Origin of the sequence: Candidatus Paracaedibacter symbiosus, assembly GCF_000757605.1 — a bacterium.
Lineage (GTDB): Bacteria > Pseudomonadota > Alphaproteobacteria > Paracaedibacterales > Paracaedibacteraceae > Paracaedibacter_A > Paracaedibacter_A symbiosus.
In genome coordinates this window covers 1071159-1128829 of the sequence record NZ_JQAK01000001.1, presented here as the reverse complement: position 1 = coordinate 1128829, position 57671 = coordinate 1071159, and the positions used below count along the sequence as shown (strand labels likewise).

Here is a 57671-nt window from a genome sequence, read left to right as displayed (position 1 = left end):
AACAGCTTTGCGTTTGGTTTGTCCTTCAAAAAAGAATGGAACAACTGGGGCTTTAATTTGAATGGTGCCTACATTACTGGTGATGCCTATTACGGTGCAATTAGTGATGATGAAAAAGGTGGTCCAGCAGCGACTCGCACCAAAGCGCGTCGTACAAGTGCTTATCAATTGGGTACTGTCATTGGTTACCGTCGTCAAAATGGTCACTTAATCCAAGTTGGTGGTGGTTACTTAAATAATGATAAGTCCCGTCTGGAAAAAACTGATGGCAGTATTGTTGATAATAACCAACCTTTAAAATCCTATGTTAACCGTGGTTCAAACACTACAGCTCCAATTAGTTTTGGAAATCTCTACCAAGGAAACTCAGGTCAAGCTTGGAACGCAGCGCTTGGTTATGTCATGGGCATTTACAAGTTCTCTGCTAGCTACCAAGGAACAGAACGTAAAACCGATGCAACTAACAAAGCACGCAGCAATTTATTCTCTGTAACAGCTGACGTTGTACCTGTTGGTGGGTTGAAGTTCTATGTTGAAGCTGACTACTTGCGTGCACGTAGCAATGCTGCTGCTGTTGCGACTGCTGGATCTTTGGCTTCATTCAAGAATGACACACCACAACGTGCCATTAACAACCAAGTTCAAAGCAACAATGCAACTGTTGTGATTATTGGTACAAAGGTAAGTTTCTAAGAAATTTTCAAAGAAAATTACTTTTACGAAAAGAGAGGAGGCTTCGGCCTCCTTTTTTTATATACTGATCACTTTTCAAACCTCCAAGATGTCAGTTGAGAGGAGAAAAGAGATTGAGTAATCGCCTTGTGAACACGAAGGACGTCTTTACGAGAGGGCTGTCAAAGCCCATAGTCCCATAGTAATATCTCCTCGAGAAATTGGGCAAGGAGATCAATACACTCGCCGCTGCCCCGTTTCAATGAAGGGTGTGAGACACAACATTTCTAATTTTTTGTATTTTTCATATTAAACACATGTTAACAAATATTAAATTTACTTCGCAAATGGGTAAGATTTAGGTAGTCTATAGAAAAAGAAACTGAATGGCCGGAAAACAATGAATTTTTTGCGTCTTTATTTTGTCAAAAATATTATTTTTTTGGGATTGCTCGGGGGCTTAGTTGGTTGGCTATTAGGACCACTTTTGGGGGTCTTTGAAACCAACATTATCATGAATAGTGCAATCCTTAGCACTCTTTCGATCGGCATAATCTACACTTTTTATCAATTTTATCTATTGCGACGTGAGCAGCAATGGTTCTTATCTTTTGAGCAAGGCAAAGAAAGGTTTCCCGGGGTGCCAAAGCCGGCAATTTTGGCGCCTCTATCTAGTTTTATCAAAAGTAAAGATCCAAATTTCAACGTCTTTAATCGTCAAGCGCTGCTCAACAGTATTGAGACGCGTCTCGATGAATTGCGCGGGTTAAATCGTTATTTAATTGGCCTGCTTATTTTCTTAGGTCTGCTTGGGACATTTTGGGGATTATCCCAAACGATTGGTGCTATTGCAGGCGTGGTTTCAAGCATCGACGTGGGCGCAAATGATATTAAAGAGGCATTTCAAACTCTGAAGCACGGTTTGCAATCACCTCTGAAAGGGATGGGGACGGCTTTTAGTTCGTCGATGTTTGGTTTAGGTTCTTCGTTGATTTTGGGATTTCTTGATCTGCAAGTTGGCAAAGCATGTCAGCGCTTTTACCAGTGGCTTGAGGAAAGACTGCTGCTTGGTAATGGTCAGGCATCTACAACAGTAGCCCCTTCGCATCATGGCATGGCCTATACACAAGGGATGATGGAACAAACAGCTGAAAATATGACAGCCTTAGTTCAGACGCTGCAGCACCATCACGAAAATCGCTTGAGTGTTGTTAAAGCGGTACAACAGTTAACAGAAAGACTGGGTGGACTTACAGGAATTTTAGGTGAGCAAAAAAAGCAGTTAGATCAGCTGCGTCTGAATAATGAGCAGATGCAAGAAGTGCTAAAGTACCTGGCGACCCAGATTGGGTCAAATTATTTGGCGCAGACATCAGAAAAATTGGTAGATCATTTAGGGAGAGTCGAATCAAATCTGGAGCGATTACTCGAAGAATCTATACAAGGGCGTCACCAATTAACCCAGGAAATTCGGTCAGAAATTCGCATGGTTGCTAAAACAATTTCGGCTTTGGCAAATGGACAAGATGAAACCACCTAGTCGCGAATAGTATCAACGAAACAACATGTTGATGAATAAGAGAAAATCTATAAAATTAAAGATTGACCTCCGTTAAGTATCGAGTGTATTTTGAACCATTAAAATTAAACTTTTGTTTAATAGATAAAAATGCTAGCGAAAAAGCAAAAAAAACTTTATACAATTAGTCATCATTTAAAATGATTGCTTTATAAGATTTAAATCTCTGTTTTTTAGAGGTTTTCGCCTTATTTGTATTGGAAAGATTGAGGAAAGTAAAAATGTCACAAGCAAATGGTGCTGTGAAGAAACCAGATTTTACAGGCCTGCGGGCGATTTTCTGGCCGATTCATAACTTTGAAATTAAAAAGTTCCTGCCTATGGGACTCATGATGTTTTGTATCTTGTTTAACTATACAGTTCTTCGCGATACAAAAGATTCTATCGTTGTTAATGCTCCTGGTTCAGGTGCTGAAGCTCTTGCGTTTATTAAGTTGTATGGAACAACACCTGCAGCGATTTTGTTCATGATTTTGTACGCAAAGTTGTCAAATGTGTTGAGCCGCCAAGGGCTATTCTATGCAGCTTTGGTGCCATTCTTGTTCTTCTTTGCTGCGTTTGCGATGTTTATTTATCCAAATCGCGAAGCTCTGCATATGACAGAAGCATCTATCCATGCCTTGCAAGGTGAATATAAGTATCTCCACTGGATTATCCCGGTGATTGGGAACTGGAGCTACAGCTTATTCTACATTCTTTCTGAATTATGGGGCAGCGTTGTCATTTCATTACTGTTCTGGCAGTTTGCAAACGAAATCACTCGCGTTGGTGAAGCAAAGCGTTTCTACGGTATGTTTGGTTTAATCGGTAACTTCGGATTGATGTTATCTGGTTACACAGTTTATTACTTCTCCAGCATTCGTGACAGCGTTCCAGAAGGTGTTGACCCATGGGGTATGACATTGAACTATCTGATGACATTTGTTGTGATCTCTGGTATTTGCGTTGTGGCAATTTACAGTTGGATGAACAAAGCCGTTCTCACAGATAAGCGCTTCTATGATAGTGAAGAAGGGAGCGGTGGCAAGAAGAAAAAAGATAAACCAAAATTATCTTTGGCTGAAAGCTTTAAATATTTGTTACAATCGCCTTATCTTGGTTTAATCGCGACGATTGTTTTGGCCTATGGTGTCTCCATCAACTTGGTTGAAGGTGTCTGGAAGGGGCAAATTAAGATTCGCTTCCCCAATCCAAATGACTATAACGCGTTCATGGGACAATTTTCCTTCATCACTGGTGTTGTTACCGTTATTTTGATGATTGTCGGGAACAATATTTTGCGTCGCTTAAGCTGGGTTGCAGCAGCCCTGATCACTCCAGTTATGATTTTGATCACAAGCTTGATCTTCTTCGGTGTGATTATGTACGGCAACAGTGTGAATGATCCTCTTTATCCAATAATGGGTACTACGATGGTGATGATTGCAGTGTTGGCTGGTTTGGCGCAAAATGTTTTGACAAAGTCAACAAAGTACTCTCTGTTCGATCCAACAAAAGAAATGGCTTACATTCCACTTGACCAAGAATTGAAAGTTAAGGGTAAAGCTGCTGTTGATGTTATTGGTGGAAGAGCTGGTAAATCCGGTGGTGCCTTTATCCAATCAACATTGACTGGCTTTGTCTTCGTTGGCTCAAGCTTGTCAAGCCTTGCCCACATCTTTGCGGTTGTTGTGATTGGTATCGTTGTTATCTGGATGCTTTCCGTTATTGGTTTAGGTAAGCGTTTCCGCGCTTTAACTGAACAACGCGAATTAGAAGCAAAAAGGATAGCTTAATCCAAGCCGTTTTTTGATTTAATGAGAAAGCCACCTTTCGAGGTGGCTTTTTTATTTAAAACTAGGTATTTCCACTGTTTTATGAAATAAAACTCAAATCTCTTGTGTTTTTCATTAGTAAAATGTATTTTTTACATAATTATTATAAAATTGGTTGGGTGTATGTCGAAGTCGTTGGTAAAAACTGTTACTGTCAGTATGATTGGTAATTTATTTGAATGGTTTGATTTTGCGCTTTTTGGTTATTTTGCACCAATTATTGGCAAGCTTTTTTTCCCCTCCGACGATCCCGTTACCGAATTAATCTCAGCTTTTGGTGTTTTTGCTGCTGGGTTTTTAGTCCGCCCCATTGGCGGAATGATTTTTGGTCATATTGGTGACAGACTTGGCCGTAAACGAGCTTTGGTCCTTACTATTCTGTTGATGGCAATCCCAACAGCGATGATTGGCTGTTTACCTACCTATACCCAAATAGGGATTGCTGCTCCAATTTTACTTATCTTAATGCGCATGTTGCAGGGGTTGTCAATGGGGGGGAACTATGGTGGCTCTATAACTTTTACCACCGAACATACGGACCCTAAGCAACGTGGTCTCATTGGTAGTTTTGCTGTGACAAGCTGTTTGATCGGCATTTTATTTGGTTCGGCAACAGCGACTATTTTGTCTTTCATATTGCCAGAAGCAGATCTTTATAGCTGGGGTTGGCGTATACCCTTTATAATTGGTATCTTTATATGTTTTGTTGGCTATTACATGCGGCGCAATATCCCAGAATCACCAGAATATGTGGTGACGCAAGAAATGGGTAAAATCCAACAACATCCAGTGCTAGAAGTATTTCGCGAACATGGAAACACTTTGGTGAAAGTGGTTTTGGCTGTCATGTTGCATGATTTAAGTTTTTACATTTTATTTGTCTATATGGCGAGCTATTTGAGCGAAATTGTTGGTCTATCCAAGAATGCAGCTTTGACGATTAACACTATTAATCTTGTGGTTGTCAGTATTGTAACAGTGTTAGCTGCTTGGTTGTCTGATCATATTGGTCGCAAACCGGTGCTCGCAATGGCGGCATTATTATTTGTCGTAGGGACAATCCCGTTGTTGACAATTGTGAGCGGCACAAAAGATACAACCACTATTTTAGTAGCTCAGATGGTTTTAGCTATTGCTGTCGGTGGTTATTTTGGTCCGCTACCTGCGCTGATGGTTGAATCTTATCCAACGTCCGTTCGTTTTTCAGCTATTGCCATTACCACTAATATCAGCGGCCCTTTGTTTGGGGGAACGGCTCCAATGCTGGTAGCTTATCTTGTCAATTTAACCGGATCAAGTTTGGTTCCCGCCTACTACCTGACAGCGGGTGCTGTGATCGCGCTGGTTACATTAAGATTTATTAAAATCTATAATCTCGAAGCAGAAGTCCCCCCTTCCATACGACCAACCAATATTGCTGGATGAATGAATATTATCACATTTAATGCGAAGGATGCTCATTTGCTGAGCTGCTTTTTGGAGTGCTCTAACGTTTTGCCTTAAAACCCTTTTAGAAGGTCCAGACGGTCAATCATAGATTAAAGGGACCGGGGTTTTTTAGTTTGTTACTCTTGAGGAGCCAATGATTTGAGGCAATTTTTCAGAAATTTCAGCAAAGCAGTGGCACAAAAAAGAGGGCTATTATTCACTTTTTCATATCCCCAATCCAAAAAACTCTAGTGAGGTAATGGACGATAATTTATGGCAAAAATGAAAATTTTAGTAGTCGATAACGAACCTTTTAATCTTGAGATCTTGACGCACTATTTAGAAGAGCAAAACTATGAAGTCATTCAAGCGGAGGATGGTGATAGTGCATTACAAAAAATTGCTGCTATCCGTGATATTGATTTGATTATTCTTAATAGGATGATCCCTCCTCCGAATGAAATTGAGGTAGTTCATACCTTAAAAAAAGATGAACGCTATCGTCATATTCCAGTCATTATGCAAAGAGCAGCGGCTCAAAGCCCACAGATTATGGAAGAGATTCGGGCGAGGATCTATTACTATTTAAGCAAGCCCTATGACGAAAGTCTGTTGCTAAATACTGTGAAACAAGCGCTTAAAGAACGCATTCTTGTCAGAGAAATGCGCGCTGAAGTTAAAAAACATCAGGGTATCCCAATGCTGATGATGCGCGCTGAATTTCGTTTCTCCACGATTAACGAAGCAAAAACACTTGCTTATTTTATTGCTAATGGTCTTAGGGATCCCGATTCGGCAGTCTATGGTCTTACAGAATTAATGTTAAATGCTATTGAGCATGGTAATTTAGGCATTTCCTATAAAGAAAAAAAACAATTAATGCTTTCTGGTGAACTAAATAGAGAGATTAATCGTCGATTAAACTTCCCCGAAAACGCAAGCAAGTATGCTTATTTAATGTATGAAGCAACAGATAGAGAAATTAAGGTCCATATTAAAGATCAGGGAAATGGATTTGATTGGCACAAATACCTTGAGTTCTCTCCGGAGCGGGCGACGGACCCGAATGGGAGAGGAATTGCTACCGCTAAATTTTCGTTTACATCGATGACATATTTAGGAACAGGCAATGAGGTGGTTTGTAAAATTAATAAATTTACGAATAGTTAAAATATATTGAGGCTGGGAATGATACCTTCCCTGTAGCTGAGAGGCCCAGTACGTCAGCGAATAAGCAGGGGGTTAAGGCCCCTCTCCTCATCCGACTTTCATCCTCTTGAAACTTCCTGGGCCAATATTAAACGGAGTATGTGAGAAACAGAGCACACTTTTAATTTTCCCACTCAACCCCCTAATTTCTTCCATATCAAAACTATGTAATATTATTAACCTGATTGGCTCTATTTCTTCGCCGGGCCTCTCCCTGGTCATATAATGCAGCTTTTCACCTTCAAGCATGCTTATTGTTTACTTGGAGGTAGCCCATTTAAATTTTTTATGTAGGTTTTTCGTCATTAGAAGAAATTTCTTGCCATATTTTCTAACGCAATGTCACATGCAGAGGACCACAGCGGACTGTACCTGTTGGATTGTCATAATATTTTTATTTATTCACCGTAAATAAAGTGGGGTTGAGGTGAATTCCAATTACCACATCTTTGAGATTAACATCGGTGCGATTACCTTGGGCATCCATAACTATCCAGCCATTAAATTTGAGCATTGGAGAGGTTGAAAATTTTAAAGTGACGGCGGCATCCCCCGCCCCAAATTTGGTCATCACCAGTTCCACTTCACTGTCTTTTTCCGTCAAGGATTTCACTATATATTCACCTTCGAGATCAAGCTTTTTTTGCAACAGAAAAGCAGCGGGTGTTTGTTCAATGCTATAAACTGTATTTTCTTTTGTGGTTGGATTGTGGAGGATTAATTTTTCCCCGTCCGCTATAACTAAATCTTGATCTTTTTGATCATATTCAATACGAAGCTTCCCATATTCGGTTGTCGCAGCCCGGTTAATATAAACAGTGCCGGATAGATGTTGATGGTTTGGATTAACCTGCCAGACTTCAGCCTTAAAAGTCTTAATCCCATTCAAATAGTCCTGAATTCGTTTAACAGTTATTTTCTTCGCTGGCGTGAGTTCAGCAATTGCGGGTGCTATTGAGAGAGGGAAGCTACCTACTAAAGCCATCATAACAATTAATTTTTTCATCATTTTAAATCTCATCTATTATATTCTGCTTAACTTCCTAATTCCCACGACCCTCTTACGAGCCTACTTACAGGTGCAGCTCTTCGTTCCCCGCACTTCCCGCTTGTGTTTGAAAGGCAAGCAGAAAAGAGAGTACCCATCATAATATCTCACGCTTCCCAACATGGTTTGCCGGTCCTACGATGCCTTCTTTTTCCATTTGTTCAATGATCCTGGCGGCACGGTTATAACCAATCTGCAAGTGCCGTTGGACAAAGCTCGTAGAGACTTTGCCTTCGCGGCGGATAATCTCAATTGCCTGTTGATAGAGGGCATCGCCACCGTTGCGTGAGTCTTCCTCGTTACTACCAAGGACGAATTCCTCATCATCTTCTGTGATGCTTTCGATGTAAGAGGGCTCGCCTTGCATTTTTAAGAACTGGACAATCTTTTCAACCTCATCATCGCGGACAAAAGGACCGTGAACACGACTTAAGCGCCCACCACCCATCATATAAAGCATGTCACCTTGGCCAAGCAGTTGTTCAGCACCTTGTTCACCTAAAATGGTGCGACTGTCAATTTTACTCGTTACCTGGAAGCTGATACGAGTTGGGAAGTTTGCCTTAATCGTTCCTGTGATAACGTCAACAGAAGGGCGTTGGGTTGCCATAATCAAGTGAATCCCAGCTGCTCGCGCCATTTGGGCTAAGCGTTGAACGGCAGCTTCAATTTCTTTTCCGGCGACCAACATTAAGTCGGCCATTTCATCCACAACGACAATAATATAGGGGAGTGGATCCACAGCTAAAGATTGATTTTCAAAAATCGGTTTACCTGTATCAGGATCAAAGCCCGTTTGGACCCGACGCATCAACAATTCGCCCGAAAGTTTTGCTTCTGCCAGGCGGTCATTGTATCCATCGATGTTGCGTACGCCTAACTTTGACATCGCTCGATAGCGATTTTCCATCTCACGAACTGCCCATTTTAAAGCAACTACCGCTTTTTTCGGATCCGTCACTACGGGCGATAAGAGATGAGGAATGCCATCATAAACAGACAATTCTAACATCTTCGGGTCAATCATGATGAATTTACATTTATCAGGCGAGAGTCTGAAAAGAACCGATAGAATCATCGTGTTAATTGAAACCGATTTTCCTGATCCCGTCGTTCCGGCAACCAATAAATGGGGCATGCGCGCTAAATCGGCAATAATCGGATTGCCCCCAATGTCTTTGCCAAGAATAAGAGCAAGAGGCGAGGAGAATTTAATATAACTATCACTCTGTAAGAGTTCACGTAAATAAACAGTTTCACGTGATTTATTCGGTAACTCAATCCCAATCACATTACGCCCAGGAATGACGGCAATACGAGCGGCATGGGCGCTCATCGACCGAGCAATGTCATCTGCTAAACCAATAACGCGGGAGGTTTTAATGCCAGGCGCTGGCTTTAATTCATAAAGGGTCACCACAGGCCCTGGGCACACAGCAACAATTTCCCCACGCACTCCAAATTCTTGCAAGACTTGCTCTAGCTGTTGGGCGGCTTGTTGCAAGATCTCAGGGGCTAAAATGGCTGAATTTTTTTTCACGGCGGGCTGCAAAAATTCAGGTGAGGGTAGCTGGTAATCTTCATGAAGAGCTGGGCTATAGACAAATTCACTGCTGGCAGAGGTCATGGCGGCTTGCGAAGGCTGTTTGATCTTTACGCGCGCTGTCGCTGCCATAGAGGGTGTCGGTTCTGATGTTGGATAAGGGAAGAACTCTTCTGCGTTTAGGGTAGAGAGATCCTCCCTAATAGAGTCGTCTTCCTCTGATAAAGATGGTTCTGAAGAAGGAGAAGCAAAAAATGCCTGATAACTCTCATGAATCTCAGAGCGACGCTGTGCATCCGCATTCAAAATAATGGTAGATTTGCGAGCAAAAGCGGCCGTTGATTCTTCTTTTAATAGGGGAGGGGCGATCTTTTGGTTTTTTCCCCTGGTGGCTTTTTTTAATAAATGAATGGTGGGATAGACTAAGTAACGAAATAATCCAGCAAAAACAATAGTAATAGAATGCAAAAAACGCTGCCATTGGGCAGGACGTATGCCAAGACTATAGAAATAGAGAGGAATGAATAAGCCGAAGCTTAAGATACTAATGGCGGCGGGCATCCATCCCAAAGTACGTGTTAACTTTAGGAGAGTTAATATGCCAAAAGCTCCTCCTAAAGAAGGGGTCGTTAAATAGGATGTATGATTGGTAAACAGTCCCAAAAAAGTTGCAAACGTCAAAAACGCCAAACATAAAGAGACAAGCTTTAAGCTAAATCGTTTAATTGGGATCTCGGCTATTAAAAAACCTCCCCACACGAGAATCGCTAAAATTAATAAAATGGGCGCCAGACCAAATCCTTGAATGAAAAAATCAGCCACAATAGCCCCTGGTAGGCTAAGGATGTTGGATGCTGCAACTGTTGTTGCCGCATTAAGAGAAGGATCTTGCGGTGAATAACTAAACAAAGTTGTGGCAAAAACAAGGGCGAGCAAGCTAATGAGCACACCGGTTACCTGGCGAAAACGGCGGTGGAATTGCAAAATCATTGCTTCAGGCAGCAGAGAACTTTTTAAATGAGGTGCTTTTCTTCGAGCCATAATTATTTTTATAATTTCAAGTCTTTTGAAGCTATTATGGCAGGTTTTACCAAAATGAGAAAGTCTTGATTCTTCTACCAACCAATTTGAAGACCTGGAATTAAAGCGAGTAGAGATAAGAACTTTCCAAATGATACATGAAATGGGCTTGGTTTTTTGTCTTCTTAGGTCGAATTTACTCTATAAATAATAGCTAATAAAATTCTAAGTTAAGGCCCGACAACTTGAGACCGGGCTGGTTAGTTGGAATGTTTAATTACAGTCCCTTCTATCTTTAAAATAAAAGAGGTGGAAGAGAAGCGCAACCTCAAGCAGCTGGTCGCCTGCTTCAGTCTGGACAAGAAGATGCGACAGGATGTCTTCTTTATAAAAGATTAAAATCTGCTATAGGCCTATCCACTATTACCCATCGCCTCATGATCATCAGGCAGTTTTAAGACAAAAGATCAACAAATCCTCTATTGTTTTCTTATAACTCCTAAAATAACGCATCTAAACTTTTTGAAGAAAGAAAATTTGTTAACGATCCGCTCATACCCTATTCCCCCTAGATATAATAGAAAGTTAATTCTTAAATATTCAGGTCTTCCTTCAATAATATTGACTTCTTCGACAATAAGATTTGTCTTCTCACAATAATAACCAATGGCTTTTTTAGAGTTAACTTTATAAGCTGTCTTAAAGGTATCAACAGCCGCTCTACCCCGTAATTTATTATACAATCTGTGAAACCAAATCGGTGTAATCGTGGCTAAAATAGCAACATAATGCCATTTGTTAGGGGTTTTGAACAAAAATACGCCCCCTTTTTTTAAAACTCGCGAGACTTCAGAAAATACTTTGAAGGGATCGTAAATATGTTCAAGAACATTATTGCAGATGACGATGTCAAAGGTCTCATCCTCATAGGGAAGATTTTCTATATCTCCATGGTGAGCAATATCTAAATATTTATTTTCAAGAATACGAGGGTCTAAATCGATACCATAAACTTTATCAGCTAATCCTTTAAAATTGACCTGGGGAATAATCCCTGCGCCTGCCCCTAAATCTAACATGGTTGTTTTCGGGGTAATGCGGCTTTTTACTTTCTCCCTAAACAGAACATCGTCCCAGTTATCAGTAAATTTAGGATAAAATTTTTTATCAAGCCATGCAGAAATTTTAAGCATTGGTACCTAAGAATAATTATTAATGATTTTGTTAATTTCTCTCCTAGTCTTAACTAAAAAAAACAGTAAAGTAAACACTAACAAGTCTTCTATATTGTATCGTTTAAATATTCTTCAGATTCCTGCAAATTCTTAGCCGTCAGCAAGGGGGGGGAGGTATGTGGTCAACCCTGTTGTGTCGCTGAAGTAATCCGCGGAGTCAAATCGACGGAATTGCTCAACTACCATTAGAGAATAGAATCACCACAACATTATCCATAAAAAAATTTGGAAATATCTCACTCTTAACACATGATAATGTGAGTATTTGCTCACATTATCACATTCTCTTAAAATTGCAGCATTATATTTAAAAATCTAGTTAAAGGACAATACTTCAAATTCCAAAGAATTAATCCAAAACTCTGACGGCTCAGCATAGTTATTATAGATAAGTGCTTGAATAGACGTTACATTATTTGGAACAGAGAACTTGATAGAGCCTTGCGGAGGGGTACGGTTATTAAGTATAGCGTGCTCCGCCCCATTTATCCATGCTTTATGTTGATCCAACACACCAAGTGCTACACAACCCACTTCGATATCCATATTATACGAAAGCTTAACCGTTGAAAGCGGTTCAACAGGCAATATTTGACTCGCCACTTGATAAGGGTATACTCCGGAGGAAGTGCGGACAAAGGTTCTATTCTCTTCCCTGTTTACCGTTTGAGCTTCGTATATATAGTCGAAAATTAATTTTTCTGTAGATAATACTTTCATTACAAAAGAATCAATACAAAACTCTGAGGAAGCATAAGAGTTATTATAGATCAGTGGTTGCATAGACGTGACATCATGTGGGATAACAAATTCGATGGAGCTTTGCTGTTTCCCTGTTGAAGTGTATACAGCTTGCGACCCCTTAATGAAACTTTTATATTGGTTCAGCAGACCCAATCCCACACCACCGACTTTGATATCAATATCATATGAAAGCCTAACCGTTGAAAGCGGTTTAACTGGCAATACTTGACCCAACACTTGATAACTATATAAAGAGGGGGAAGTGCGGATAATGGTTCTATCCCCTTCTCTTGTCACCGTTTGAACATCTTGTGTATAGGCGGGAATTAATTTTATTTTTTTACCCATTGGCTCTTCAATCTCTGCTATAAGCATAGCATCGATAGTCTCGGAAAGAAGATTGTACTTCGCCTGCATTAAGCTTTGAATCGCCTCACTAACTCCTTCGATGCTCTTGTTATTGACGTGGTTTAAAGCATTTTTAAGTGCCTGCCTATCGATGTCATCTAAAAGAACATGAAGGACTGTGACGCCTCGAGTATCGGGAAAGCTTAAATCTTTTTCATCCCCAATTATTGCCCGATTAACCCCTTTATAAAATCCGTAAAAGGCTGTAGATTGGTTATAGCGCAGTTGAGGTACTGCCATATTGGCGGCAGAGGAAATACAGTTCGTCCCCGGCCCTGAATTATGAATAGAAATCCCAAATTGATTAGAGGGTGTTTGGTGCTCGGGCACAATGGCAAGATCAGAGGTAATCCCTAAAATTCCAGCCTTCAGCGTAATATTTTCACTGTAAGCTACGGGATAACTAGCCGCTTTATTTTGCGAAAAATAATACATGGGTCGAAGCAAAAGAGGTGATTGATCACTTATATCAGCGCCGGAATCATTAAAGAATTGAGAAAACCCCTGTACTACCACCATAAAGGGGTCACGGGCCCTCACGCCTGTTTTTTCCATCATGTCTTCTATCTGTGGATTTTGAAGCAAAATTCCTTCAGAAAGCTTCCCTTTAATGGCTAAAATTATTTCAGGAGGGTTAAAATCATTATAGTGATGTACTAAGGGGACTTGGGGAAGCCCCAAATATTGCGCTGTCTCACCAATATTTTGGGAGACAAGAGAAGCTGAATTGGAGCGGTGGCGAAGCGCAGTTTGGGGCGTTAATCTCTCCGCAGAAAATACTGCCGTGCTTAAGGATAAATATGCTAGAGATAGAAAAATAAGTTTTTGCATAATAGGGTCTCGGTTAAATAAAGTAATTTTGTTTATACTGATCGTTTTTCAAAGTTAAAAACTATCTTCTTCTTAATGTTATTGTCAGCCCTTATACTAAAAGAGAGATGACCCCCTGTATGATGGGGGGCTTTCTTCCCCAATAAGTGAAAAGAGTGAGATTGTGCAGTCTATACTTAGTACTTATAATGGTGATTAATTTTTTATTTTCCACATTTTTAAAAATAAAATCTATCTGTAAATTCCAGCCGATAAATGCTGAGAGCTAAACATTTAATAATCAACTGCGGTAAAGTAAAAAAAGAGAGAAACAGGCAATAAGGTGAATCTTTCTTTGGGAGAGAAAATAAGTGGTTTGTGGCACTGAGGCAAAAGCTTATGGCAATTAAAAATGTTTCTGTGAATCGTCAAGCTTAAAAATTATCAATGCCAAATTGTCTTTCAATAAGGCAGATTTCCTCTATGATCCCTTGTTTGTAATACCAAATATGTATTTGGCACTAATTAAACAGGCGCATCAACTCAAACCCTCAATCAAGCGAACCAGAGGCTCTGTGAACAGTTCGTGTTCAAGAAAGTTGGTGATATTTTGGGCAGCCAAAAAGGCCATAATCATCCTCATCCAGAACTGTTCACAGAGCCTAGAATTTGAATCGATAAAGACAGTAAACAAGGGGGACGGACCGCTTCTCCGACTATCGCCTCTTATTTGTGACCTTTCTCAGCTTTTTTAACAGAATTGGTGTTGTTTAATCAAGTTTTCTGCGACTTTAAAGGAGTAACGACTTGACGATAGCGTGATAAATAATGTACAACCTATTATCAATTATAAAAAATTTATTAATCTTCCGTAAGATATTAAAGATCTCATGATGAAAAAAAAATTTTATGCGTTTTTGGCACGCGGCCAGAGGCGATTAAGCTTTCTCCCCTTATCAATGTTCTAAAAAATGATGGCTCCTTCAACTTAGCCATCTGTGTAACAGGCCAGCACAAGGAAATGCTCCATCAAGTGTTAACACTTTTTGAAATTAAGCCTGATTTTGATTTAGAGGTCATGAAACCAAATCAGAATTTATCTGATTTAACAGGCAGTATTATTTCTGGTGTTTCTAGAGTGATCCAAGAATTTCAACCAGATTGCGTTTTAGTTCATGGTGATACAACCACCACCCTGGCGACATCGCTTGCCGCCTTTTATAATAAAGTGGATGTAGGGCATGTGGAGGCAGGACTGAGAACGTATGATATCTATTCACCTTGGCCAGAAGAAATTAATCGGCAATGTGTTGGGAAAATTAGCCGATTTCATTTTGCTCCAACGCTTAAAGCGAAACAAAATTTGATTTCCGAAGGCATTAGCGAAGATAAAATCTTTATCACGGGCAATACGGTGATTGATGCCTTGCAACAAATCCACCAGGCTGTAAGTCAAGATTCTCGCCAGGATCATTTCAATAATAAATTCCATTTCATTGATGAAAATAGAAAACTATTGCTCGTGACAGGTCATCGACGAGAAAATTTTGGTAAAGCTTTCGAAAATGTTTGCCATGCGCTCCGAGAAATCGCTCTGAGCAAAGACGTTCAAATTGTTTACCCTGTTCACTTAAATCCCCATGTTCAGTCTTGCGTTGCTAATATTTTAAACGGCCTTGCAAACGTGCATTTAATTGACCCCTTAGATTATGAATCTTTTGTTTACTTAATTGGAAAGTCTCACCTTATTATAACCGACTCTGGAGGAATCCAAGAAGAAGCCCCAGCTCTTGGAAAACCTGTTCTTGTTACGCGAGATACAACCGAACGTCCCGAAGCCGTCGAGGCGGGGACAGCCATTCTTGTGGGGACTGATCGCCAAAAAATTATTTCGCAAATAAATATTTTGCTAGAAGACCAAAGTGCTTACTCTAAAATGGCAAAAGCTAAGAACCCCTATGGAGATGGAACGGCCTCACAGCAAATTTGTAATATTTTAACTACGGAAATTTTTTAAAGGGTAGGACGCAGCTATGATAGAAATCACGATACTCGGTCTAGGATATATAGGCTTACCAACTGCTTGCATGTTTGCAAAGCATGGGAATAGTGTAACCGGAATAGATATTAATCAAGACGTTGTAAAGAAGATTAACCGTGGTGAAATGCATATTGTTGAACCAGGGTTAGAAGGGCTATTACAAGAAGTTGTGGCTAATAAAACTTTTGCAGCATTTGATAAAGTTGAAAAAACCTCAGATGTCTATATTATTGCGGTTCCTACCCCCTTTAAAGATAACTTTGTACCCGATATAAGTTATGTAGAGGCAGCGGCTAACTCCATTGCCCCTGTTTTAAAAAAAGGGGATCTTGTTATTATTGAATCTACTTCGCCCGTTGGAACAACGCGACGTATTTCTGAGCTTTTATCTAGAGTGCGGGCTGATTTGAAATTCCCTCATCAAGACAGTTATCCTTGTGTGCGCTTAGCCTATTGTCCTGAAAGGATTTTGCCGGGGAAGACTTTAGAAGAGCTTGTTTCCAATGATCGCGTTATTGGGGGAATGACACCTGAGTGCGCCCAAAAAGCTGCTTTAGTTTATCAAAATTTTGTTAAAGGTCAGTGTTTGCAAACGACAGCAGAAACAGCAGAAATGGCAAAACTAACAGAGAATTCTTTCCGAGATGTTAATATTGCTTTTGCTAATGAATTAAGTATGATTTGCGATAAATTAGGGATTAATGTATGGGAACTAATTAGCCTTGCCAATCGGCACCCCCGTGTAAATATCCTTCAGCCAGGCCCAGGAGTCGGAGGACACTGTATTGCCGTAGATCCATGGTTTATTTATCATAAAACACCAGACATCGCCAAAATGGTACGAATGGCGCGGGAAGTAAATGACTATAAGCCCCATTTTGTCCTTCATAAAGTTCACGATGTCATGCGCCAAACATCTTCCCAAACAGTGTCCTTTTTTGGACTTTCTTTTAAGGCGGATATTGATGACTTGAGAGAAAGTCCTGCTATGGATATTGTGAAAAATTATGCTGAGAATAATCCTGACCATCAAGTTTATGTCGTTGAGCCTCATATAGAAGAGCTGCCACTCGCTTTAAAAAGCCTTAATAATATTCAATTAAAAACTTTTGATGAGGCTTTAGAATCGCCTGTGGCTGTTATCCTCGTGGGGCATCAATTATTTGTTTCGGGAAAACAAAAATTAGTCCACCACCCAATGATTCTAGATTTTCAAGGGCTATTAAATTCATGAAACAGGTCGTTATTAACGCGGGCAGCGCTAAAATTGTGGACGTTCCCGCTCCCTTTGTTGACAGCAAATCAATCTTAGTGAGTGTTGATTATTCTTGTATCTCTGTGGGGACAGAGATGAAGAGTGTGCAATTATCAGCCATGCCTTTATATAAACGGGCTCTTAAACAACCTGATAACGTTAGAAAAGTATTACAATCGATTAAAGATAATGGACTGGCTGCAACTGTGGCTAAAGTTAAGGGAAAGTTAGATTTTGGGTCACCTTCTGGCTATTCTGCGGCAGGACGTGTAGTGGCCGTGGGGGCTGAAGTAAGTGGGTTCAGCGTTGGTGATGCTGTTGCTTGTGCGGGTGCTGGGATTGCAAATCACGCAGAAGTCATTAATGTGCCGGTAAATTTGGCGGTTAAAATCCCGGCTGGCGTCGATCAGCTCTCTGCCTCTACAGTGACGTTGGGCGCGATCGCCATGCAAGGAGTACGACGATTTAATCCTCTTTTAGGAGAAACAGTCGTTGTTTTAGGGATGGGGATTCTGGGAGCTATCACGACACAGATTTTAAAAGCCAATGGGTGTCAAGTTATTGCTGTGGATGTAAATGACCAACGTCTAAAGTACGCGCAAACAATTGGTGCTGACGTGGTTCTTAATCCTCTTAAGGGGGAGTATGACGAGAAAGTAAGACATTATACAGATGGATATGGCGCAGATGGTGTGATTATTACCGCTGCTTCTCCTTCGGATGTGATTGTCCATCAATCGGCTTTAGCCACCCGTCGTAAGGGTCGGATTGTTTTGGTGGGCGATGTTGGGCTAGGGTTACGCCGGGAAGATTTTTATCAAAAAGAAATCGATTTTCTCATTTCTTGTTCTTATGGTCCGGGTCGTTATGATCCTTATTACGAAATGGAGGGGCACGACTATCCTCTTCCTTATGTTCGTTGGACAGAGAATAGAAATATGAGTGCATATCTTTCCTTAATCTCTCAAGGAAAAATTGAAATCCCAGGAGACAATGTATTTGGTATTGATGAGGTTAAACAGGCCTATCAAGCATTAGGACAGGGTGAAACAAGTCCTTTAGCAGCTTTTTTAACCTATCCTCGATCAGAAGAAGAAAGATTGCAATCAAGTGTTGCTTTATTAAACCCGGTAAGGGAGGGGATGCGTTTAGCGATTGTGGGGGCTAGTTCTTTTACACAATCTGTCCATCTACCTAATATTACTCGGATAAAAGAATGTGGTATTCATGCGGTTATGAGCCGTACAGGGACAACGGCCACTGCTATTGCTCAACAGTATCAAGCAACTTATGCGACGACAGATTATGAAAAAATTTTAACAGATGACAAGGTTGATGCTGTTTTAATTTCAAGTCCACATAATCTTCATGCGAGCCAGGTTCTTAAAGCTCTAGAGGCAGGGAAAGCAACCTTTGTTGAAAAACCATTAGCTACAACTCACACACAGCTTCAACAAATTAAGAATTTCTTTAAAGAAAGAAAAAGTTTTCCGCTCTTAATGACAGGCTTCAATCGTCGTTTTTCTCCGGTCATGGTGATGTTGAAGCAGCACCTTAAAGAACGGCAAACCCCCTTGATCATTAATTATAGGATGAATGCGGGTTTTATTCCCAAAGATCATTGGGTTCAAACTCACGAAGGGGCGGGCCGTAATATTGGAGAGGCCTGCCATATCTACGATATTTTTAGCTACTTGACAGGATCCCGACCTCTTTCAATTTCGGCGCACGCGGTGGGACCTAATTCTGAGCAATGGGTGAAGAATGATAATTTTGTGGCTACTATTCGTTATGAAGATGGCTCTGTGGCAACTCTTACCTATACGTCTCAAGGATCTAAGATTTTTCCTAAAGAAAGAATGGACCTCTATGTCGATGGAAAAGTATATTATATGGATGATTATAAAAAACTAGAAAAATATGAGACGAAAAAGCAGGAGCTTTATACAGCATCCTCTCCGGATAAAGGGCATAAAGAAGAAATGAAGGCATTCATCTCTTGCTTTACTCAAGGAAGGGAATGGCCTATTAGCTTAGAGGACCAAGTCCTTGCAACCCATATCAGCCTCTGTGTTGAAGACCAAATTCAAAAGGATAAAATATAAACGATGTGTGGTATTGTCGGAATCTATAGCCCTAATAGTGAGATTTCTTTAACAGATGATCAATTTCACAAAATGCGTGATGAAATGTTCCATCGGGGCCCCGATGGAGGTGGAAGTTGGAGATCACCTTGCGCGCGTGTTCTTTTAGGGCATCGTCGCTTATCTATTATTGACTTAAACACAACAGCTGATCAGCCCATGTGCAACGAAGATGGCATGATTTGGGTTACTTTTAATGGTGAGATATATAATCATTTATCTTTACGCGAAGAGTTAAAATCTAAAGGTCATACCTTTAGGACCGATCACTCAGATACAGAAGTGTTGGTGCATGGCTTTGAAGAATGGGGTATCGAAGGACTTGCGCATCGTATTGAAGGTGACTATGCCTTTGCTATTTGGTGTGGCCGTACTCAAAAATTATATGCTTTGCGCGATCGTATGGGGGTAAAACCCCTGTATTTCTCCTTTGTTGGACCAGGCTTAGTTTTTGCTTCTGAAATTAAAGCATTATTAAAGCATCCACAGATGCCGCGTGATGTAAACCCAGTCGCTATGTATCATTATTTATCATTTTTGACTACGCCTGCCCCGATGACAATGTTTGAAGGGATCTATAAGTTACCAGCGGGTCATTATATTGAGATGGACAATCATGGGAATTTTAACACTCATCGTTATTGGAACGTAACCTCAACAACCTCCGTAGACATGAGTGAATTCCAATCTCGCTTAGAAACAGAAGGTGAGTCGTACCTTATTAACGAAATAAGATCGCGGCTTATTAAGTCCGTTGAGGACCGAATGATGGCTGATGTGCCGATGGGTGTCTTTTTATCAGGGGGGATCGATTCTTCGGTTAATGCCGCCTTGATGAGTCGATATTCTTCAGCGCCTGTAAGGACATTTACTGTTGGATTTAAAGATTATAAGCATTTAAATGAACTTGATTATGCAAAGCAGATTGCCAAAGAGTTTAAAACTGACCACCATGAAATTCTGATCGATCGTAAAGATATGGAATCTTATTTGCAAAATTTGGTTCATTCTCAAGATGAACCTCTAGCTGATTGGGTTTGTATTCCGCTTTACTTTGTCTCAAAACTTGCCAAAGATTCTGGCATGACGGTGATCCAGGTAGGTGAAGGCTCAGATGAGCAGTTTTCTGGTTACGCTTCTTATATGGGATACTTGGATCTTTACAAAAAATATTGGACTTCTTTTAGAAGGTTGCCCAAATTTGTTCAGGGCGCTCTTTCTAAAACGGCTATAGCGGCTTCTGGGATTCATCCTAAATTAGAAGTGTATGCTGACATCATTAGCCGGGCTTATAATGATCGGGAGCATTTTTGGAGCGGGGCAACGGTCTTTTGGGATACACTCAAAAAACAGCTTGTTAACAAAGATGCCTTTCAACCTTTTATTGAGGCGGGGCATAATACTAAGCTAGATTCTCTGGGGCTTGGTAAAATTTCGCAATTAGATACTTTTTCGGTTATTAAGTCGTTTAAGGATGCCTTACAGCAAAAAAGACCTAATCACGATATTCTTTCGCGCATGATTTATAATGAGTTCCAGTTAAGATTGCCAGAACTTCTTCTCATGCGGGTAGACAAAATTACAATGTCTCAATCATTGGAGGCGCGCGTTCCCTTTCTTGATCATAAGCTCGTTGAATTTTCCTACAATATTCCTATGGAATATAAGGTTAAAAATAATGTGCCCAAATATATTCTCAAAAAAGCGGTGGAAGGAATTATTCCCGATAATATTATTTACCGTAAAAAAATGGGCTTTGGGGCTCCTATGAGCCAGTGGCTCAATGAATCTTTCGGCAAAACTGTTGAAGATGCCATTATGCAATCACCTTTACTCCAGCGGGGATTCTTTAATAAAGATTATATTAAAAATCTTTTTGCCCACCATCGCTCGCAACGGCGAGATAATTCCTTATATATCTGGACAATTTTTAATCTTACTTCCTGGTATGACTATTGGATTGAAGGAAAGAATAGTTAATGTTTATAGAGCGTATAAGGCGGATTCTAAAAAAACCGCTTCATTATATTTTATGGCGCCTCTTATATGAAGCAAAAGCAGAGTTGGCGCGATTTTGGGAGCCATTACTACCCTCTATCATCTCCAATAAGAAAATCTTCAGGCAATTTGGAACCGGTGATATACAGGACTTATGGCAAAAATTATCGCAAAAAGAATTTTGTACGCTCACGACGCGCGTCGAACTTAAAGAGTTTGAATCTGCCACTGGAGCTTTGGCCACTACTATTTTTCAAAATGCCAATAAAGCTTTGAACCATCAAGTGACGCTTTTGGGGTTGAAAGATGCTTTTTTAGGAGATGATATCGATTGGGGCAAAGATTATAAAACAGGGAAAACTTGGCCCAAGTCGTATTTTAGAGGGATTGATTACGTTAATTTTGAGCAGCCAAGTGATGTAAAAATCCCATGGGAAATTTCCAGGATGCAATGGATGCTTCCTTTAGGCCAAGCTTATATGTTAACTGGCGATGAAAAATATGCCCAAAAATCAAAAGACCTTATTGAAGACTGGATAAAAAAGAACCCGTTTACAAAAGGCGTCAATTGGGCATGTACCATGGAAGTAGGAATCCGAATTGTGGTTTTTTCGTGGTTTTTTCATGTTTTTAAAAAGTCTACTGCTTGGCAAGATAAGAATTTTCAACAAAACTTTATAAGGAACATCTATTTTCACGCCAATTTTACAGTACGGCATTTAGAAAAGTCTGATATTAATGGCAATCACTATATTGCTGATGCGATGGGCTTAGTATTTGCGGGAATTTTCTTTGGTCTTGAGCATAAAAGTGCACAAAAGTGGATGGGTCTTGGCTGGTCTATTTTAACGGAAGAAATAAAAAAGCAGATATATGCGGATGGCGTAGATTATGAGGGATCGATTCCCTATCATCGGCTTGTGTTTGAAATATTTTATTTTAGTGCTCGATATGCGTCTTTAAATGGGGTAAAAATTCCCCATTTTTATAAAGAGGCTTTAATAAAAGCGGCAGATTTTGCGGCACATTATTCGCAACCTGACGGGTCTTGCCCGCTGGTCGGAGATAATGATGATGGTCGTATTTTACCTTTTGGCTGTCAAGATCTTAATGATCATCGATATCTTACCGATCTAAATACCTACGGACTTAATCTTTCTGCCCTATCTGGCAACCATAGTCCTGATAGAACTGAAATTTTTTGGAATTTGTTACCGCGTGAGCAATTAAATTTCAAAACCGTTTCTAACGAAATGTTAAGATCAAAGAGTTATCCGACCGCCGGCTATTATATTATGCGTCATCAGGATAATCATATTTTTATTAACTGTGCATCGCTTGGCTTGGGAGGTAGAGGAGGGCATAGTCATAATGACGCCCTCTCGTTTGAAGCGGTATTAAAGGGGGAAAAACTAATTACCGATTCAGGCGCCTATATTTATACAGCAGACTATCAAGCACGAAATTATTTTCGTTCAACAGCGGCGCATAATACCCCCTATATTCCAGGCAAAGAAATTAATACAATGCCGGGAACAAAGTTAATATGGTCTTTAGTGGATGAGGCCAAGCCAGAGTGCCTTTTATGGCAGGAAACAGAAAATCATCTTATTTTTAAGGGTGAGCATTTTGGCTATAAAAAATTAGAGCCATCCTTAACAGTGAGACGAGAAATTAGTTTAGAAAAAACGACTTCTACTTTGAAAATTGAAGACAGTTTTGACTCCCCCCAATTATGTTCTGTATTTATCCCTTTCCATTTGGATGAAAATGTAATAATAATTCAAGAAAACAATAAGATAAGGGTGAAAAAAAACAATAAGTTTTACCATTTATTGTTTAAAAACTCTCAGGAAATTTTTGAAATTAAAGACTCTTGGGTGTCAAAAAGTTATGGAGTAAGAGTAAAAAGGCAAACTCTTATTTTCAAAGTTGACTCTCACCAGAGTTTTACCTTGTATATTACTCCAGAGTAGAAATTATATGTTTATCAGAGCTTATAAAGATTCATTACTTAGAATAGTTAGCATTTTATTCAATTTTGGTATCGCCGTTTTTATTACCCGTCTACTATCTATTGAGGAAAGAGGCACGTTTGGTATTATTACTAACGATGCTACTTTAGTGGCACAAATTTTTAATTTCGGGCTTCATACTTCAGCGCTTCTCATCTTGGGAAAAGGTCGAGATAAAGTAGAAGATTATCTGAATTTATCCATTTATTTGACGTTAACAGCTATAATTTTTTATATTATATGGATGGGAGTTTTCTCAGTTTTATCTATTGTGAGTATATTTACCACTTTTTCAATTATTTTTTCTTTATTTTCTATATTTTTTACAAGTGCTTACACTGCTATTGGTAAAACAAGATTATTTAATACTCTAGAAATTATTAAAAATTTAATTTTATGTTTGGTACTGTTTCTCAGCCAAGGTATAAGCTCTGATTTGCTATCGGTATATATAATTTATATTCCTGTAAATTTTTTGTTTTATGCAGTAATCATTTCTTTTTTGGAAAGATAGATTTCAAATACAGGCGAGGCTCACTAGACTTTTTAGTAAAAAACCTAGCTGTTTCCTTAAAATCTTACCTATCATGTACCCTAGCATCCCTCATTTTTTGGTATGCTATTTATTTTGCTAAAAACCAAGAAAAAATTCTGATAATAACTCAAAAGGATTTAGGTCAATTTATTTTATCTTTTTCTCATATTAGTTATGTAACCGTTATTTTTTCGTCTATTTCTCTGATCTTTACGCCTGAATTTATCGCTCAAGAAAGCAATAAAGCAACCTTAGAAGGTACATTCAAACTTGTCTTTATTAATCTCCTCATTTTAAGTATAGGCGTCTTAACGTTTTACTTATGGATGGAGGATGTATTTGCTCTACTCTATGGGGAAAAAAACCGTATTTGTGGCGTTTATTTTAAAAAAATGATCCCCATTTGTTATGGTATGGTTTTTTTATCAAGTATTGCCCCTTTTATCACCGCTCTTAAAATGCCCCTTATTTCGATAATAGCACCAGCTTTTAGCTTAATATACCTTGTATTATTAACACAATATTCTTCTGGTCCATTGGGAATTGTGGGGCTTATTAAGTTATTTTTTTATACCATTTCTGTATGGTCTATTATGTATGGGGCCTTCTTACTTAAAGAATTTTTTAGGAATATATCCCCCCCAGGGTCTAAGCACATTAAAAGGAGTTAAGAGGTTATCGTGTATACAATTGCCCTTACCATTTATAGCAAAACAATGATGGAAAAAGTTGAAATAATGAAGCAATATAATGTTAAAGATGTTATATCCCTTCAAGAAATTTCGAAGAACAAAATTGCCGATGTTTTGAAGTTTATATTTTCCATTTCTGGAAGAGTATTACTTTACGCCAATGCTCAAAATGAAAAAATTTTTACCAATGTGATGCTTTTTGTTTTTATGCTTTCCCCTTCTTTCAAGGCTGACCTGATTGATGAGTTGGGAAATAAAAAAAGTTATAACAAATTGACAGCATTAATTCCTATATTGAAATCATGTCTGTTAACTTTATGGGGAGCTTTTCTATTATTTTTCTCTTATATTACCTGCTTTTTTTATTATCCTCTTGAGAAGAAAAAAATAGGTAAAATTGCAAAAAAAGCTCTTTATTTGAAGTCTAATTTTTGGATTTCTGTTAATGCTGGGGGATCAGTTGGACATGTTAAGGGAGTAATAAGTGGCTTAGAAAAAAATGACTATCTCGTTACTTACGGAGGGCTCGATGAATATATAAAGAGCAATCAGAAACTGCCAATTATACCTTTGAAAAATTCCTCGCTTCTGGAAGAAACAAATGCTTGTTTGTTTGATTATTTTTACACCAAGCAACTTAAAAAATATAATTCAGATAAATATTCATTTGTTTATAATAGAATAAGTCTAAACAGCCTTTCTGCTCTAAAATATTCAAGAAGAAATAAGCTTCCTTTTATCTTAGAATACAATGGTTCCGAAGTTCGAATATATAGGAATTGGGGGAAGCCCCTTATTTTTGAACGTTTTTCTCAAAAAATTGAAATCACTAATTTAAGATGTGCAGATTTAATTATAACAATATCAGAGCCTTTACGAGAAGAATTAATTCAGAATGGAATATCTCCTGAAAAAATTGTAATGTATCCTAATTGTGTAGATACAGAAAATTACGATTCTGCTCGGTTTATGGCGAATGATTTGCAGGAATTAAGACAATCAATTAGCCTATCTGAAAAAGATTTAGTCTTTACTTTTATTGGTACTTTTGGAAAATGGCATGGCGTGGATTTTCTGGTAGAAGCAATTCGTGACCTATATGTAGAAAATGAAGGTTTTCTCAAGCAACATAATCTAAAATTCCTGCTAATTGGTGATGGCTTGATGATGTCAGCTGTTAAGGAAATACTTTCTCAAACACCTGGCCTAAATAAATATCTCGTGTTAACAGGGTTGATTCAACAAGATCATGCTATATCGTATCTTGCAATGTCAGATGTATTTTTATCTCCTCATACTTCGCAACCGGATGGGAAAAAGTTTTTTGGCTCTCCTACAAAACTTTTTGAGTATATGGCTATGGCCAAGCCAATTATCGCTTCTGATTTAGATCAACAAGGCGAAATTTTAGCTGATTTAAAGCTTAAGAGAAACTATGATGGTATAATGCTCTTTGAACCCAGTAATAAACAGCATTTAAAAGAGAAAATATTAGAAATGGCCCTAATCTATAGATCTTTATCGTCTCATTTTGAAGAAACAAGAAGCTATGCAATATCTCATTATACTTGGGGTATTCATGTTAAAAAAATATTGGAAAAGCTTTAATATGCCTATTTATTTATATCTAATTACTTACTTTATATTATCACTCTTGGGCATCCTTTTTCTTATCTTTGATAACCAAGAGTACTTAGCAATGTATGAATATATGTGCGGGGTGGCGCGGCCAGTTATTGACTCCCCTCATAAACGTTATATATTGATTGGATTATCTATTCTTTGTCCTCTCCTTTTATCAATGTTTTTCTTTTTTGCTAATAAATTTATTAGTAAGCTTTCTAAGCTAGAGGAACTATTAAAAAAAATTCCATTGGAAAAGAGAGTTAATAACCTTGTTATATATTTTCTGACTTTTTTAGCCTATATGTATGTTATTTATAGTTTTAATAATATTGTGGGATTACATAATTTAATTTATGCTTTTACAAATTATAATACCCATATCTCCGCTAGATTTCTCTTATTTAATGCTACCACTTCACCGTTTTTCTGGGTTGTTTTTTACTCCTTTATCCCCGTTTTTTCTGGTTATCTGTACCTACAAGAAGAAAATAAAAAAAGAAAGTTTCTTATCGGATCGCTTCTTTTTCTAATTTCTTTATTAACATTACAAAAAAATACCCTTTATTATTTATATTTTTCTATTCCTTTTAAATTTTTAAAGGAAAGAAAGATTATCTGTTTTAAAAACATTTTTTGATTACTTCTTCTGGGATAGTGTTTTCCCTTTTAACAATTCTTCCCTCAAAATATTTAACACCAGAGATAAAATTTGAATATCAGGTACCAAAGAAAATTGATAGGAGTGAAGAAGAAAAAACCAGCATTAATGATTTAGATAAAATTTATCAAAACAATAAGGGGCTTTTAGAAAAATCAAAAACTCTATCAAAAAAACAACATGCACAGACGAGAATGTATTTTGACGGGGAACTATTAAAGAAATTATATCCAATTTTAGCGTTAGTGAATCGCTCTTCAATTACAAATGCTTATTATGTTGAGATCTTCCCTGACCTCCATCCGTTTATTGGATTGGATTGGACATACTTTTTCCCCTTTAAAAATTCTTTCAACGAAGGTAAATTTCTTTGGAGATTCTTAAATGGCAATTTTGCTGCTGATGGGGGCGCTTCTGTGGTTCCTTTTCAATACAGTATTTTTAGCCGTGCTGGTCTTTTAAGTGCCTTCTTAGTATCAGGATTAGTTGGTCTATTATTAGGAGGTATTTGGGGGCTAATATCGAAAATTGCTGCTGAGGATTATAAAATCCTTTTTCAAGCTATTATCTGTATCTTCTTTGTTTATTTAAGTATTGATACTTTAAAAAGCTCCTTATATGCGGGATATGGGATGGTTGTTTGGGCGGTTATTGTTTTCATTATTATAGGTATCAATTTTTTATACAGTCTATTGACAGGAAAGCTAAATGAAGCAAATTCTACAAAATCTTAAAAATGGGCAAACATATGTAGAGGATGTGCCAGCGCCTGGATCTTCGGCAGGGACTGTTCTAATTCAGACTCTTAATACGCTTATCTCCATTGGTACAGAAAAAATGGCGGTGGATTTTGGACGCTCAAGTATAATTGGGAAAATCAGAAAGCAACCTGATAAGGTACGGATGGTTTTAAACAAAGTTAAGACAGATGGCATTATCGCGACCTATGAATCTGTTCAGGCAAAATTAGAGCAACCATTGCCCTTGGGATATTGCAATGTGGGGATTGTGTTAAAGTCATCAAACCAGCATTCTTTTAAGGTAGGAGAGCGGGTGGCTTCCAATGGGGCGCATGCTGAAATCGTTGGCGTTTCCCCTAATCTTTGCTGTAAGATTCCTGACAATGTCTCTGATCAACAGGCAGCGTTTACTGTTATGGGCGCTATTGCCCTTCAAGGGGTAAGGCTTGCGCGGCCCACCCTTGGTGAAACGTTTGTTGTGATGGGGCTCGGCCTTGTGGGCTTATTAACTGTTCAACTGTTGCGAGCTAGCGGCTGCAAAGTTATTGCGATTGATTTTGATGAGAAAAAGCTAGAACAAGCTGCCCAATATCAAGCAAAAACAATCAATGCTGCTAAAGTCAGTGATGTTGTTCAGGCTATTCTTCATGCCAATAATGGGGAAGAGTGTGATGGCATTTTAATGACCTTATCGACTGATAAAGATGAACCGATTCACAATGCCGCCCAGGTTTGCCGTAAGCGAGGGCGTATTATTCTTGTCGGGGTCACGGGTCTTAAATTATCCCGGGCGGATTTTTATGAAAAAGAAATTTCATTTCAAGTCTCATGTTCCTATGGACCTGGACGGTATGATCCAGTTTATGAAGAAAAGGGAAATGATTATCCAAAACCATTTGTCCGTTGGACTTCCCAACGCAATATGCAAGCATTTTTGGATATGGTGTCTTTAGGAAAAATAGTTGTTGATGATCTTATCAGCCATGTCTTTTCTGTGGACGAAGCCGCCCAAGCTTATGAGTTAGTCGCCAAAGGACAAACTACTCTTGGCGTTCTGTTAAAATTTTCAGAATCTGAAACAAAGGTATCTAAATCCCAGACAATTTCCTATGCGGTCGACCTGTCAAAAGCTTCGGCTATTCAGGTTGGAGTTATTGGTGTGGGCAATTATGCTCAGCGTATCCTGTTGCCTTACTTTAAACAGCAAGCAACCAAGATGCACACGGTTTGCTCTTTCGGGGGGGTCAGTGCCGCCCATGCGGCCAAGAAATTCGGTTTTAGGTTTAGTACGTCCTCAGCTGAAGAGGTGATCACTTCGTCAGAAATAAATTCTGTTGTCGTGGCCACACGTCATAATACTCATGCTTCTTATGTTTTAAAGTGTCTGGAAGCTGGAAAGCATGTGTTTGTAGAAAAACCTTTTGCCTTGAGATTAGATGAAGTTGATGCAATTGAATCCTATTATGCCCGTATGTTAGCAAGCAAGAAAACAGTTCCTCTGTTAACAGTAGGATTTAATCGTCGCTTTTCTCCGTTTAGTCAGAAGATGAAAAGTTTATTAGACAGAGAGCCGGCTCCTAAAACATTAATTATGACTATAAATGCGGGATTTATTCCGGCCGATCATTGGACACAAGATCTTGAAATTGGTGGAGGTCGTTTGGTTGGTGAAGCGTGCCACTTTATTGACTTGGCTCGTTTTTTCATTGGTCGAAAAATCATCAATTTTTCTGTCAATGCTCTGCCAAATAAGCAACTTTCTCAAAGTGATTGTGCGACTATTTCCCTTACTTTTGAAGATGGCTCTCAAGCAACAATTCATTATCTTGCCAATGGGCATAAATCCTTTGCCAAGGAGCGTATAGAAGTTTTTTGTGCTGGAAAAATCTTACAGCTTGATAACTTTAGAGCCCTAAAGGGGTATGGCTGGCCTGGTTTTAAAAAGATGTGGTCCTTTACACCTGATAAGGGGCAAAAGAATCTGGTAGAGGCATTTTGCAAAGCGGTTCTTGGAAAAGAAGACGCTCCGATTCCCTTGGATGAAGTGATAGAGGTGGCAAAAACAACCATTCAAATTGGCCAGAGCTTATGTTAGCTCGCTTTTCCTTATTTTTTAATACGTTAAAATACTTAAAGGTGCGTCAAATAATTTGGCGCATCTACTATTACCTGCCGCTACGGTGGTTTTTTTTTCCCCGTCTTCTCGACAAAGAGGTAAAACTCCTTCGGTGTTCACCCGTCATCTCCTTCATAACCCCTATCCAAAGTGTCGTCACTGTTGCTCCTTTAGTTTTTCGCTTTCTTAATGAAAAAAGGACTTTGACAAGCCGTGCTGATTGGCATACGGCTCATCCTAGCAAACTGTGGCTCTATAATTTACATTATCATTCCTTTTTATTAGAAAATATTCCCTTGGAGGCTAAAGTAGCTATTCTCAACCGATGGATAAAGGAAAACCCACGGCCAAATGGATGTGGGTGGGACCCTTATCCTCTCTCTTTGCGTATTGTTAATTGGGTGAAGTTTTTTATCACTTATCCTTCCTGTATTAATGAAGAACTAATTTATAGCTTCCTTGAACAATGTGAATCCCTTTTTTGTCAAATTGAATATCATCTTTTAGGCAACCATTTATTTGAAAATGCAAAAGCTTTAGTGATTGCTGGATTGGTTCTGCAAGGGGAACGAGCTCAAAAATTTCTAGCAACTGGGATTCAAATTCTTGAGCACGAGCTTGAGGAGCAAATCCAAGCTGATGGAGCACATTTTGAGCGAAGCCCTATGTATCATTGTATTATTCTTGAAGGAGCTCTTGACCTTTATCATATTATTTTGCTCTTCCGCCAAGAGGGCGACAAGAAAATTCTTGCCCTTAAACAGCTTCTCGCTGTCAAAATTCAAACAATGTTATCGGCTTTAGAAGTCCTCACCCATCCCGATGGAGAGATTGCTTTTTTTAATGACTCAACATTGGGAATTGCTCCTCGACCTGTTGATTTAAGAGGATATGCGGCAAAGTTAGGATTTTCCTGTTCCTCTTCCTCGACTATTTTAGAAAATGTGGGCTTTATAAAACTTGAAAATTCTTATTTCTCAATAATCATCGATGGAGGAAATATTGGACCCTCTTATATCCCAGGCCATGCCCATGCGGAAAGTTTATCATTTGAATGTAGTTTTTTAAAAGAACGTCTTTTTGTCAACACCGGCGTGTCTACATATGATACCAATGAGAAAAGATCTTATCAACGATCAACGTCAGCGCATAATTGTGTTTCCTTCAAGGGAGGGCAAAGTACAGCCGAAGTTTGGGCCAGTTTCCGGGTTGCCAAAAGACCTGTAGTTCAGCAAAAAGGGGGGCTCTCTAAAACGAGAATTTCTCTAAATTTAACTAAAATTCCCAAATTACCTAAGAGATTTACCCATAACCGAGAATTTATCCTAAAAAATGACCAAATCCATATACAGGACACATTTTATAAGGCAGCAAAGGTTTTTTCCTCATCAAAAGAGGATAATTTAACCAAAGAAATACATTATCACTTACATCCCAATTGGGAAATTAACGAAGTTTTTGAAGATGGACTTATTGTTACGTCTCTCAAAAGTACAGCCCAAGTTAGAATAAGCTTTTATGCCAATACGGATATCACTTATGAAATAAAAGATTATAATTATGCCGCCGGTTTTAACTATGAAGTCACCAGCAAGAAAATTATTATTTATTGTTCTTCCTTAACCCATTTTTGCCAATCGAGAGTTTATATTAAGCCATGAACATTCTTTTTATTGCCGATAACTTCCCTCCTGAGACTAATGCTGCTGCCTCCCGTGTGTTTGAAAGAGCAAAACATTGGGTAAAGGCAGGCCATCATGTCACTTTTTTAACCAGTGCACCTAATTTCCCCCAGGGAAAAGTATATGCAGGCTACAAGAACCGTTGGTATCAGAAAGAAATAATGGACGGGATGACGGTTATTCGCGTTAAAACATTTATCGTCCCCAATAGTGGCTTTCTTCTAAGAATTATAGATTTTCTTTCTTTCATGGTAATGGCGATTATAGTGGGGATTTTCTTAAGAAAAAAAGAGGTGATTGTAGCGACTTCTCCTCAATTCTTTGCCGGCTACGCTGGGTTAATCCTAGCAAAAATTAAACGTACCCCTTTTGTGCTAGAACTCAGTGATTTGTGGCCTGAGTCCATTAAAGGAGTTTCTCTTTTAGGAGATTCTAAGCTTTATCGACTGCTTGAGAAATTTGAGCTTTTTATGTATCGCAAATCTTGCCAAATTATTACTCAAACTGTTGCTTTTGAAAAAAGTCTGGTGAATCGCGGCATTGATAAAAGCAAAATAACAACAGTTTTAAATGGTGTAGATACATCCTTTTTTAAACCTCAACCTCTTAAAAATAAGTCACTTGTTCAGGAGTTTGGATTAGAAGGGAAGAAGGTGATAGGTTATCTTGGTACCATGGGAATGGCCCATGACCTTACCTATGCTCTAAAGATGGCAAAGCAATTAGAGAATAAGAATATTGTTTTTCTATTTGTAGGAACGGGGGCCAAAAAAGCCCATTTGGAACGGTATACAAAAGAGCATCAGATCTCGAATGTAATATTTATCCCGCCACAGAAAAAAATAGATATCCAGAAGTGGTGGAGTATCTGTGATGTGGCTTTAGTGCATCTTAAAAATGATCCTGCCTTCTCTTCTGTCATTCCGTCCAAAATCTTTGAAGCCATGGCAGTGGCCAAACCGATAGTAGTGGTTGCGCCGGCGGGGGAAGCCTCCAACATTGTGTTAACCAACCAGATTGGGATTCATCTTGGCAATTATGATTTAGGGGAAGATGCAAATGCCTTATTCAATTTGTTAAATAATGTAGAACAATTGCAGTCTTTTTCACTCAATATGGTAAAATTCGCCGCCTCCTACGATAGGGCAATACCGGCTAAACGGTTTATGGAAGTACTAAATAAGGCCCAGGGTAATCCTCCCAAAATTAAAGAGAGTTAAAAGCAGAATTGTCAAAAGCTACACGATGCAGCTTTTGTGTAGGCGTTATTCCGCCTAACGCCATATTAGGCCTTTCGCTATTATAATGCCATAGCCAAGCTGTTGCTTTTTCTAGGACTTCCTCAATGCTGTTGAATATATCTTGATTGAGCCGGTCATACCTGACTGTCCGATATATAGCAATCTATCTAGATTGGTTATACCGCCGAAAGTATCCACTAAAATACCGCACCCACCACCAGTTGTTTTGTTCACTTTTAAAAGGGATTTGGTGGAGACATGGGAAATGCTGGTAAGGATTTTTGGCGAAAAGTTGAGATTTTGGGTGTTTAGATATGTGGTGCCGCTGGAGAGAATCGAACTCTCGACCCCACCCTTACCAAGGGTGTGCTCTACCTCTGAGCCACAGCGGCTAAGTCTTGACGAAAGAACCATGACATAGTTATACTTACCATGATTCAAACCTAGGATTTCTGTTTTCGCATATTTGGGCTTACTTATACCTTAGCGCTCCTTAAAGAGAGCCTACTATTCGCATGATGCCAAGATGAAAGTCGCCCCAATCTGATAGCCATAATTTCCTACGTTTGAATCATAATCAGTCTACATAAAAGGTGCAAGAAAATTTTAAGGCTATACCCAAACAACTTGAAGATCTAGGATGATGATGAGCGATTCAGTAAAAAACAAAATCAGGAAAAACTATTAAAACAAGAAAGAATGGCTAAAGCTTTGCGCGAGAACTTGTTCAAACGGAAAGCCCAGCAGCGTGAACGCCAACTCCAAGAGCCTCGGGTAAATTGTGAGTCTGAACAGCTCAAGAAAAACATAGACGCCGTAGAATAAAAACTGCTATTTTTTCAACATCTCTCAATAATTTGGAAAAAAGAAAATGTCTGGTGTTTTAACTTCCCATAAACAAGTAGACTCTTTAATAACCTCTGGCGGAATTATGCCCGATACCTGGATCCGCGACCAAGCTATCAAAAATGGTATGATTGAACCCTTCGTTGAATGCCAAAAACGAGAAGGTGTCATATCCTACGGTGTCTCATCCTATGGTTATGATGCGCGATGTGCTGATGAATTTAAGATTTTCACCAATGTTGATAGTGCGGTTGTGGATCCTAAAAATTTCTCCTCCAATAGCTTTGTCGATCGCAAAACTGATGTTTGCATCATTCCCCCAAATAGCTTTGTTTTGGCGCGTACAGTAGAATATTTTCGTATTCCTCGCGATGTTCTGGTGATTTGTCTGGGAAAATCAACTTATGCGCGTTGTGGCATTATTGTGAACGTCACCCCGCTTGAGCCTGAATGGGAAGGGCACGTGACCTTGGAATTTTCCAACACCACGCCACTGCCCGCAAAAATTTATGCCAACGAGGGTGTTTGTCAGTTCTTGTTCCTGAAAGGGGCAGGGGATTGCGAAGTTTCTTATAAAGACAGAAGTGGCAAATATATGGGTCAGTCAGGGGTGACATTGCCTCGACTTTAGGATCTGTGAATAGAAATGGAAAGGAGTTCATTTTGGTTGTTTTTCCTCTCCAACTCCCCATGTTTCTGGAAGGATAAAGTGTTCCATCCAAACTTGGCTTCCTTTCGGTTAAAAACATTTCAAAATTATTTTCAGTAGATTTTGTTTACAGACCCTAGATTGCAATTGTCACAAGAGCTTTTGCGATCTATGATTGATTTATGTAAATTTTATAGAGAATCCCAAATAACAATAACTTTTATCCTGATCTCGAATCGGGAAATTATTTTAATTTTTTTATAATATTTTAAAAGAGGAAAACGTGGACAGAATTCGAATTTGTGGGGGTAAAACTCTCAAAGGCCAAATAAAAATAAGTGGTGCCAAAAACTCAAGCCTTCCTCTGATGGCGGCAACACTCTTAACCGATCAAACTGTTGGTTTAGAAAATGTGCCGGCTCTTGCGGATATCACGTCAATGTCTGAATTATTAGTGCAACTTGGCACAATTATTGATTCTGATTTAACTCAAAATAAAATTCAATTTAAAACCCCCACCCTCACGAGTTTTATTGCTCCTTATGATATTGTACGTAAGATGCGCGCATCGATCTTAGTATTAGGGCCACTGTTGGCTCGTTATGGTCAGGCAAAAGTCTCGCTTCCGGGTGGATGCGCCATTGGGACGCGTCCCGTTGATGTTCACCTCAATGGTCTGCGCGATTTAGGGGCCGAGATTGATCTTTGTGAGGGGTATATCATCGCTAAAGCGCCCAAAGGGTTGGTTGGAACAGATGTGACCATGCCGTTGGTTTCAGTGACAGCGACTGAAAATTTATTGATGGCAGCAACGTTAGCTAAGGGGCAAACTCGTCTTATCAATGCGGCGCGCGAGCCAGAAATTACAGATTTGGCCAATTGCTTAATCTCCATGGGAGCCAAAATTGAAGGCGCTGGGACTGATACAATTACCATTCAAGGGGTTCCTGCTCTGCATGGGACGACCTATAGTGTTGTTCCTGATCGCATTGAGACAGGTACTTTTGCCATTGCTGCAGCTATTACGGGGGGTGATATCATTTTGAAAGACACATCCCTTGAATTGATTCCAAGTTTCTCCTCACATCTCCAAAAAGCCGGAACAATTTTAGAACAAGTTGGCTCAGACCTTCATGTGCGCGCGCCAAATGGGGTGCATGGTGTTGATGTTATGACAGAGCCATTTCCTGGTTTTGCCACGGACCTTCAGGCGCAAATGATGGCGCTGATGACTGTATGCCAAGGAGCGTCGATGATCACAGAAACGATCTTTGAAAACCGTTTCATGCACGTGCCAGAATTATGCCGCATGGGGGCTAATATTACAGTTCACGGCTCTTCAGCATTGATTCGTGGTGTTTCAACCTTGCGTGGTGCGCCGGTGATGGCAACGGACTTGCGAGCATCGGTCTCATTGGTGTTAGCAGGCCTTGCGGCGGAAGGTGAAACAATTATTAGCCGTGTTTACCATCTTGATCGGGGATATGAGCGGATTGAAGAAAAGTTAAATGCGTGTGGAGCAAGTATTGAACGGCTAGCCGATTAACACCCCTTATACTTTTAAAGATCGCCACGGTAAAGGTGAGATTTTTGAAGATTGTGAGGAAATTTGTCAGGCAATGAAGGGCCGATTTCTTTAGATATTTTGGTAGACACCTTGAAAGTGTATTAATTGATACCTATTGTTATAATATAGAGGATGTTATGGATACAAAGGACATGAAACAGTTAAAATTGATTGCAAAAGATCTGGAAGATTTGCAGATTTTAGCAACGCATTTACAAGACTCAATCGTGCCTTTAATGTCTATGGTCTACGATCGTGAGACGAAAACTTTTCGGGCGGTTGCCAATCGCTTTTGCTGGGAGCATGGAGAACTAGAGCATGAGGGAGAGCCTTTATACCATCGGGTCCACAGTGGTTTTGAAATCCACCATGTAACGCGAGTGCAACATAAAGGGTTAGATCGCAATAATGAAAATCGTGCCTATAATCTCTTGACCATTCATGGCGATGGAGAAGGCACACTTCACCTTGTTTTTTCTGGCGGCCCTGAAGTGCGATTAGAAATCGATGAATTGCATATGCATTTAGGTGACTTGGAGCATCCTTGGCCAACGCGTATTAAGCCAAAGCATATTCACGATCATTTAGACGAGATGAAAGGTAGAGTCTAGCAGTAGGCTCTGCGGACCTTTCGTTAAGGGGGTGGTCGTTTTTGCGTGGAAATTTCCCCCAGTTCTTAAAGTAGCTAAACTCTCGAGGCCCCCGATAGGGGGCAACAAAGTGGCTGCTTTCTTAGCCATATTTCAGTTAAATTAAAGATTGCTGATTAATGTTTTATTATTAAAACTTCCAGCTTAATCTGGCCATGAAAGACGCAGAATTCCATTTTATATTATTGGCTTTTTGAGTGGCTGTATATCCATTTGCTAGGTATGTTTCTGTCTGGCCATCTTTAAGGGGTAGTATTTTTTCTTCCACTCCAGCAAACAAGCTTAGGCCTGCTTTCACCCCATAGTTAAAACGTACCTTTCCACTATATCCTATCCCATTTTTAGAGTTTTTGAAGCTGACAGGATGGGCAAGATCAGGTCTCAACATCCAGTTGGCTTTTCCTTCGTAGCGGATGAAGTGTATTTTTGCCAATCCCGAAATGATTAGCTGATTGGATAAATGATAGATTACTTGCCCTCCGCACCAGGCTCCATAAGTTTGAACTTTATAAGTTTTACCTAGACCATTCTTAAAGCTCCCCACGGGAGGTGACAAAGCATCTGTTAGCAAGAATGTTCAGCTAAAAATGCTTCAAAACCATTCCGTCTCAAATCCTCTTCACAAAATCTAAGCATGATAAATATTGAGTAGTTTTTCCACTTTTTGCATTACTTCTTGATGATTCTTCAACTTCACATGACCAAAACCGCGAATATGTTGGAAGCTTTCACTGATTTCTGTCGCAATATCAATATTATCAGCTGATAACTTGGGTAACACAGTGTGTAGCATTTCTTCAAAATACTGAATAAGGTGTCTTTCCATTTTACGCTCTGCTGTGTATCCAAAAATATCTAATTTGGTGCCACGTAGATTTTTAAATTTGGCAAGGAACTTGAAGGCACTCAAAATCCATGGGCCAAAGGTCATTTTCTGCAGCTCACCCGTTTTGGGGTCATGGCGTGCGAGCAAAGGTGGCGCGAGGTGGAATTGCAGTTTGACTTTGCCTGTAAACTCTTCTTTCAGTCGTCTTGTGAAATTGCCATCGGTGTAAAGACGCGCCACTTCATACTCATCCTTATAGGCCATGAGACGGAAGAGGCTTTGTGCGGTTGCTTTGCTGAATTGCTCAGAGCTAAAGTTTGATTCTTTTTCTCTAACTTTTTGCATCAAATTCGCATAACGTGCCCCATAAGCAGCATCTTGATAGGCAGTCAAAAACTGGATCCGACGTTGAATTGTGTCAGTGAGTGACTCACTAACAACATGATCGGCGTCAATAGGTTTGGATTGAGCGGCAAATTTCTTGACCGTTTCAGGGGCAACTGCGGCGAGTCTACCCCAATTGAAAGCAGTAATATTATCCTTAATGGCAACCCCATTGAGGTGGATCGATTGTTTCATCGCTTCTGCTGAGACTGGGAGTAACCCTTTTTGTAAAGCATAACCCACAAGAAACAAGTTGGTCATCAGCGAATCACTCATCAAGTTAGTAGCAAGATTGGAAGCTTCTATAAATTCAACCAAATTGTTGGCGCCTACACTTTCCGCCCCAGCTTTTTGTAAAATATCCACCTTCATGGCATTGGCCGGGAAGACATAATCAGGATTGCGTGTGAAATGGCCAGTGATGGATTTGTGATCATTGATCAAAAGGTTAGTATGGCCAGGACGCACTTTACTTAAAGCCTCCGCCCCTGCTGTCACCACAAGGTCAAACCCAAGGATGAGATCAGCACTGGTATCACTTACACGGGTGGCATGGATTTGCTTTGGTTTTTGGGCAAGGAGTAAATGGCTGACCACAGCCCCCCCTTTTTGGGCAAGCCCTGCCATATCAACAATAGAACATCCTTTGCCTTCAAGATGAGCCGCCATTCCAATCAAGGCGCCCACCGTGATGACACCTGTGCCCCCAACTCCCGTGATGAAAACACTGTATGGCCTATTTAACAAGATACTCGTTTTCGGGTCCGGAAGCTGTTCAAACAATTCTTCTGGGGTAGCTGTGGCCTCTGGTCGTCTGATTTTACCGTCAATAACGGAGACAAAGCTGGGGCAGAATCCTTTTACACAAGAATAGTCTTTGTTACAGGAAGATTGATCAATCGCCCGTTTGCGACCCCATTCGGTTTCGATAGGAACAACAGAAAGACAGTTAGACTTTTTACCACAATCACCACAGCCTTCACAAACAGACTCATTAATGAAGATGCGACGGTTCGGGTCTTCCATCAAGCCTCGCTTGCGGCGACGACGTTTTTCAGCGGCACAGGTTTGATCATAGATAAGAACGGAAGCGCCCGACCAATTTTTTAAATCTTCCTGCACAGAGGGAAGATTATCACGATGATGGAAGGTTGTCCCCGAGGCAAAATCTGCGCTTCTTGAGTATTTTTTAAGATCATCACTGACAACGGCAATACGACGCACCCCTTCGGCCTGAACCTGGCGCGTAATATCCGCAACGGTTAACGGTCCGTCTACAGGTTGTCCCCCCGTCATTGCTACGGCATCATTATATAAAAGTTTATAGGTGATATTGACCTTTGCCGCCACCGCTGCGCGAATAGCGAGAATACCTGAGTGATAGTAAGTGCCATCACCAAGGTTGGCAAAGATATGCTTTTCGGAAGTAAAGGGAGCTGCTCCAATCCAAGGAACGCCTTCACCACCCATGTGGGTAAAGGTTTGGGTACGGTGATCAATCCACGTAGCCATGTAGTGACAGCCAATTCCTGCCAGAGCCCGGCTTCCTTCAGGAAGCTGTGTTGTGGAGGTATTATGGGGACAACCAGAGCAGTAATAAGGCAAACGAATCAATTTTGCTTCAAAATTTTCTTGGGTCTTTTGCGCCTCAAGTACCGCATCAAACTTGGCTCTGTATGGCTCAAAGCCTGCTTTGCTATAAAGGCGTTGGGCAAGGGCTGCTGCGATTTTTTGGCAATTAAGCTCATAGGTTGAGGGTAGCAATAACTCCCCGGTCTCCGTTGTTTTGCCAATGATATTTGGGCGCTTTGATGCGGGCAAATGATAAAGCATTTGTTTGAGTTGGGATTCAATCAAGGGTCGCTTTTCTTCAACGACGATGATCTCTTCTAATCCTTCACAGAATTCAAGGATACCTCGTGGCTCTAGTGGCCAGCTGACAACCACTTTAAAGAGGGTGAGGCCTAGCTTGGCTGCTTCTTGTCCATCAATACCAAAGTCGTCAAGGGCCTGACGTAATTCCAAATAGCCTTTGCCGACAGCAATTAGACCAATACGAGCTGGCTTGGATTGCCAAAGTGGTTGATTGAGATTGTTGGCTTTGACAAAGGCAGGGACTGCTTTCAGTTTAAATTCATGAATACGGCGCTCCTGTTCAATGGGTGAATCTGGCCAGCGTAGATTTAATCCTTCTGCTGGGATAATAAAATCCTCGGGTAATTTTACTTGATAGCGGCTAAGATCGATCGCAACCGACGCCGCAGTGTCAACGGTATCGGAGAGCATCTTAAAACCAACCCAGAGCCCTGAAAAACGCGACAATGCCCATCCATAAATACCAAGATCAATGACATCTTGAATCGTCGCGGGGTGGATGACAGGAATAAAAGCATCCATAAAAGCATAGTCGCTTTGATGCGGGATGGTTGAAGATTTGCAAGCATGATCATCCCCAGCCAGGGCCAAGACACCACCAAAACGGCTGCTCCCAGCAAAGTTTGCATGTTTTAAAACGTCGCCTGTGCGGTCAACTCCCGGACCTTTACCATACCACATACCAAAAACGCCATCAACTTGATGACCTGGCGATAAATGCAGCTGTTGGCTGCCCCAAACAGCGGTAGCGCCTAAGTCTTCATTGATACCCGGTTGAAATTTAACATTATGGGCATCAAGATATTTACTGGCTTTCCACAAGGCTTGATCAAACCCTCCCAAAGGCGATCCACGGTAACCTGAAATAAAGCCACCAGTGTTGAGACCCTGGAGGATATCAAGGCGTCTCTGGACGAGCGGTAAGCGAACCAGTGCCTGGGTCCCTGTGATAAAAACATGTCCTGAATCAAGTGTATATTTATCGTCGAGTGTGACGGGACGCAGCAATGAAGACATGTTACCTTCGTGACTTTAAATCTTAAGTTAGGCAAATCTTACACTGAAAGCAGAATAGATACAATTGTTAGCTAATTTAATGTAAAATTATCTATAAAAAAGGATGGCGACTAAAAAACTGTTTTTGTCTCATCCTAGGTGCATGTCCAATCTAGTATAGATTGGCTATACCCAAACAACCTGAGGAGCCGGAATTATGGCAAGATGACAAATCCATCTAATTTTTGATATACTCCTGTCTCTAAAGTGAAGGAGGGGACATTGACAAAGCAACGCTTAATCCAATTATTAATCCATGAAAAGCGCGAACGGCTTTTGCTGCAGCAAAAGTATAATTGGTTGCGGCAAGCCCGGCCATCGCAATTGCCGCCCGAAGGGGATTGGCGGACATGGCTTATCTTAGCAGGACGGGGGTTTGGCAAAACCAGAACGGGTGCCGAGACGATTCGTCATTGGGTGCATCAAGGCCGTTATAAAAGAATTGCTTTAGTTGGCGCAAGCATTCAAGAAGTGCAAAAGGTAATGGTGGAGGGGGAAAGTGGCTTATTGGCAGTTCACCCCAAGTCTGAGGCCCCTACTTTTTACGCCTCAAAAAGACGCCTTGTTTGGCCTAATGGGGCAGTGGCTTTACTTTATGGGGCTGAGTATTATGAACAATTGCGCGGACCACAATTTGATTTTGCTTGGATCGATGAGTTTGCCAAGTTTCGTAACGCTGAACAATTGTGGCATCAATTACAGTTGTGTTTACGATTGGGGGCAAATCCACGCTGCTTAATTACCACAACCCCTCGACCCACCCCAATCTTACGGCAATTATTGGCCTCATCTGATGTGTGTCTTACCAAAGGTTCTACCTTTGACAATGAAGCAAACCTAGCACCTGCCTATATAGAACAAATTAAAAAGCAATTTTTAGAGACAACTCTGGGGGCCCAAGAACTTTATGCGGAGATGTTAACGGAAGAAGCAGGCGCCTTATGGGGTCGCACCACAATTCGTTATCAGGAACCACCTTTAACAGAGGCGCAGGACCTCAAGCTGGAGCGAATCGTTATTGCCATTGATCCGGCCACTACCCACCATCAAGATAGTGACGAGACAGGTATTGTGGTTGCTGGTATTGATCAGGAGAAAAAAGTTTATATTCTTGAAGATTTGAGCGGTAAATACAGCCCGAATGACTGGGGACAGCGAGTGGCTGAAGCCTATTGGCGCCATAAAGCTGACCGCGTAGTGGCGGAAGTGAATAAAGGAGGAGATTTGGTAGAACAAGTGGTGAGATCTGTTGATGCGGCGATTTCCTATAAGTCGGTTCGGGCCACACGGGGCAAATATACTCGGGCGGAACCCATCGCGGCACTTTATGAACAGGGACGTGTCTTCCATGCCCGTCCTTTTTCTAAGCTTGAAACACAAATGTGCAGCTTTATTCCTGGACAAAGCAGTAAATCGCCTGACCGAATGGATGCAATGGTTTGGGCAGTGACAGAGTTGCTGCTCCAGAATGAGGCAACTCCAGTACTCAAAGTGTGGTCGGCACTGTGACGTTATTTTTATCTAGTCTTTTAGAGGAAATATCTGATATAAGTATAAAAATATTTCAATAATGACATTAAAAATGAAATAATTCATACCATTTATTTCCATTATGTTGTCAGATATTTCAACATTGGCCCATTCTAAGACGCAGCCACCAATACTAGATTGTTTGTTAAGAGAAGCAGGAAAGCTCGGAACCATAATCCATCACTTCTCCCGCATCAATTTCACAAAAAAACAGGTCACTCTAAATTAGGCGTTAAAGAAATTTTTCACAAATTCAAGGCTGGCGAACTTTTTAATGCTAAAAAATAGCCAGGGTGACTAAACGAGGGGATTGGTAATGATATACATTTCCACCACCTCCTTTCTTTCTAGAAAATAAGGTCAGACAATGATTTTCCAACAAAACGAAAATCATTGAAAATAATATAATTATGATTATTTTAAGAGTATAATATTTAGTATCTGTCACTTAGATTCGGTTGGCAGCATCTAATAAAACAACATTTATATTACTATTTGAGATAGAAACAAATGAGTCTGCTCACAGTATTAACAGCACCTGATCCCAGACTGAAACAAGTCGCAGCACCCGTGACCGCGGTCACGGACGAAATCCGTCAACTGATGAATGATATGCTTGAAACCATGTATGCTAATGATGGGATGGGATTGGCGGCAACGCAAGTAGGTGTTCTAAAGCGTGTGGTTGTGATGGATATGAATGCGGGGGAAGAAGGGCTTCCCACGAATCCTATTAAAATGGCAAATCCAGAGATCTTGTGGCGCTCTGAGGACACCTCCGCACTCATGGAAGGCTGTCTATCAGTTCCGGGCCAACGCGGTGAAGTTGTCCGTGCTGTTTCACTGAAGTTGAGGTATTTGGACGAAAATAATACCCTTCAAGAAATTGATGCGGATGGGATTTTGGCAACCTGTATTCAACATGAAATTGATCACTTGGATGGAATTTTATATATTGATCATTTATCGCGCCTTAAACGGGAAATAATCCTAAAAAAACTACAAAAACTCAAAAGATAAAGTCGAGAAAGAATGTCCCGTTTACGTGTTGTTTTTATGGCGACGCCACAATTTTCGGTGGCGACCTTGGAAAAGCTGGTTGAGGCCGACTATGATGTGGTCGCGGTCTATTGCCAACCTCCCCGCCCGAGTGGGAGAGGGCACAAGCTTATTGCCTCCCCCGTACACCAAAAAGCGACAAGTCTTGGAATTCCGGTTTTTACACCTAAATCGTTACGCAATGAAATTGCCCAAGCAGAATTTAAAGCGTTAAATGCGGATATCGCTGTGGTGGTTGCTTATGGCTTAATCTTACCAAAAGCGATATTGGAGACGCCAAAGTTTGGATGTCTGAATATCCATGCTTCTTTGTTACCGCGTTGGCGCGGTGCTGCCCCCATGCAGCGGGCGATTATGGCAGGCGACACCGAAACAGGGATCACTATTATGCAAATGGATGAAGGTTTGGATACGGGACCAATGTTGGTAAAAGAAAGTCTTCCCATCACATCCACAACAACTGCTTCTAATCTCCATGACGCGATGAGTTTGCTGGGCGCAGAATTACTTTTAAAAACTCTTGACCCTTATATTATGGGCATGGTGAAACCGACCATCCAGCCCGAGACCGGTATCACCTACGCGGATAAGCTTTCTAAGCTTGAGAGTTGTCTGAATTGGGCTGAGTCAGCACAAGTGCTTGATCGGCGGGTTCGGGCGCTGAACCCTTGGCCCGGGGTTTATTTTGAGCATAATGGCACACTAATTAAAGTCAGCAAGATTGAGCTTATTGCCAACGCGAGCGGAACGCCGGGCGAAGTAATCGATAACCAGCTCACGATTGCGTGTGGTGAAGGTGCTATTCGGTTACTGCAAGTACAGCGTCCTGGGGGAAAATGGCTAAGCCCAGCCGAATTTCTAAATGGTTATGATTTACCACCAGGAACGAAACTCTGATGTATCGATATAAACTTACCATTGAGTACGATGGTCGGTTTTTTTGTGGGTGGCAGCGACAAAAAAACATTCTTTCAGTGCAAGAGGCAATTGAAACAGCTGTGAGATCCTTTTCAGGTCAACAAGACGTATTGGTGTATGGATCAGGGCGTACGGATGCTGGTGTGCATGCATTAGGGCAGGTGGCGCACGTCGATTTGGAAAAAGAATTTGCACCTTATAGGGTGATGGATGCTTTAAACTTTTATCTCCGGGCTTACGCTGTCACCATTTTGGCGGTCGACCAAATGCCAACCGACTTTCATGCGCGGTTCTCCGCCAAGTCACGCAGTTATGTCTATCGAATTATTAATCGTCGAGGCCCCCTTGCTATTGAAACAGGGCGTGCGTGGCATGTGATCAAGCCCCTTGATACGGCGAGCATGCAAGAAGCAGCGCAATTATTAGTGGGTCTTCACGATTTTAATTCCTTTCGGGCTATTCGTTGTCAGGCGGCATCTTCTCTACGAATGGTTGATTCCTTTACCGTCACTAAACACAATGAAACAGTGCAATTAGAGGTGCAAAGCCGATCTTTTTTGCATAATCAAGTGCGAATTATGGTGGGTAGCCTCGTCCTTATTGGTGAAGGGAAGTGGACTTTGGAAGATTTAAGTAGAGCTTTGGCTCTGGCAGACAGACGGGAAGCAGGTCCAACAGCACCCCCTGACGGATTGTATTTTTCTAAGATAATTTATTAAATTCCTGCGAGATTTATTCAACATGACCCATATCATCAAAAAATTAGTTGAGCTAGAGCTTGAGGGCAAAGATTTTGGCTTTTATTGGCAGAATACAGAAATGATATTTGATCAGGTCATTAGCGAATGTAATGAAATCCGTGAAGCTATTGTTCATAAAGAAGGGGCAGCCCGTCTGCAGGAAGAGGTTGGGGATTTATTGCATGCAGCCTTTTCTCTATGTGTTTTCTTGAAGTTTGATGTCGAAGAAACCCTGACTCAAGCAACCAACAAGTTTGAAAAACGCTTTTCAACCCTGAAACAAATTGCCCAGGAAGAAGGGTACGCCCATTTAAGGGATGAAACTAATGAAACCTTGATGCAGTTGTGGAATTTGGTAAAACAGCGGGAAGGGACGTGAAGTCCACGTTATTCAATATCACTTAAAAGGACTGCGCCCTTTTCAGCTTCAGTGAGGTTAGATTCGTGATGGGTTTCTTTGATAAACCACGCGACTAATACAGAAAGCGCAATGGAAATGGGGATAATGCTCAAAGCAAAACGATAGTCCCACTGAGAATAAACATCCACCTCCCCAAAAAAGCCATCGTTGGCATTATAGTCAAGCATTTTACCAATTAAGGGATGGAATACTGCCCCATTGGCCATGGTAATTGTGTTGATAAAACCAACCGCAACACCACTGGAAGTCTTGGGCATAATTTCACAAATAGAAGCAAAGGACAGTGACTTAGCCGTATAGGCAAAGCCTGCAATAAAGAACAAAAGGTACATGGCAAATAACGGGACATTTGGGGCGAGTATAATTATTGCATTGACGGTCAATGCTAGAATGGCACCAATCATCATTGGTTGGCTACGCTTTTTGATTTTATCAGAATAAAGTGAGAAAAGCGGGCTACCAACAGCAGCACCGACAAACATGGTTGTAATCACAGTAGCTGCTGTTTGTTCTGAAATATCATAGACAGAAAGAATATAAGGAACACCCCAAGCCACACCCATAAGGGTGATGGGAACATACATTAACATACCGTACGTCGAGATTAACCAGGCTTGTGGGTTGCTCAAAACCTCTTTGAGGCCGGCCAAAATACTGGTGGAAGGCTCGTAAACAATCGGGTCTTTGTGGCGACCAATGACCATATAAAGGGCGCCGCCAATCACAAGACCCATTATACCAAGTAGGTGCATTGTTGTTTGCCAACCAATCGCATCGGTGAGAGCACTTAAAGGGGATCCTCCCAAGGCAGCTCCAAGCGTGCCAAATACCAAAATAACAGCAATGACGCGGGCAACGTGGCCCGGCGGAAACCAAATGGTGCCAAGTTTAACAGCTCCTAAAAAGCCGCAAGCCGAGCCGAGGCCCATCAAGAGTTGGGCAAAAGAGGCCACATAAAATGATTTAGTACTGGCGAACACAAAACAAGAGAGAGCACAAATAAAAGTGGCAAGGGTTATTAATTTGCCGGTCCCAAAACGATCAAGGGCGATGCCTAAGGGAAGCTGCACAGCAGCATAAGACCAGGAATAAAAAGCGATCATCGTGCCAAACATAGAGGCATCCATCATCAAATCTTTGACGAGCTCATCATGCATGACGTTGGGCGAAACTCTTAAGATAAACTGATAGCAATAAAAGAGTGCGCCGCAGATAACGACCAACCACCCACGTGGTATTCCTAAAATTTTTTGGCGGTAATGATCCATCCACATTCCTAATATATAATCGTCGCCATAGAAGCTACAGTTATTGTTCTATTCTTCTCTGGCTGTCACCCTTGGCCTTGACCCGAGGGTCTATGTATTAACATCTTGGTGCTCTAGGGGTCAAGATTGCATAAGGCTTTTTCGCAAAAGCCGACTCACTCTAGTCTAAGGAGGACACCTGAGGATGAGGTTATTTGCAAAAATATTCACCAACATGGCGAATTTTTCTTGGTAGGTCAAGTTTTTCATCTATAAAAATTTTATTTCGTGAAAACTTTGAATTAAATTATCATTCATTCAAAGTTTTATTTCCTTGAATTTTATTATAACTTTTTTGCTACCATGGCAAAATCCTATTTAAAGTTTGTTGGCCCCAAGGAACGGAGCTGACATCACTAACATCCCCTCTGCCCCCATAAGCGATCCGAGCTTCAGAGATTTTTTCGTAAGGAACGGTGTTATTAGAGGCAATATCTTCCCGACGAATGATTCCTCTTACCTCAACAATACGAAGTTCCGTTTCAAATAAGATCTCCTGACGACCTTGAATAACTAAATTGCCATTGGGCAGAACTTGGATAATGGTGGCCCCAATTTTGAGCTCCAGTATATCTTTGCGGTCCAAAAGTCCCCGACCTGTATCTTGAGAGTTAGAACCCGTATTGGTAAGGTTGGCTGGATTAACAGCTTTGGGGAAAATGGCTGAAAACTTTGATTCAAAGCCCAGGAAGTTGGTGACATTACTAACGTGGGAAGCGTTGCGATTATAAGTATTGTTGGAATCGATCTTGCTTTTATCATTTAAATCGACAAGGACAGTAATCACATCACCAACTCGGTTGGCACGTTGGTCTTTGAAAAAAGCGCGAGAACCAGTTTGCCATAATGAATTAACATTTGTTAGTTCTGGTTCTGGATAAGGCATGGGCATGGAGACAGGACGGTAGCCATCCATTAGTGTTGGGTTCTGAGTCTGACTCATGTCTGGCGGATCACCTACATTGGTCATCCGGGCAACCAAGCTGCCGCTACATCCAGAGAGCGCACAGCCTGAGAGAATCATTGTCAGAATAGGTAGAGTGGTTTTTTTCATGGTTATTCTATCACCTGTATTTCAGCTTGTCCTTTATCCTTAACCCGCGCTTGGATCTGCTTTTTTGAGTTAAGCATCAGAATATTAATAAGATCCCCTTTAGCTCCCTCTTGAAGTGCTTCGCCAGTACTCGATAGGCTGATTCCCTCATCCCGGTAAACAATCATCACTGTATCTTTTTTCTTGATGAGCACTGGGGATTTTAGATCGCTTGTTCTAATCAGAATTCCTGGTTTAATGGGTTGATTTCTGGGGGTTTTACCCACCAAATCGTCTTTACGTTGAACAATACCTTGGCCTACTTTGGCCAGGGGCATTTTTTGCCAGGTAATATTTGCCTCGGTAATTTCTTCTTCGGGTTGAATTATGCATGAAACAACTGGGATCTCTAATATCAGTTGCAGCGAACCGCGAATCTGGATATCCGGATGGACTCCTTGACCAGAGGTGGTGTTCAAAAGCCCATGGAAATGGTATGTTCCTGGTTCAAAGCTTAAATTACGAATCTGAAGTGTATCTTCAGTGTTTTCTTTGGACAGATTGATATTTTGAGTCGAAAGATTAATTTCATACTCATTGGAAATCTGCATAATTTTGTCAACTTCAGTTTTCAAAGCTTCTTGGATAGTCTCCATAGAAAAGGAAGGCTGAGACGCTGGGGGGGAGTTAGGCACGGCGTGCTCAATAGCACGAGCATCACCTTCGACATTTTCCCCCATTTCATCATCTAAATTTGACTCCGCCATAGCCAGGCGGGAAAACAACAAAAAACCGATAAAAAGTTTATCTATACTCAAAACATCTGAAAAAAGGGAATTATGGCCAGCAGATTTGAGGCAACTTCTGTTTTGGCGCGACACGACTAGCTGGCCTCTCTTTAAGGAGCTCAAAGATGTCCAGCTAAAAACCGATTTCTTCAGGTCTTTTGAGTATAACATTAAGCGATCCTTTGGTTAGCCGCGCGCATCATTTCGTCACCGGTGGAGACCACCTTCGTCAAAGATTCATAGCCTTGCTGGATTTGCACCAAATGGATAATTTCGTCAACGGCATTGACGTTAGATGTTTCGCGGTAAAATTGTTTAATAGTTCCCTTATTGTTAGTGCCAGGATTTTCAATGCTAGGGCTTCCTGAGGCAGGAGTTTCCATAAGCATTGAATCTCCAATGGCTTTTAAACCGCTGGGATTGACGAAGGTGGCCAGCTGAATTTGTCCTAATGTTTGAAAGGCGTTGGTACTACCTGGCATAGCCACTTGTACCAAACCATCGGGGGCAACCATGAACTCAAGAGCTGTTGGTGGCACGTTGATTGCGGGGTCAAGGGGATATCCTTCTAAAGTCGACAGATTCCCACTTTGCCCATCAACCTTGAAAGAAGCAACTCTTGTATAAGCGCTATCCCCATTAGGAAGCTTAATCTTGTAATATCCATCGCCGCTAATGGCAAGATCAAAAGGTTCATTTGTTTCTTTATAATCACCATGTTGCAAAGAACGACTTATGCCCGCAACACGGACCCCTAATCCCATCTGTAATCCGACTTCGTTGACGGTACTGCTATTGGAGGTCGCAGCTCCTGGCGATTGCTCCACATAAGGCAGGTCCTTGGCAATCACAGTTAATTTCTGAAATGCGTCAGCGCCTGCGTTAGACAGATTCTGGGCAACCACAGAGATTGATGTTTCTTGCAAAGTTAATCCTGTTTTTGCAATGTTTAAAGCGTTGTATATCGATGACATTATTTATCCTCAATTTTAATAAAATTATTACACATTATTAGTTGACGAAGTGTTAATAGCTTTACTTTGACGTTTGGCATCATCTTCTAAAATTTTCTGGGCGTTTTCGAAGTTTCTTGCCATTTCCACGAGTTTTAAAGCTTCGTTAATGGGATTGACGTTGGAGGCTTCGGCAAATCCCTGCCAAATAGAGGGAGTGTCAACAGGCTTTCCTTTAACATCAGTTGTAAAATAGCCATTACCAATGAAGGTAAGTCTTGATTTGTCCTCAAAATTTGTCAAACCAATTTTAGCAATGACCTTTTCGTCCACCGAAATTGTTCCATCTTCCGCAAATTCGATATCTTTGGCTGTGGCTGGAATGAGGATTTCACTGCCACCATCTCCTAAAAGCGTATCTCCCAGGTTATTAACGAGGGCACCTCTACTATTTAGGGACAATTGTCCATCGCGAGAATAAACTGTGGATTTATCTTGGGTTCGGAAGGTCAAGAAACCAGCTCCTGAGATGCCTAAATCAAATTTATTCCCTGTTTCTTCCAGCGAGCCTTGGGAAAAATCGATAGAGGAGCGCGTGTTGGCATAAGAAACAGTATCTTTGCCCGGGGTCGTATAGTCGACTGACTTTGTTTGAGTGATAAATCTTTTGAATCCTTTGGTTTTGCTATTGGACATATTGTCGGCGACGCCTGACAATTGTGGCCATAAAGACTCTTGCATCGAAAGCATAACTGTGCCGGCGCGGTGGACGGGGGCGTTAGGAATAGTTGACATAGTGACCTTTAAACCAAATAAAAACTCTGCTTTATTGAGAAGCAAGAAGCGTGCCAAGTTGGTACAACTTATGTTTTTCATTGATGAAGCCACCGCTTAAAAATAAGCGAGGCATTCACGCCACCAAATCCATTGGAAAGAGCGAATTTAATGGATTTTTTCCGAGCCTGGGGTCCAATAATACCTAGACCTGTTGCAAGCGGGATCCGGATGGGTAAAATTGAGGGTAGGCGGCAATATTTCATCGTGAAGGGCAAGGAGTGTAAAGATTATCGGGAGTTTTCGATAAACTGTGATTGGTCATGTTTTTTGGGATTACTCAACAGTTTAAGACCTTGGATTGGATCATCCAATAAAATAGTCCGGGCTACTTCAACCAATGCTTGCCTATCTTTTCCTTCATTGCCATAGTAGTACTCAAAGCCATGGGCATGTAATTTATCCGCAATTCGCATTTCAATAAAAGGGGTGTCTTTGCCAATTTTGATCCATTAAGGATACTCTGCGCCAAAAGATTCTTGTCCTGTAGGGCTTTCAAATTTTCTGGTTGTGATGGTGGCAAAATAATGTCCCTCCCATATCCTAATTATATCTAACAAAAATTAAATCTTTTTTAAAATCTATGTTCAATAATCAATCTTGTTGTAGATGAAACTTACTTTAAAATAAGGATGCTCGCGATGAATTCCTTGATACGACCTTGGGGTATTGTTGTTTTTCTATGGGGCACAAGTATAGAGGCGGCTGATTATGAGGTAGTGAAAGAAGAACGAGATTACTACCAAGGAGTGGCGACAAGGGGATTGACTGCGTACTTTAATAATCATAAGCATGACTGGAAAGATTTTATTGATATTTCCTACGGCCATTGGGGCGATTCCAGGAAAAGCTTAACAGATAAATTCGAGTCTATCTTCGGTGAAGAAGGAAAATTTACTCGATTCTATAATTTTTCCCTTTCAGGGAGTGAAGCGAACTTCTCGCAATCAGTCAAAGAGAATGTGCTTCAGTATAAAAAAGCCTATGTTAAGTGCCAATGCGAGGCGTTAATCAGCCATTACCTAGCCCACTCAAGGGATAGTGCTTGGACTTGGGTTCGTCTTCCTTACGAGATAGATGTGCTGGCAAAATTAGAAACATATGCCGTAGAACACGGGATTCCATTGGATCATTATTATCATCAAAATTTAGGGTATAAGATCACTGATTTTGATGCGGTGGAACAAATGAATGACAAGTTGGTTGCTAAATTAATGGAGGAAAAAAACGCGAAATAGAGACACAACTCGCTTTCGTAGCAAAAGCTGACCAAGAACGGTTGAAGAATATTCCGGCTCCGCCTCCCATTCCCTCAAGTTTCAAATTCCTAAAAAATTCGATTCGTGAGGGGTTGTCAAAACAGCGTCTTCTTTCTGTTGACGCTTCTCAAGGAGCGGGGCCTACCTCAGTGGAAGAAAAAAACCAAAAGATATTGTCGATCGTATGCGAAATAAGGGGGCAAAACCAACTCTTTCTACGGATCAGTTAAAAGAAATATTGGAAAGGCGAAGTAAATTAAAACATGTTAAAAGAGACCAAGTTGTCCATGACCTTCCTGGCAATGCCTTAGCAAAAATTGTAGAGGAGGCAATGGAAAAGCGTCGTTCCCATATTAGTGGTTATAAGAGAGGAGATACCCCTGAGGCGGATAGCGATTCTGAGTTTGAATAGGGATGTAAAAAAGCTATAGCCCTCGTTAAAAAATGAACAACTTCAAAAAAACACTCTGGTTTTTTGAAAAAATTCAGTACAATCAATGTAAAACGATTGAGATCTTTGGTTGATGATGCGGCTATTTTATTTATATTTTGTCTCTTGTTGTTTTCTCTTCTTGCCCCCTATTGCCGAGGCGGGGTTAAAGCCACGCCAGATTACCCCCTCCAAAGCTTATATACCAAAGTATTCAGCTATCGTCATGGATGCCGATACAGGCAAGATTTTAGAACAAGCAGATGCGCATGGCATCAGGCATCCAGCCTCACTCACCAAAATGATGACTCTTTATCTGGTCTTTGAGGCATTAAAATCAGGTGACCTCAAACTTACTACGACGATGACAGCGTCACGTAAGGCGTCAAAACAAGCACCTTCTAAATTTGGTTTAGCGCCTGATGAACGGGTGAGCGTCTATCAAGCAATCATGGGTTTAATCACTAAGTCCGCCAATGATGTCGCTGTTGTCTTTGCCGAGCATCTGAGTGAAAGTGAAGGGGCTTTTGCCAGAAAAATGACCCAAAAAGCCCACGCTTTAGGGATGCGAAGTACCGTCTTCAAAAATGCTTCAGGGTTACCACATCCCCACCAGGTAACTTCAGCCTATGATATGGCAGTTTTATCTCGGGCCCTCTATCGTCACTTTCCAGAGCAGTATAAATACTTTAAAAATCAATCGTTTACCCATAAAGGAACAATCCATCGTAACCACAATCATTTGCTTGGCAAATTTCCAGGTCTTGATGGAATTAAAACGGGTTTTATTGTGGCTTCAGGTTTTAATTTGGCTGCCTCAGCCGTCCGCTATGATGCGGCTCAAAGGCCTCACCGGTTAATCACCGTTGTTTTAGGGGGGCCTAATCGGCATTGGCGTGATCGCCGAGTCGCAGAATTATTAGAGACTAATTTTCTGAAAATGGGCCTCTCTGGGAGCTTACCAGGTAGTGCGGTGAAATCGCCAAAAGTAACACCACTTGTGATGCAAACCCCCTTGGATACACCTGAGTTAAATGAGGGCGACATGCAAGAGGACATATTTGCGATCCCCGCGGTTGATCAAGAAGAAGAGGGAGAAGAGGTTGACTCTTCCTCTGCCTTTAACCAATTGCTTGAAATAGCCGCCAGTGAATCTGGTAAAACAACAAAGACACCTCTCCCTGCTGTGAGGGCTTTAACAACTCAGGTAAAGCCAACAACTTTTAATCAATTACTGGAAACAGTCGTCAGTGAATCTGTTGGAGCGACAGGGGCGTCACTCCCGGCTGTAAGGGCCTCGACAACCCAGGTAAAACCAGCAGCTTGGGTTGTACCACCATTTCCTAACAGACCTCTCAAAGTGAAGGAAAAAACCTTCTCCCATTATACCACTGTACAGGTTGGCAGGTATGGCAACGCTAAAGAGGCACGTCGCCATGCCACCCAGGCAAGAAACTTGGTTGGCGTCGGTCAACCACGAGTTGTGAACGTGGCTCAGGGCAAGAAAAAACTTGTTGCGGCTCAAGTAACCGGTCTCAGTGAAATTCAGGCGAAAAATCTTTGCCAAAAACGACACTATAAAAAACAACAATGTCTTCTTATCAAATAATTATTTGCTTTTTAAAGAGTGGGTCACCTATTAATAAAATGTAAGCGGGCTTATTAGGCGAGAAAACAGAAAAAAGAAGAGTTGTATGCGTATTTTATACTGTGGTGACATTGTAGGTCGGTCAGGACGAGAAGCTGTTTTAACGTATTTACCAAAATTGAAAGCAGAATTATCCCTGGATTTCATTATTGCGAATGGTGAAAACTCAGCTCATGGATTTGGCATCACAAAAACAATTTGTCAGGAATTATTTACTGCAGGGGTGGATGTGATTACCAGTGGCAATCATATTTGGGATCAGCGCGAGATTATGAGCTATATCAATCAAGAAAAGCGGCTGCTACGCCCGATTAATTATCCAGCCACGGCACCTGGGAAAGGCTTTGTAATTGCGACCAGTAAATCAGGCAAACAAGTATTGGTTATCAATGCAATGGCCCGTTTATTTATGGATCCCCTTGATGATCCTTTTTCGGCTGTTGACAACGTGTTAAAACAGTATCCTTTAAAGACAGCTGTGACGGCCACAGTTCTCGATTTTCACGGGGAGGCAAGTTCTGAAAAGATGACTATGGGTCACTTTTGTGATGGTCGGGCAAGCCTAGTTGTCGGCAGTCATTCTCATGTCCCCACGGGGGATGCCCAAATTCTCCCTGGTGGCACTGCCTATCAAACCGATGCAGGGATGTGCGGCGACTATAATTCAGTGATTGGCATGGAGAAATCAGCCCCTTTACATCGTTTTACCAAAAAAACTCCAGGTGAGCGACTGACACCAGCCACAGGGCCCGGCACATTTTGTGGGACATTTGTAGAGGTTTCTGAGGCCGGCCTTGCGATTCAAGTCTCTGCTGTCATTAGGGGGCCACGTTTGCGGAATGTGCTACCAGAGTGAAAGTATAGTGAATTAAATCTAATTTTAGGCGTGCTTTTGCCGCCTTAAAAACCTTAAAGAGAGCCAACTATTCGTAGTTTTTAAGCTTTAAAATCTCCTCCAAAACTGCGCTGTAAAATGTATCCTGTTGAACTCTATCCACTATATAAGGTTTTTCTCCAGTCACAATACAGAAGGTATAAAAAATTAAAGGATTGCCTGGCAATCCTTGATTTTCTTTGTTTCTTAATTCCTTTGGCGTTCCATAACACAAACAAAGAAACCATCGACATGATGTTGGTCAGGACGAAGCTGCAACGTGGTTTCTATCGTCGGGCAGGGACCAGGCAATACCTCTTGCCAAACCGTGGTGATTGGCAGCAGAGAAAATTCTGGATGTTGCGCTAAAAACTTGTCAATTTGACTTTGATTTTCTGAACGAAACAACGAACATGTGGAATAAACCAGCCGTCCCCCGGGTTTCACAAGTTTGGCCGCTTTTTCTAGAATACTGGCTTGGATAGCTAGAAGCTCATGGAATCCCGATTCCTGCAGTCGCCATTTTAAGTCCGGATTACGGCGCCAGGTGCCACTGCCAGAGCAAGGGACATCAATTAAGACACGGTCAAATTTACCATGTCCGCGCTTTACCCATTTGGTGGTTGTCTCATTTAACACATGGCATTCAACATTATGAACGCCAGCCCGTTTAAAGCGTTCGCGAGATCTCTGCAGACGCCAATCAACCACATCGGTTGCAATAAGTCTCCCCTGATTCAGCATCAAGGCAGCAATGGCGAGTGTTTTGCCACCTGCGCCGGCACAGTAGTCCCAGACAGATTGACCAGGTTTGGCGGCAACCAAATGGGCGATTAGCTGAGAGCCTTCATCTTGCACTTCAATGCTACCATCTATCCAAAGCGGATGTTTCCCCAATGGGCGGCGATCCGTCAATCGTAAGGCGGTGGGTGAATATTGGCCAGGATGCGCTGTAATTTCCTCTTGCTCAAGCCGCTTTTGAACTGTTAGACGGGTGGTGCTTAAACTATTCACGCGTAAATCAAAAGGCGCTTGTTGATTAAGGGCGGTGAGTAAGCTCAACATGTCATCCCCATAATCGGCTTTAAGCTCTTCCAGTTGCCACCCTTGGATATTATGTTGTTCTGCTTCAGTGAGCTGTGCCACCGAAATTGTTTTTAGCTTTTCAAGACAAGTTTGCTCTTGCTCTGTCAGGAAAGGGGGACCATAGGCATCCCCAGAAAAAAGAGCGGCTATTGACTCTATATCGAGCTGTTGTAAATAGCTAAGGCCAGTGATCATTAATGTACGTCCACTGGTCGTAGGTCTTTTAGGGGGGATGTGCTGCCAAAGAGCGTCAAGAATTATTTTGTGGCGTAACGTTTGATAAACAAGCTCGGCAATGTTCTTGCGATCTTGAGATCCGATGTAACGGCGATTGCGGAAGTAATGAGTGAGAATTGTGTCAGCGGGGATAGATTCTTCTGTTAAAACAGTGTCAATTACCTCAATGGCGGCTTGGATTCGTGCTGATGGTCGCATGGTGTTAATCGTATGTATCTATATTGGGTCGTGGTGAATCATGACATCTGCCTCAGGAAGAGCGTAATGAATATTGACTGAAATTTTCAATCCTTCATCATGGGCTGTTTGCAAGCTTAAGTCTTTGTCCATTTCCACGTGCAGTTGTATGAATATTTTGTTGCCGGAAGACCGGGTGCGCAAATCGTGTACTCCTTTGACATATGGATTTGCCCGGGCAATATCAAGAACTTTCTGGCGTAAATCATCAGAAAGTTCATGATCCATCAAAATATTGAGGGCGCGAACACCGATCCGATAGGAAGTCGCTAAAATATAAATGCCAATGGCAATGCCAATTAAACTATCAAGCCAAACCACTTCAAAATAAGAGGTGATGTTAAGGCCTGCTAAAATAGCCACACAACTTAAAAGGTCAGTTTGATAGTGGAGTGAATCGGCAGCAATGGCCAGGGAGTTGGTTCGCTTGATGACATAACGTTGCAAAATAATTAAAGCAGTGGTCAGCACGATTGCTAAAACCATAATTGAATTACCGATTGCAATATCGCCTAAGGGCTGGGGGCGAATAAGATGATTCGCCGCTTCAATAAACAACCAGATGGCAGACCCTGCGATAAAGGCCGTTTGGGCGAGTCCCCCCAACGCTTCTGCTTTGCCATGACCAAAACGGTGCTCTTCATCCGCTGGTTTGAGGGCTTGCCGGATAACGAAGAAATTAATGATGGAGGCAACAATATCTAATAAAGAATCAATAAGTGAAGCTTGAAGGCTCAATGATCCAGTCTGAGTCCATGCAATAAATTTGGCAACAATTAAAACTGTTGCCGTTAAAATGGCCGAGATAGCGGCGAGTTGTAAGAGATGTTTTTGTTGCATTAAGGGTAAAGCCGCTTATGCTTCCAGCTGTCATTAGTTAGAGTATAGACGATACGATCGTGCAAACGGAAGGGTTGTTCTTGCCAAAATTCAATTAAAGTAGGTTTGACTTTAAATCCTGACCAGTGAATGGGTCGAGGCACTGGATTATCGCCAAATTCAAGGGCATACTTAGCCAGAGATTCTTCAAGCACTGCGCGATTCTCTAATGGTTCAGATTGCTGCGACGCCCATGCCCCAATTTGTGATCCTACAGGGCGCGTCGCGAAATAGGAATCAGCTTCTTCCCTGGAAACTTGTTCGCATACCCCTTCAATCCGCACTTGTTTATGTAACGACTTCCAATAAAAACATAAACCAATATTAGGGTTTTGCTGGATTTCTTTGGCTTTACGACTGTTAAGATTCGTATAAAAAACAAATTGCTCGTCGGTGAGACCTTTTAACAAAACCATACGAACCGAGGGAACACCAGAAGCAGACACTGTTGCTAATGACATTGCATTTGGGTCATTTGTTTCCTCAGAAGCTGCTTCATGGAACCATTCATTAAATAAATCAAAAGGATTTTCAGGGTAATGAACTTTAGACACTCTTATTTCCATTATTATTTCTTTTTCTGTAACCGGATAATAAAGTGGTTTTATCCAAAGAGCAATTAGACTTTTATTAACATTTTAAGTTTTATACTGAAGGTATACCGTATTTTGGGATAGATAGGCTGGATTCTTGTGTTTGATAAACTAAAAATTATTATAACTAGCGAAAACCAAGCATCCCATTTACATTTGCGAGAAATTCTATCGAGTCTCACTCTTGCAAATTTTGATGCGGCTTTATTAACGCGGCCTACCATTCACATTGATTCCGTATTTGATATAGGGGCTGCCGAAAAATTGATTCAAAAAAACGCTTTAGGCCGGATCAAATATCAGTTATTACTCGCGGAAATCAACCAATTTAATTTGCATAATTTACAACAAATCAAGCAAATACAAAAACTTGATCCTGAGCTGTTTACTATTATTGCTTCAGTTTCACCCCAAAGTTGGCGTGAAGTGGTCAAATTTTTAGGTCTTGATAGCCGCGTTCTCTTTATTAAAACCCCTTTTAATTCTGGAGAAACGACTACTTTAATTCGCAATATCATTTATGAGAGATGGCTTAAGTGCTTTTTCGAAAATCATCTTTTTGATCAGTTACAATTAGATCACGAGCAGGAAACAACCTCCATTTTTGATCTAACGGAAACAAGTGTTATTTCAGAGGTAGTCCATTTTGAAGAAAAGCTTAGCCAGATTTTGTCGATGGGATATATCCACCGATCTAATACAGCTCTTGTTTGTATCAGTATTGAGGGGGTGATGTCTG

46 protein-coding genes, 1 tRNA gene and 2 pseudogenes (2 of these 49 cut by a window edge) are annotated in these 57671 nt (G+C 40.9%); 30 read left to right on the top strand and 19 right to left on the bottom strand.

Features of this window, described 5'->3' with window-relative positions; translation table 11 throughout:
- From IG80_RS0105095 to IG80_RS0105075, 5 genes are all read left to right on the top strand, one after another.
- Positions 1 to 693, top strand: partial view of a porin gene (locus IG80_RS0105095; RefSeq protein WP_084756164.1) — the 3' portion only. Its footprint begins 669 nt before the window's first position; the window shows 693 of its 1362 coding nt (coding positions 670-1362); its start codon lies off the left edge, out of view; its stop codon occupies positions 691 to 693.
- Between the two features lie 379 nt (positions 694 to 1072).
- Positions 1073 to 2212, top strand: coding sequence for a hypothetical protein (locus IG80_RS0105090; protein WP_032112830.1), 1140 nt, complete (start codon positions 1073 to 1075; stop codon positions 2210 to 2212).
- 260 nt (positions 2213 to 2472) lie between these two features.
- Positions 2473 to 4026 carry an Npt1/Npt2 family nucleotide transporter gene (locus IG80_RS0105085; RefSeq protein ID WP_032112829.1) on the top strand — a complete coding sequence of 518 codons (1554 nt, stop codon included), beginning with the start codon at positions 2473 to 2475 and terminating at the stop codon, positions 4024 to 4026.
- 174 nt (positions 4027 to 4200) lie between these two features.
- Positions 4201 to 5490, top strand: coding sequence for an MFS transporter (locus IG80_RS0105080; protein WP_232224331.1), 1290 nt, complete (start codon positions 4201 to 4203; stop codon positions 5488 to 5490).
- Between the two features lie 276 nt (positions 5491 to 5766).
- A complete protein-coding gene (locus IG80_RS0105075; RefSeq protein ID WP_032112828.1) occupies positions 5767 to 6663 on the top strand; it encodes a response regulator in 897 nt (298 codons plus the stop codon).
- An 87-nt stretch (positions 6664 to 6750) separates the two neighbouring features.
- Here the strand turns inward: IG80_RS0105075 and IG80_RS15595 are convergent, their stop codons facing one another.
- The 5 genes from IG80_RS15595 to IG80_RS0105050 all read right to left on the bottom strand — a co-directional run bounded on the left by IG80_RS15595 (position 6751) and on the right by IG80_RS0105050 (position 13531).
- Entirely contained in the window at positions 6751 to 6951 is a 201-nt protein-coding gene (locus tag IG80_RS15595) for a hypothetical protein (protein WP_032112827.1), read from the bottom strand.
- Positions 6952 to 7096: 145 nt separating this feature from the next.
- Positions 7097 to 7711: a LolA family protein gene (locus IG80_RS0105065; RefSeq protein ID WP_032112826.1), complete on the bottom strand. Its 615-nt coding sequence runs from the start codon at positions 7709 to 7711 to the stop codon at positions 7097 to 7099.
- 136 nt (positions 7712 to 7847) lie between these two features.
- Positions 7848 to 10334 (bottom strand): DNA translocase FtsK, encoded by a 2487-nt coding sequence (locus IG80_RS0105060; RefSeq protein ID WP_032112825.1) that lies wholly within the window; start codon positions 10332 to 10334, stop codon positions 7848 to 7850.
- A 458-nt stretch (positions 10335 to 10792) separates the two neighbouring features.
- Complete coding sequence (locus IG80_RS13160; protein ID WP_052046057.1) at positions 10793 to 11506, bottom strand: class I SAM-dependent methyltransferase; 714 nt, start codon at positions 11504 to 11506, stop codon at positions 10793 to 10795.
- Positions 11507 to 11863: 357 nt separating this feature from the next.
- Complete coding sequence (locus IG80_RS0105050; protein ID WP_032112824.1) at positions 11864 to 13531, bottom strand: hypothetical protein; 1668 nt, start codon at positions 13529 to 13531, stop codon at positions 11864 to 11866.
- A gap of 883 nt (positions 13532 to 14414) precedes the next feature.
- On the opposite strand from IG80_RS0105050, the gene wecB reads away from it, so the two are divergent.
- The 12 genes from wecB (at position 14415) to IG80_RS0104985 (ending at position 32232) form a co-directional block, all read left to right on the top strand.
- The gene (gene wecB, locus IG80_RS0105045) at positions 14415 to 15527 is read left to right on the top strand and encodes a non-hydrolyzing UDP-N-acetylglucosamine 2-epimerase (RefSeq protein ID WP_032112823.1); all 1113 of its coding nucleotides are present in this window, start codon (positions 14415 to 14417) and stop codon (positions 15525 to 15527) included.
- 16 nt (positions 15528 to 15543) lie between these two features.
- Positions 15544 to 16785 (top strand): UDP-N-acetyl-D-mannosamine dehydrogenase, encoded by a 1242-nt coding sequence (wecC, locus tag IG80_RS0105040; RefSeq protein WP_032112822.1) that lies wholly within the window; start codon positions 15544 to 15546, stop codon positions 16783 to 16785.
- Positions 16782 to 18911 (top strand): bi-domain-containing oxidoreductase, encoded by a 2130-nt coding sequence (locus IG80_RS0105035; RefSeq protein ID WP_032112821.1) that lies wholly within the window; start codon positions 16782 to 16784, stop codon positions 18909 to 18911. Before wecC ends, IG80_RS0105035 begins: the two co-directional genes overlap by 4 nt.
- Before the next feature lie 3 nt (positions 18912 to 18914).
- Positions 18915 to 20930, top strand: coding sequence for an asparagine synthase (glutamine-hydrolyzing) (gene asnB / locus IG80_RS0105030; RefSeq protein ID WP_032112820.1), 2016 nt, complete (start codon positions 18915 to 18917; stop codon positions 20928 to 20930).
- The gene (locus IG80_RS0105025; protein WP_032112819.1) at positions 20930 to 22924 is read left to right on the top strand and encodes an alginate lyase family protein; all 1995 of its coding nucleotides are present in this window, start codon (positions 20930 to 20932) and stop codon (positions 22922 to 22924) included. Before asnB ends, IG80_RS0105025 begins: the two co-directional genes overlap by 1 nt.
- A 7-nt stretch (positions 22925 to 22931) precedes the next feature.
- A complete protein-coding gene (locus tag IG80_RS0105020) occupies positions 22932 to 23477 on the top strand; it encodes a hypothetical protein (RefSeq protein WP_032112818.1) in 546 nt (181 codons plus the stop codon).
- 701 nt (positions 23478 to 24178) lie between these two features.
- Positions 24179 to 25798: a glycosyltransferase gene (locus IG80_RS13155; RefSeq protein WP_052046054.1), complete on the top strand. Its 1620-nt coding sequence runs from the start codon at positions 24179 to 24181 to the stop codon at positions 25796 to 25798.
- Positions 25770 to 26453: a hypothetical protein gene (locus IG80_RS0105005; protein ID WP_032112816.1), complete on the top strand. Its 684-nt coding sequence runs from the start codon at positions 25770 to 25772 to the stop codon at positions 26451 to 26453. The genes IG80_RS13155 and IG80_RS0105005 overlap by 29 nt, the downstream gene beginning before the upstream one ends.
- Positions 26450 to 27208 carry a hypothetical protein gene (locus IG80_RS0105000; RefSeq protein ID WP_032112815.1) on the top strand — a complete coding sequence of 253 codons (759 nt, stop codon included), beginning with the start codon at positions 26450 to 26452 and terminating at the stop codon, positions 27206 to 27208. The genes IG80_RS0105005 and IG80_RS0105000 overlap by 4 nt, the downstream gene beginning before the upstream one ends.
- On the top strand, positions 27183 to 29309 hold the full coding sequence (locus IG80_RS0104995) for a bi-domain-containing oxidoreductase (protein WP_032112814.1): 2127 nt from the start codon (positions 27183 to 27185) through the stop codon (positions 29307 to 29309). Before IG80_RS0105000 ends, IG80_RS0104995 begins: the two co-directional genes overlap by 26 nt.
- Before the next feature lie 224 nt (positions 29310 to 29533).
- Positions 29534 to 30991 (top strand): heparinase II/III family protein, encoded by a 1458-nt coding sequence (locus IG80_RS0104990; RefSeq protein ID WP_198027187.1) that lies wholly within the window; start codon positions 29534 to 29536, stop codon positions 30989 to 30991.
- Positions 30988 to 32232, top strand: a complete 1245-nt coding sequence (locus tag IG80_RS0104985) for a glycosyltransferase family 4 protein (protein ID WP_032112813.1) — start codon at positions 30988 to 30990, stop codon at positions 32230 to 32232. The genes IG80_RS0104990 and IG80_RS0104985 overlap by 4 nt, the downstream gene beginning before the upstream one ends.
- Here IG80_RS0104985 and IG80_RS13885 read toward each other — a convergent pair.
- Together IG80_RS13885 and IG80_RS0104980 are read right to left on the bottom strand one after the other, a co-directional pair.
- Positions 32219 to 32404, bottom strand: a pseudogene (locus IG80_RS13885) (integrase core domain-containing protein); the annotation flags it as partial. The gene IG80_RS0104985 and the pseudogene IG80_RS13885 sit on opposite strands and share 14 nt — an antisense overlap.
- Before the next feature lie 166 nt (positions 32405 to 32570).
- Positions 32571 to 32645 (bottom strand) — tRNA-Thr (locus tag IG80_RS0104980).
- 479 nt (positions 32646 to 33124) lie between these two features.
- Between IG80_RS0104980 and dcd the strand changes: the two genes are divergently transcribed.
- From dcd to IG80_RS0104965, 3 genes are all read left to right on the top strand, one after another.
- Positions 33125 to 33730 (top strand): dCTP deaminase, encoded by a 606-nt coding sequence (gene dcd, locus IG80_RS0104975; protein ID WP_084756156.1) that lies wholly within the window; start codon positions 33125 to 33127, stop codon positions 33728 to 33730.
- A gap of 301 nt (positions 33731 to 34031) precedes the next feature.
- Complete coding sequence (murA, locus tag IG80_RS0104970) at positions 34032 to 35294, top strand: UDP-N-acetylglucosamine 1-carboxyvinyltransferase (protein ID WP_032112812.1); 1263 nt, start codon at positions 34032 to 34034, stop codon at positions 35292 to 35294.
- Positions 35295 to 35467: 173 nt separating this feature from the next.
- Complete coding sequence (locus IG80_RS0104965; protein WP_198027186.1) at positions 35468 to 35926, top strand: DUF2948 family protein; 459 nt, start codon at positions 35468 to 35470, stop codon at positions 35924 to 35926.
- Positions 35927 to 36095: 169 nt separating this feature from the next.
- Here IG80_RS0104965 and IG80_RS0104960 read toward each other — a convergent pair whose 3' ends face one another.
- Together IG80_RS0104960 and IG80_RS0104955 are read right to left on the bottom strand one after the other, a co-directional pair.
- Positions 36096 to 36536, bottom strand: a complete 441-nt coding sequence (locus IG80_RS0104960; RefSeq protein ID WP_032112810.1) for a hypothetical protein — start codon at positions 36534 to 36536, stop codon at positions 36096 to 36098.
- Positions 36537 to 36593: 57 nt separating this feature from the next.
- Positions 36594 to 40067, bottom strand: a complete 3474-nt coding sequence (locus IG80_RS0104955; RefSeq protein ID WP_032112809.1) for an indolepyruvate ferredoxin oxidoreductase family protein — start codon at positions 40065 to 40067, stop codon at positions 36594 to 36596.
- Between the two features lie 261 nt (positions 40068 to 40328).
- Here IG80_RS0104955 and IG80_RS0104950 point away from each other — a divergent pair, with 261 nt between their 5' ends.
- The 5 genes from IG80_RS0104950 to IG80_RS0104925 all read left to right on the top strand — a co-directional run bounded on the left by IG80_RS0104950 (position 40329) and on the right by IG80_RS0104925 (position 44732).
- Complete coding sequence (locus IG80_RS0104950; protein ID WP_198027185.1) at positions 40329 to 41615, top strand: DNA-packaging protein; 1287 nt, start codon at positions 40329 to 40331, stop codon at positions 41613 to 41615.
- Between the two features lie 531 nt (positions 41616 to 42146).
- Positions 42147 to 42656, top strand: coding sequence for a peptide deformylase (gene def / locus IG80_RS0104940; RefSeq protein ID WP_032112807.1), 510 nt, complete (start codon positions 42147 to 42149; stop codon positions 42654 to 42656).
- A 12-nt stretch (positions 42657 to 42668) separates the two neighbouring features.
- The gene (fmt, locus tag IG80_RS0104935) at positions 42669 to 43592 is read left to right on the top strand and encodes a methionyl-tRNA formyltransferase (protein ID WP_032112806.1); all 924 of its coding nucleotides are present in this window, start codon (positions 42669 to 42671) and stop codon (positions 43590 to 43592) included.
- Positions 43592 to 44332, top strand: coding sequence for a tRNA pseudouridine(38-40) synthase TruA (gene truA / locus IG80_RS0104930; protein WP_032112805.1), 741 nt, complete (start codon positions 43592 to 43594; stop codon positions 44330 to 44332). Before fmt ends, truA begins: the two co-directional genes overlap by 1 nt.
- Positions 44333 to 44354: 22 nt before the next feature.
- Positions 44355 to 44732 carry a MazG nucleotide pyrophosphohydrolase domain-containing protein gene (locus IG80_RS0104925; RefSeq protein WP_032112804.1) on the top strand — a complete coding sequence of 126 codons (378 nt, stop codon included), beginning with the start codon at positions 44355 to 44357 and terminating at the stop codon, positions 44730 to 44732.
- 8 nt (positions 44733 to 44740) lie between these two features.
- On the opposite strand, the gene IG80_RS0104920 is transcribed toward IG80_RS0104925, so the two are convergent.
- The 7 genes and pseudogenes from IG80_RS0104920 to IG80_RS0104895 all read right to left on the bottom strand — a co-directional run bounded on the left by IG80_RS0104920 (position 44741) and on the right by IG80_RS0104895 (position 50105).
- Entirely contained in the window at positions 44741 to 46042 is a 1302-nt protein-coding gene (locus tag IG80_RS0104920; protein WP_032112803.1) for an MFS transporter, read from the bottom strand.
- Between the two features lie 337 nt (positions 46043 to 46379).
- A complete protein-coding gene (gene flgH, locus IG80_RS0104915) occupies positions 46380 to 47135 on the bottom strand; it encodes a flagellar basal body L-ring protein FlgH (protein ID WP_032112802.1) in 756 nt (251 codons plus the stop codon).
- Positions 47136 to 47137: 2 nt separating this feature from the next.
- Positions 47138 to 48073: a flagellar basal body P-ring formation chaperone FlgA gene (gene flgA / locus IG80_RS0104910; RefSeq protein ID WP_032112801.1), complete on the bottom strand. Its 936-nt coding sequence runs from the start codon at positions 48071 to 48073 to the stop codon at positions 47138 to 47140.
- Positions 48073 to 48876: a flagellar hook-basal body protein gene (locus IG80_RS0104905; RefSeq protein ID WP_052046050.1), complete on the bottom strand. Its 804-nt coding sequence runs from the start codon at positions 48874 to 48876 to the stop codon at positions 48073 to 48075. Before IG80_RS0104905 ends, flgA begins: the two co-directional genes overlap by 1 nt.
- Before the next feature lie 27 nt (positions 48877 to 48903).
- A complete protein-coding gene (locus IG80_RS0104900; RefSeq protein WP_032112800.1) occupies positions 48904 to 49731 on the bottom strand; it encodes a flagellar hook-basal body complex protein in 828 nt (275 codons plus the stop codon).
- Positions 49728 to 49920, bottom strand: a pseudogene (locus IG80_RS16740) (beta-ketoacyl-ACP synthase II); the annotation flags it as partial. The pseudogene IG80_RS16740 and the gene IG80_RS0104900, both read right to left, overlap by 4 nt.
- The gene (locus IG80_RS0104895) at positions 49920 to 50105 is read right to left on the bottom strand and encodes a hypothetical protein (RefSeq protein ID WP_032112799.1); all 186 of its coding nucleotides are present in this window, start codon (positions 50103 to 50105) and stop codon (positions 49920 to 49922) included. The pseudogene IG80_RS16740 and the gene IG80_RS0104895, both read right to left, overlap by 1 nt.
- Positions 50106 to 50330: 225 nt before the next feature.
- Between IG80_RS0104895 and IG80_RS0104890 the strand changes: the two genes are divergently transcribed.
- From IG80_RS0104890 to IG80_RS0104875, 4 genes are all read left to right on the top strand, one after another.
- Positions 50331 to 50927: a hypothetical protein gene (locus IG80_RS0104890; RefSeq protein ID WP_032112798.1), complete on the top strand. Its 597-nt coding sequence runs from the start codon at positions 50331 to 50333 to the stop codon at positions 50925 to 50927.
- A 205-nt stretch (positions 50928 to 51132) separates the two neighbouring features.
- Positions 51133 to 51360, top strand: coding sequence for a hypothetical protein (locus IG80_RS0104885; RefSeq protein ID WP_032112797.1), 228 nt, complete (start codon positions 51133 to 51135; stop codon positions 51358 to 51360).
- Positions 51361 to 51472: 112 nt separating this feature from the next.
- Positions 51473 to 52987 (top strand): D-alanyl-D-alanine carboxypeptidase family protein, encoded by a 1515-nt coding sequence (locus IG80_RS13150; RefSeq protein WP_052046049.1) that lies wholly within the window; start codon positions 51473 to 51475, stop codon positions 52985 to 52987.
- 85 nt (positions 52988 to 53072) lie between these two features.
- Entirely contained in the window at positions 53073 to 53882 is an 810-nt protein-coding gene (locus IG80_RS0104875; protein ID WP_032112796.1) for a TIGR00282 family metallophosphoesterase, read from the top strand.
- 225 nt (positions 53883 to 54107) lie between these two features.
- On the opposite strand, the gene IG80_RS0104870 is transcribed toward IG80_RS0104875, so the two are convergent.
- The 3 genes from IG80_RS0104870 to pdxH are packed head-to-tail and all read right to left on the bottom strand — an operon-like array spanning position 54108 to position 56905.
- The gene (locus IG80_RS0104870) at positions 54108 to 55421 is read right to left on the bottom strand and encodes an RsmB/NOP family class I SAM-dependent RNA methyltransferase (RefSeq protein WP_032112795.1); all 1314 of its coding nucleotides are present in this window, start codon (positions 55419 to 55421) and stop codon (positions 54108 to 54110) included.
- An 18-nt stretch (positions 55422 to 55439) separates the two neighbouring features.
- Positions 55440 to 56300: a cation diffusion facilitator family transporter gene (locus tag IG80_RS0104865; RefSeq protein WP_032112794.1), complete on the bottom strand. Its 861-nt coding sequence runs from the start codon at positions 56298 to 56300 to the stop codon at positions 55440 to 55442.
- Positions 56300 to 56905: a pyridoxamine 5'-phosphate oxidase gene (gene pdxH / locus IG80_RS0104860; RefSeq protein ID WP_032112793.1), complete on the bottom strand. Its 606-nt coding sequence runs from the start codon at positions 56903 to 56905 to the stop codon at positions 56300 to 56302. Before pdxH ends, IG80_RS0104865 begins: the two co-directional genes overlap by 1 nt.
- 126 nt (positions 56906 to 57031) lie before the next feature.
- Between pdxH and IG80_RS0104855 the strand changes: the two genes are divergently transcribed.
- Positions 57032 to 57671, top strand: the 5' end (the start) of a protein-coding gene (locus tag IG80_RS0104855; protein WP_032112792.1) for a putative bifunctional diguanylate cyclase/phosphodiesterase. It continues 1154 nt past the right edge of the window; the window shows 640 of its 1794 coding nt (coding positions 1-640); its start codon is at positions 57032 to 57034; its stop codon lies off the right edge, out of view.

Excerpts from the sequence above, each read along its gene's own strand:
- pdxH (WP_032112793.1), bottom strand. The coding sequence starts at position 56,905 with ATGGAAATAAGAGTGTCTAAAGTTCATTACCCTGAAAATCCTTTTGAT.
- dcd (WP_084756156.1), top strand. The coding sequence starts at position 33,125 with ATGTCTGGTGTTTTAACTTCCCATAAACAAGTAGACTCTTTAATAACC.
- IG80_RS13150 (WP_052046049.1), top strand. The coding sequence starts at position 51,473 with ATGATGCGGCTATTTTATTTATATTTTGTCTCTTGTTGTTTTCTCTTC.
- def (WP_032112807.1), top strand. The coding sequence starts at position 42,147 with ATGAGTCTGCTCACAGTATTAACAGCACCTGATCCCAGACTGAAACAA.
- IG80_RS0105050 (WP_032112824.1), bottom strand. The coding sequence starts at position 13,531 with ATGCAAAAACTTATTTTTCTATCTCTAGCATATTTATCCTTAAGCACG.
- IG80_RS0104865 (WP_032112794.1), bottom strand. The coding sequence starts at position 56,300 with ATGCAACAAAAACATCTCTTACAACTCGCCGCTATCTCGGCCATTTTA.
- IG80_RS0105020 (WP_032112818.1), top strand. The coding sequence starts at position 22,932 with ATGTTTATCAGAGCTTATAAAGATTCATTACTTAGAATAGTTAGCATT.
- IG80_RS0104890 (WP_032112798.1), top strand. The coding sequence starts at position 50,331 with ATGAATTCCTTGATACGACCTTGGGGTATTGTTGTTTTTCTATGGGGC.
- IG80_RS0104870 (WP_032112795.1), bottom strand. The coding sequence starts at position 55,421 with ATGCGACCATCAGCACGAATCCAAGCCGCCATTGAGGTAATTGACACT.
- IG80_RS0105035 (WP_032112821.1), top strand. The coding sequence starts at position 16,782 with ATGAAACAGGTCGTTATTAACGCGGGCAGCGCTAAAATTGTGGACGTT.
- IG80_RS0104925 (WP_032112804.1), top strand. The coding sequence starts at position 44,355 with ATGACCCATATCATCAAAAAATTAGTTGAGCTAGAGCTTGAGGGCAAA.
- IG80_RS0104965 (WP_198027186.1), top strand. The coding sequence starts at position 35,468 with ATGAAACAGTTAAAATTGATTGCAAAAGATCTGGAAGATTTGCAGATT.
- IG80_RS0104995 (WP_032112814.1), top strand. The coding sequence starts at position 27,183 with ATGAAGCAAATTCTACAAAATCTTAAAAATGGGCAAACATATGTAGAG.
- IG80_RS0104905 (WP_052046050.1), bottom strand. The coding sequence starts at position 48,876 with ATGTCATCGATATACAACGCTTTAAACATTGCAAAAACAGGATTAACT.
- IG80_RS0104955 (WP_032112809.1), bottom strand. The coding sequence starts at position 40,067 with ATGTCTTCATTGCTGCGTCCCGTCACACTCGACGATAAATATACACTT.
- IG80_RS0105060 (WP_032112825.1), bottom strand. The coding sequence starts at position 10,334 with ATGGCTCGAAGAAAAGCACCTCATTTAAAAAGTTCTCTGCTGCCTGAA.
- flgH (WP_032112802.1), bottom strand. The coding sequence starts at position 47,135 with ATGAAAAAAACCACTCTACCTATTCTGACAATGATTCTCTCAGGCTGT.
- IG80_RS0104900 (WP_032112800.1), bottom strand. The coding sequence starts at position 49,731 with ATGAAAAACATAAGTTGTACCAACTTGGCACGCTTCTTGCTTCTCAAT.
- flgA (WP_032112801.1), bottom strand. The coding sequence starts at position 48,073 with ATGTTATACTCAAAAGACCTGAAGAAATCGGTTTTTAGCTGGACATCT.
- wecC (WP_032112822.1), top strand. The coding sequence starts at position 15,544 with ATGATAGAAATCACGATACTCGGTCTAGGATATATAGGCTTACCAACT.
- asnB (WP_032112820.1), top strand. The coding sequence starts at position 18,915 with ATGTGTGGTATTGTCGGAATCTATAGCCCTAATAGTGAGATTTCTTTA.
- IG80_RS0104985 (WP_032112813.1), top strand. The coding sequence starts at position 30,988 with ATGAACATTCTTTTTATTGCCGATAACTTCCCTCCTGAGACTAATGCT.
- IG80_RS0104895 (WP_032112799.1), bottom strand. The coding sequence starts at position 50,105 with ATGCGAATTGCGGATAAATTACATGCCCATGGCTTTGAGTACTACTAT.
- IG80_RS0105085 (WP_032112829.1), top strand. The coding sequence starts at position 2,473 with ATGTCACAAGCAAATGGTGCTGTGAAGAAACCAGATTTTACAGGCCTG.
- IG80_RS0105075 (WP_032112828.1), top strand. The coding sequence starts at position 5,767 with ATGGCAAAAATGAAAATTTTAGTAGTCGATAACGAACCTTTTAATCTT.
- fmt (WP_032112806.1), top strand. The coding sequence starts at position 42,669 with ATGTCCCGTTTACGTGTTGTTTTTATGGCGACGCCACAATTTTCGGTG.
- IG80_RS0105005 (WP_032112816.1), top strand. The coding sequence starts at position 25,770 with ATGTTAAAAAAATATTGGAAAAGCTTTAATATGCCTATTTATTTATAT.
- IG80_RS0104920 (WP_032112803.1), bottom strand. The coding sequence starts at position 46,042 with ATGGATCATTACCGCCAAAAAATTTTAGGAATACCACGTGGGTGGTTG.
- IG80_RS0104875 (WP_032112796.1), top strand. The coding sequence starts at position 53,073 with ATGCGTATTTTATACTGTGGTGACATTGTAGGTCGGTCAGGACGAGAA.
- truA (WP_032112805.1), top strand. The coding sequence starts at position 43,592 with ATGTATCGATATAAACTTACCATTGAGTACGATGGTCGGTTTTTTTGT.
- IG80_RS0104885 (WP_032112797.1), top strand. The coding sequence starts at position 51,133 with ATGCGAAATAAGGGGGCAAAACCAACTCTTTCTACGGATCAGTTAAAA.
- IG80_RS0105065 (WP_032112826.1), bottom strand. The coding sequence starts at position 7,711 with ATGATGAAAAAATTAATTGTTATGATGGCTTTAGTAGGTAGCTTCCCT.
- IG80_RS0105090 (WP_032112830.1), top strand. The coding sequence starts at position 1,073 with ATGAATTTTTTGCGTCTTTATTTTGTCAAAAATATTATTTTTTTGGGA.
- IG80_RS15595 (WP_032112827.1), bottom strand. The coding sequence starts at position 6,951 with ATGCTTGAAGGTGAAAAGCTGCATTATATGACCAGGGAGAGGCCCGGC.
- IG80_RS0105025 (WP_032112819.1), top strand. The coding sequence starts at position 20,930 with ATGTTTATAGAGCGTATAAGGCGGATTCTAAAAAAACCGCTTCATTAT.
- IG80_RS13160 (WP_052046057.1), bottom strand. The coding sequence starts at position 11,506 with ATGCTTAAAATTTCTGCATGGCTTGATAAAAAATTTTATCCTAAATTT.